The organism is Amycolatopsis sp. NPDC051102 (assembly GCF_040682815.1).
In the GTDB taxonomy this organism is placed as follows: domain Bacteria; phylum Actinomycetota; class Actinomycetes; order Mycobacteriales; family Pseudonocardiaceae; genus Amycolatopsis.
The window spans coordinates 1-56,763 of sequence record NZ_JBFBBT010000034.1 but is presented as its reverse complement, the minus strand read 5'-3'; the positions used below and the strand labels follow the sequence as shown (position 1 = coordinate 56,763).

Here is a 56,763-nt window from a genome sequence, read left to right as displayed (position 1 = left end):
GCTTAAACCCGCGCGCCGCCCGCTGACAACGCCCGATGACGAGTCCGTCACCCGCAGCGAAGCCCACCGTCCGCCGTGGACGGCCGTCCACGCGCTCAAGACGCCGCCGCAGGCCACGATTTCCGGGGAAATCCCGGCTCCGCCCGGGTCCCGGCCGCCGGATTCACCGGGTTCTCCCAGAACTCCCAGGAACCGGCCAGGCCGGCGGGCCACGCTCGCCGCATGACGACCATCCAGATCCAGGGCCTCACCAAGCGGTACGGGCCGGACACCGTCGTGGAGGACCTGTCCTTCACGGTCGAACCCGGCCGGGTGACCGGGTTCCTCGGCCCGAACGGCGCCGGCAAGTCCACGACCATGCGCATGATCGTGGGCCTGGCCGCGCCGACCCGGGGTTCGATCACCGTCGGCGGCCGCCGTTACCGCGACCTCCCCGTCCCGCTGACCGAGGTGGGTGCGCTGCTCGACGCCGGCGCCGTCCACGGTGGCCGGAAGGCCCGCGACCACCTGCTGGCGCTCGCGGTGAGCAACGGCCTCCCGCGGCGCCGGGTCGGCGCGGTGCTGGCCCGCACCGGGCTCGAAAGCGTGGCCGGCAAGCGGGCCGGCGGGTTCTCGCTCGGGATGCGGCAGCGCCTCGGTCTCGCGGCGGCCCTGCTCGGCGACCCCGGCGTGCTGATCTTCGACGAACCGGTGAACGGCCTCGACCCCGAGGGGATCCGCTGGATCCGGGACTTCATGCGGTCACTGGCCCGCGAGGGGCGGGCGGTGCTGGTGTCCAGCCACCTGATGAGCGAGATGGCCCAGACCGCCGACCACCTGGTCGTCATCGGCCGGGGCCGGCTCATCGCCGACACCGGCGTGGGTGAGCTCATGCGCGCCGGAGGCGAGGGCACGGTGCTCGTCCGCACACCCGATCCGGGTTTCGCGCTCCGGCTGACGGCCGCCGGCGCCGCCGTGCGGGAGGGCGCCGAGCGTTCGCTCGTCGTTTCCGGCATGAGCAGCGAGGAGATCGGCAAGCTCGCCGCCTACCACGGCGTCGCGCTCGGCGAGCTCACCCCGCAACGCGTCTCGCTGGAAGACGCCTTCATGGAACTGACCAAGGACAGCCTCGAGTACCAGGGAACGGCCCGATGACCCCGCCCGCGTTCGCCCGATCGGTCCGCGCGGAGTGGATCAAGCTCCGCAGCCTGCGCTCCACGTGGTACACCCTGACGTGCCTGCTCGTGGTCGGGCTGGGCATCTCGTTCCTCGCCATGAACACCGCCGGCAAGCACTACGCCGAACAACCGGCGGCCTGGGACCCGACGGGCCGCAGCCTGACGTCGTACATCGTCGCCCAGCTGATCATCGGGGTGCTGGGCATCCTGGTGGTGACGTCGGAGTTCGCGACCGGCCTGATGCGGACGTCGCTCGTCGCGACGCCCCGGCGGCACCGGTTGCTGGCCGCCAAGGTCGTGGTGGCGGCGGCCGTCGCGGTGGTGGCGGGCCAGGTGCTGATGTTCGCCGCCTTCTTCGCCGGCCAGGCGGTCGCCGGCGCGCAGGGCGTGCCGAACGCCGCGCTCGGCGACCCCGGAGTGCTGTCCGCGGTGGCGGGCGGCGGGTTGTACCTGGCGGCGATCGCCCTGCTCGCGGTCGGCCTCGGCGCGATCGTGCGGGCGACGGCGGGTGCGCTGGCGATCCTGGTGGGCATCGTCTTCCTGGTCCCCGCGCTCGCCCCGCTCTTCCCGGCGTGGATGCAGGGGCTCGGCCTGTACTGGCCGACGCTGGGCGCGGCCGCGGTCTTCAAGACGGTGCCGGATCCCCACTTCCCGCACCCGTGGCTCAACCTCGGCGGGCTGTGCCTCGGCGTCGCCGCGGTGCTGGCCGCCGCGTTCGTGACCTTCGACCGGCGGGACGTGTGATGCGCGAAGCCGGCCGGGGCCTGCTCGCAGCGGCGGCCGCGGTGGGCGCGATGGCGGTGGTCGCGCTGGCGGCCCTGCTGCTCCACGCCGTCGCCGCGGTGCCGGCCGCCGCGTTCGTGACCTTCGACCGGCGGGACGTGTGATGCGCGAAGCCGGCCGGGGCCTGCTCGCAGCGGCAGCCGCGATGGGCGCGATGGCGGTGGTCGCGCTGGCGGCCCTGCTGCTCCTCGGCGCCGGGCGGGTCGGCGGCCTCGGTCCGCTGACGGCGGCGGTGGTCGCGCTCGCCGTGGGCGGCACGGCGGAGTTCAGCGTGGTCCCGGGCGCCGGGTCACCGGCGGCGGTGACCGGTGGCGGCTTTCCCGCCACCTCACCGCACGGCACCGCCCACCCGGCCTCCCTCTTCGCCGGCGGCTTGCCCACCACCCCACCGGCCTTCCCCACCGGAATCCCGTCCGGCCGGCTTCCCCTCTCCCTGCACGGCACCGTCGACGTCATGCCGCTCGGCGTCTCCCTTCTGGGCGCGGCGATCCTCGGCGCCCTGCTGCTCCGCCACGGCCGGGCCGGGCTGCCCGTCCGCGCCGCAACCGCGGCCGTCGCGTTCCCGGCGGGGCTCGCCGCCACCGCCCTGGCCGCCCGCGGCTCCGTGACCCTCCGGCTGCCGGCCGGGCTCGGTCCGCGCCTGCCGTTGCGCGGCGCCTTGCCGAACCAGCTCTCGGCCACGTTCGGCGTGCCCGTCGCCCCCACGGTGGCCGCCGCGGTGATCGGGGTGCTCGCCGTCGCCGCCGGGTGCTGGGCGGTGCTGCGGTTCCCGGCCTTCGCCGCCGGGCTTCGGGGCGCCCTGCTCGCGTGGGGCGTGCTCACCGTCCTCGGCCTGCTCGCCGCCGGCACGTTCGGCGGCGCCGCGGCGGCCGGCGGTGTCCTGCTCGTCCTGCCGCAGGTCGTGTCGGCCGTCGGGCTGGGGATGCCCGTCACCTCGCCCTGGGCCGCCTGGCCCTCGCTCACCTGGCTGCCGGTGATCGTGCTGCTCGGCTGCGGCATCGTCGTCGCCGTGCGGACACCGCACCGGCCCGGCGGACCACTGCGCCGGGCCGCGGTGCTCGCCGTCCGGCTCGCCCTGGCGCTCGGCGTCGTGCTGGCCGTCATGGCGCTGCTGTCGCGGGCTTCGATCGAACTCGGCGTCGCCGTGTTCGGCTTTTCCCTGCCGGTCCTCGCCGCGAACCCGTGGCTCGCGCTGGCCACCGGGCTCGCGGGCGGCGCGGCGGCGGGGCTCACCGGCAGCCTGCTCGTCGACGGGCTCCGGAGCCGGTCCTCCGTATCCTCGCGGGCATGGAAGCGATGACGGCCCGGCTGCTCGTGGTGGACGACGAAGCGACGGTCCGCGAACTGCTGTCCGCCGCCCTGCGCTTCGCCGGGTTCGAGGTGACCGCCGCAGCGACGGCGCGGGAAGCCGTCGCCGCGGCCACCGCCGAGCCGCCCGATCTGGTGCTGCTCGACGTCATGCTGCCGGACATGGACGGCTTCGAGGTCGTCCGGCGGCTGCGCGGGCACCGCGCCTCGGTGCCCGTGCTCTTCCTCACCGCGCGGGACCGGCAGGCCGACAAGGTCACCGGCCTCTCCCTCGGCGCCGACGACTACGTGACGAAACCCTTCGACCTGGCGGAGCTGATCGCGCGGATCCGCGCCATCCTGCGCCGGACCACGGGCCACCACGCCGGTGTCCTGGCGGCCGGCACGCTCACCCTCGACGCCGAGGGGCACCAGGTGACGCGGGCCGGGCGCGCCGTCCGCGTGTCCGCCACCGAGTTCCGGTTGCTGCACTACCTGATGGAGAACGCCGGGCGCGTGGTGTCGAAGGCGCAGATCCTCGACCGGGTGTGGCGGGACGACTTCGACGGGGACGCCAGCATCGTCGACACCTACATCTCCTACCTGCGGCGGAAAGTCGACACCGAGGAACCCAAGCTCATCCACACCGTGCACGGCGTGGGTTACGTGCTGCGGGAGCCCCGGCGGTGAGGCGCTTCTCGTTGCGCGCCAGGCTGTTGCTGCTCACCGCGGCCCTGCTGCTGGCCGGGCTGGGGCTCGTCGGCACGGTCGTGTCCGACCACGTCGAGCGCTACCTGCTCGACCGCCTCGACGGCCAGCTGCGGTCGATGACCGAGCTGATCGCGCTCGCGCCGGCCGCCGGCCCGCCGTCCCGGAACCCGGCGGTCCGCCCCGAACTCCTCGACCCCGCGCTCGAGCTGATCGGCACGCCCTACGTGGTGTACCTGGACCCGGCCGGCGCTGTCTTCGGCGACATCCACTCTTCGCGCCTGACCGGCGCGACGCTGCCCCCGGCCGGCGCGCTGCGCACGGTGCCCACCGACGGGACGGCCGTCGACCTGAGCGCCGCCGACGGCTCGGGACGCTGGCGGACCGTCGCCCGGCCGGCCGCCCACTGGGGCGGGACGGTACTGGCGGCGGCCCCGCTCACCGACACCGACGCCACCGTCGCGCAGCTGCGCTCGAGCAGCCTGATCAGCGGGGCCGTGCTGCTGGTGGCGCTGACCACCGCGGGCTGGTTCGCCCTCGGGCGGGGCCTGCGGCCGCTGCGCCGGATCGAGCACACGGCGGCCGCCATCGCCGGCGGCGACCTCACCCGGCGCGTCCCCGACCTCGCCCCGCCCGGGACGGAGATCGGGCACCTCGCGGCGTCGCTCAACACCATGCTCGGCCAGCTCGAACGGGCCTTCGCCGACCGGGCCGCGTCCGAAGCCCGGATGCGCACCTTCGTCTCGGACGTCAGCCACGAGCTGCGCACGCCCCTGTTCGGCATCAAGGGATCCACCGAGCTGTACCGGATGGGGGCGCTGCCCTCACCCGCGGAGGTGGACGAGGCGATGCACCGGATCGACCGCGAAGCCACCCGGCTCACGGCGCTCACCGAGGACCTGCTGCTGCTCGCCCAGCTCGACGAAGCACCCGGCGGGCAGCTCGACCGGACGCCGATGGACCTGCGCACCCTCGCCGTCGACGCCCGGCACGTCCTGCGGGCCCTGGATTCCACGCGCCCGGTCTCGCTGACCGGCCCGGGCGGCACCGGTCCCCCGGGCCCGGCGCCGGTCGACGCCGACGAAGCCCGGCTGCGGCAGGTCGTCACCAACCTGGTCGGCAACGCGGCCGCCCACACCCCGCCGGGCACCCCGGTCCGCATCGGCGTCGGCACGGTCGCGGGCCGCGCGGTGCTCGAGGTGGCGGACGAGGGCCCGGGCTTGCCTGCCGAGCAGGCGAGCCGCGTGTTCGACCGCTTCTACCGCGCGGACCGCTCCCGGGCTCGCGCACCGGGCGCCGACGCGGGCTTGGGCCTCTCGATCGCGCGTTCCCTGGCGCGGGCGCACGACGGCGACGTCCAGCTCGAGACGGCCGTCGGTGCGGGTGCCTGTTTCCGGTTGACGTTGCCGCTGCTGGCGGAGCCGCCGGCCTAACGCGACGGCGTCGCCGTCGTCAGAGCTTGCCGCCCGCGACCGGCGGCATGTCCGGGGCGTCCTCGACCTGGGTGGCCGACTCGCGGAACAGGTGGTTCTCCACCTCGAACAGGTTGCCGCCGGCCCGTTCGACGACGCTGAGCAGCGTCGACATCTGCGAAACCTCCTCCACCTGCTCCTTGAGGAACCAGTGCACGAACTGCTCGCCGAGGTAGTCCTCCTCGGCGCGCGCGGCCTTCGCCATCGCCTCGATGTCGGCGGTGACCGCGCGTTCCTGCCTCAGGGCCAGCTCGATCGCTTCGTGCACGCTCGAAAAGTCGTTCCGCACCTCGTCGCTGCCGGGGATCTCGACCGGCTCGTCGCGGTCGAGCAGGTAGCGCACCATCGCCAGCGCGTGGTTGCGCTCCTCGAGCGCCTGCCGGTAGAAGCGCTTGGCCAGCCGGGGCAGGTCACGGGCGTCGAACCAGACGGCCAGGGCGATGTACTGCTGGGCGGCGGTGAACTCGTGGCGGATCTGCGTCTGCAGCAGTCCGGCGAACTTCCGGGTTTTGGCCATGTCCCACAACCTACGACGGACCGGGCGCGCACAGCTACGATCGGCGCGGTGACGTCCCTGCCCGACCTTTCCGGCACGGTCGCCTGCGTGACGGGCGCTTCCGGCGGCCTGGGCCGCGGAATCGCGCTCCGGTTCGCCGAAGCGGGCGCGGCCGTGGCGGCGCACCACCGCCGCCCCGGCGCGGCGGACGACGTCGTCGCGGCGATCGAAGCCGCGGGCGGCCGGGCCCGCGCGTTCGCCGCCGAACTCACCGACGACGCCGCCTGCCACACGCTCCTCGACGCGGTCGCGGACTGGGGCGGGCGGCTCGACGCGCTGGTGAACAACGCCGGGATCCAGCCGGTCGAGGCCCTGGGCGAGCTGACCGCGGCGCGGTGGCGGGCGATGCTGGACAGCACCCTGACCAGCGCGTTCTCCTGCACCCAGGTCGCGGCGCGGCGGATGAGCGACGGCGGGAGCGTCACGCACATCGCGTCGATCGAAGCCCACCGGCCGGCCCCCGGCCACGTCCACTACAGCGCGGCCAAGGCGGCCCTGGTGACGCACGCGCGCGGCGCGGCCCTGGAGTACGGGCCACGCGGGATCCGGGTCAACACGGTGTCGCCGGGCCTGATTTCCCGACCCGGCCTCGAAGAGGACTGGCCGGAGGGCGTCGAGCGCTGGCACCGCGCGGCCCCGCTGGGCCGCCTGGAGACACCGGCCGACGTCGGCAACGCGTGCGTGTTCCTGGCCTCGCCGCTGGCGTCCTGGATCACCGGCCACGACCTGGTCGTCGACGGCGGCGTCACGGCCCGCTCGGCCTGGTGACCCCTGCTAGACTGGAACGTGTTCTAGTTCCGGGCCCCGGGGAGCGCACGATGTCCGAAAACCCGTTTCCGGTCGTCGACGGCGTGCCACCCGGGCGGGCGCTGCTCGGCGACCGGATCCGCGAGCTGATCGAGGCTTCGGTCTGCGCGCGCGACGACGAAGCCGACCTCGCCGCCGCAGCCGAGCGGGTGGAAGCCGTCACCGCCGCTCTGCGTGCCGCCGGCAGCGCGAAGCCGTTGCTGCTGGCCGCCCTCGAAGGCGGCGGTCACCTGAGCATCAACAACCCCTTGGAAGGCCCCGGAAACCCGCTGGCACCACCGCTTTCGTGGGTGCGCGTTGGCCCGGAGTCGGTGTGCGCCGAGGTCCTGCTCGGCGCCGCGCACGAGGGACCGCCCGGCCGCGTGCACGGCGGCTGGGTGGCGGCGGTCCTGGACCACGTGCTGGGCCGCGCAACCGCGGCCGCCGGATTTCCCGGCATGACGGCGTCCCTGACGGTGGACTACCACCAGGGGACACCGTACGCGGTACCGCTCACCGCGGAAGGACGCTTCGTCCGCCGCGACGGCCGCAAGCTCTACGCCACCGGCGAGCTCAAAGCAGGCGACGTCGTCTGCGCGACGGCGACCGCGATCCTCGTCCACTTCAGCGCCGACCGGTTCCCGGTGTCCGGAAAGGACTAGGGCACCAGCGTCGTGTGGCGGGGCGCCTCCGAACTCGACGTCGCCATCAGGACCGCGCAGATCGGGACCGCCATCGCCAGCGCCGCCAGCACGAACACCGGGAACAGGAACGAGAACACCTCCGTGCCGGACGGGTCCGGTGCCGCCGGGTCCAGGTGCAGGCGGACCGCCGCCATGCCCGTGTAGTGCATGCCCGTCACCGCCGCGCCCATCACCAGGCCCGCCGCCAGGCGGGGCAGGAGCTTGTCCAGGCCGACCGTGAACCACAGCGCCGCCGTGGCCGCGACGACGGCGATGATCACCGAAAGCGCCACCGTCGTCGGGTCGTAGCCGATCGTGCCCTTGATCTGGACCGCCCACATCCCCGTGTAGTGCATGACCGCCACCGCCGAGCCGGTCAGCAGGCCGCCGAGCAGCAGGCGCTTCCACGCGAACCGGTTGCGGACGCCGAACACCAGCAGCCCGCAGAACACCGCCGCCACCGACAGGATCGCCGACAGCGCCGTGCGCAGGATGTCGTACCGCACCGGCAGGCCCGGCGTGGAAAACCCGAGCATGGCGATGAAGTGCATGACCCAGATGCCGACGCCGCCGATCGACACGGCCGCGAGCACCAGCCAGGTCAGCCGGGCGCGCGGGCTGTCGGTCGAGCGCGCCTGCAGCGTGCAGGCGAGGCCGAGGGCGCAGCCCACCACCGAGGTGAGGTACGCGAGCACGATGAGCCAATTGCCCATCGCGAAGTCTTCGTGGTCCATGGGCATTCCGGGGCTCCTTCAAACTTTCCGTGAGGTAGGGGCGTGGTGGGCGGCGAGCGCGTGCTCGGCCGCGGCGATGAGGGTGTGCTTCGTCGACTCGGGCGAGCGCGCATCGCACGTGACGACCTCCACCGCCGCCGGGATCTTCAGTGCCTCGCGCACCTGCTCGGACCCGTGCTGGCGGGTGTCCTGGAACTGGTTGATGGCCACCAGGAACGGCAGGCCGCGCGACTCGAAGAAGTCGATCGAGGCGAAGCAGTCCGCCAGCCGGCGCGTGTCCACCAGGACGATCGCCGCCACCGCGCCGCAGACGAGGTCGTCCCACATGAACCAGAACCGGTGCTGCCCTGGCGTGCCGAACACGTAGAGCACCAGGTCGTCGGCGAGGGTGAGCCGGCCGAAGTCCATCGCGACCGTGGTGGCGAACTTCCCCGGCACCGCTTCGGTCCGGTCCACGCCGACGGCCGCGCTCGTCATGAGCGCCTCGGTCCGCAGCGGGTCGATTTCCGAGACGGCACCGACGAACGTCGTCTTGCCGGCCCCGAATCCCCCGGCCACGACGATCTTCGCCGAGGTGATCCTTTTGTCAGAGCGCACGTAGTCCACTGAGGACCCTTTCGAGCAGGTCGTTCCGTTCGTCCCAGGAGGCGTCCGCGGTCAGCGTGTCGCGGATGGACACCTGGCCGGCGGCCAGCAGGTCGCCGATGAGCACCCGGGCCACCCCGAGCGGCACGCCCAGGTGGGCGCCCACCTCCGCGACCGACCGCTGGTGCAGGCACAGCTGCGTCACCACCGCCAGCGGGTTGGTCGGGCTGAAGGGCGCGGTGCGGCCCTCCGCCGTCGTCTCCACGAGGGCTTCCACCGCCAGGTCGACCGTCGGCCGGGTGCGCCCGGCGGTCCACGCGTAGGGGCGGGCCAGCGACGCCGCGTGCCGCCCGCCTCCGCGTCGCCGGCCTTCGGTCACCGGGCCGCCCCCGGGGACGCCGCGGGCCGCGCCGGGGTTTCGACCACCTTCCCGACGCGGTCCACCAGCAACGTCATCTCGTAGCCGACGAGGCCGATGTCGCAGCCCGGGTTGGCCAGCACGACCAGGTTCGAGCCGTCGCCGACGTTCATCAGCAGCAGGAAACCCTGCTCCATCTCGATCACCGACTGCACCACCCGGCCCGCGGTGAACAGGTCCGCGGTGCCGAGCGCGAGGCTGGCGAGGCCGGACGCGATCGCCGAGAGCTGGTCGGCGCGGTCGCGCGGCAGGGTCTCGTTCGCCGCCACGAGCAGCCCGTCCGCGGAGACGAGCGCGGCGTGCGCGACACCCGGCACCTCCTGGGTGAAGGCCGACACCAGCCAGTTCCGGGACCCCTCGGCCACTTGTGTTCCTTCCTGCCGGGTGCTGCTGTTCACTGCTCCGCCTCCGGTTCGCCCGCGACCCGGTGGCGGGCCGCGCGCATGCCGCTGTAGTGCCGGGAAAGGTTGTTCCGCACCGCGGCCGGATCGCGGAAGGACGGGTCCGGTGGCTGCGGACGGCGCGGGGCGGCCGCACCCGGCGCGAGCTGCGCGCCCGGCTCCCGCGTCGGCAGCCCCGAACTGGTCAGGTCGAAGTCGCCCAGGGTGCCGACGGCGGCCTCCGCGGCCTGGCGGACCTGGTCGGCCGGCGACGCCCAGGCGCCGGACCGGTCCGCTTTCGCCGGGGTCTCGGCGAACCAGTGCGACAGCATCTGGTCGAAGATCGGCGTCGGCGGGTCCGCCACGGCCACCGGCGGCGGTTCCTCGGCGGGCCACCGGGGTTCGAGCTCGTGCCGGGCGGCGCCGTTCACCGAGCCGTTCAGCGGCCCGTTGACCGCCGGGGCCGGTGCAGGCGGTACGGCCCGGGGCGGCAGGTCGACCAGGATCAGCACCCCCGGGACGTGCACGCTGGCGGTGACGCCGGCGCTCGCGGTCCGCGTGGTCGTCGGCCGCAGCCGGACGGTGATGCCGTGCGACGCGGCCAGCCTGCTGACCACGAACAGGCCCATCCGGCGGGTGGTCTCCGGGCTCACCGCGGCGCCGGCGGCCAGCCGGGCGTTCGCCGCCTCGAGGTCCTCCCGGGTCATGCCGAGCCCGACGTCGACGACCTCGATCAGCAGGCCGCCGTCGAAGCCGCGGTCCGCGGTGAGCACCACCCGCTCGTCCGGCGGGGACGAGCGGATGGCGTTCTCCAGCAGCTCGGCGAGGATGTGCACGACGTCCGCGGCGGCCTCGGGCTGCACCGACCCGCGGGGCGCGTTGCCGAGCGAGACGCGCTGGTAGTCCTTGACCTCGGACGTCGCGGCCCGCAGCAGCTCGACCGTCGCGACCGGGCCGACGTCGCGGCGCACCGGCTTGCCGCCCGCCAGGACCTGCAGGTTCTCGCCATTGCGCCGCAGCCGGGTGGCGATGTGGTCGATCTGGAACAGCTCGGCCAGCCGCTGCGGGTCCTGCTCGTCGGCCTCCAGGTCCTCGATCACCGACAGCTGCAGCTCCACCAGCGACTGGCTGCGCCGGGACAGCGTCATGAACATCTCGCTGACCTGGATCCGCATCTCGGCCTGCTCGCCGACGGCCAGCCGCACCGCCTGCCGGTGCATGTCGTCGAAGGCCCGGGCGAGCTGCCCGATCTCCTCCTCGGAGTCGACCGGCAGCGGCGCGGTCGCCCGCCAGTCGACGTCCTCGCCCTCCCGGATGCGTTCGATCGTGTCCGGCAGCCGCCGTCGCGCGGTGTCGAGGGCGGCCGCGTGCAGCCGCCGGATCGGCGCGACCACCGACCGGGCCACGGCCAGGGCGACGGCGAGGGCGCCGAGCAGCGATGCGAGCACCAGCGCGGCGTCGCGCAGCGCGTCGGACCGCGCGGTGTTGGTCTGCGCGCCGACGGCGTCCGAAAGCGACTTGACCTGCTCGGCGAGGATGGTGCCGAGCGTCGTCCGCTTCGCCTCGGGGCCGCCGGCGCCGGGACTGGTCGCCGCCGCGAACCGGGCTGCCGCCGCCCCGGCCGGCAGCGCCCGGCGGATCTGGCCGGTGAGCACGGTTTCCTCGGCCGCGGCGCGTTCGGCGGCCGTGGCCGGAGCGGCTTCGGCCCGGCCGGCCAGCGCTTCCTGACCGGCCTGGCTGGTCCGCAGCTGCACCAATGATTCGGCGACGCCGGCCAAAGCGGCGAGATCACCATTCCCGGCCTGCCCGACGATGCCGCCGATCACTTCGCTCAGCGCGACGGTGAAGTCGTGGTAAGCCGCGGTTTTCGCCGCCGGAGAACCGGTCTGCTGCCGCAGGTCGGCCAATTTCCCCAGCTGATCTTCCAATGTCCGCGACAGCTCGGGGCTGAGCTGCGAAAATGCGGCGTCGTGGCGGACCACGGCGGCTTTCGCGTCGACCGCGGCGGTCTGCGCGGCAGCGCCGTCGTGGATCATCTCCTCGTCGGCCAGCCCGGCGAGTTCGGAAATCCCTTGCACGACGGGCATTTGATCGCGGACGGCGCTGAGGCCGCCCGCCCGGCCCAGCTCGGCCTGCACCCGGCCGCCCGCCAGCAGCAGGGCGACCAGGACGGGCAGCAACAGCACGACGGAGATCTTGGTGCGCAACCGCCAGCTGCCGGGATTCCAGGTCGCGGCGGTACGGCGTGCGGCAGGTTCGTCTTCTTTCATCGGTGGCGTGGCTCGATTCGTACCGGTGGCCCGAGAACGATTTCCGGTTCCTTTTCCGCGGAATTCAGCCGGAGACGTAACTCCGGTAACGGCGGTGTTGTCAAGGAACAGCGGTCGTTTCCCCCGTACGCACCAATCACACAGCGTGAACTGCCACCGCACGGCTTTTTACCCTTGCGGAGGGTGAAGAAGGGCGGAACCGGACGCCAATTCCCGGCCGGGTGCGTGAATTTCCGGCGGACCACCCGTGACCGCGTCCACCGCCCGGCGGTTACGCTCGGCCCCCGAAGGGGGTGTCCCGCGTGTTGAAAGTTCACTTCACGGACGCGGACCTGGCGAAGGTGACCATCGCCGGGGACGCCGACCCGATGTGGGAGCTGCTGATGAGCAGCTACCGGATCCGGCGCCCGGAGGGTGAGCCGTTCTTCGGCCGCTGGCGCCGGGGATCACGCTCCGCGGTCCCGGCCTCCGGCCGGCTGGTGATGTCCGCCGTCCCGCCGTACGGGTACTGCCCGGACTTCCTCACCCCGGCCGGCGCCCGCAGCATCGACGAGGGGATCTCGGCGGTGCTGGAGACCCCGGAACGCGCGCTGGCCACCGACGTCGCCGAGCTGGCGGCGCAGGGCACCCGCGTCCCGGTGTGGCTGCGCCGGGTGGGCGACGGCGAACCCCGCGAACTGCGGCGGCTCGGCACGGCGTTGCACGACTACTACCGCCAGTGCATCGCCCCGGACTGGGCGGCGGTGCGCCGCGCGGTGGCCCACGACCGCCACCGCCTGCAGTCCGCGCTGGACCGCGGCGGCCCGCAGCTGCTGCTGTCGACGTTGCACCCGGACGTCACGTGGACCCCGCCGGTGCTGCGGGTCCGCTTCCCGATCGAGCAGGAGCTCCACCTGGACGGCCGCGGGTTGCGCCTGGTCCCGGCGTTCTTCGCGCACGGCATGCCGACGACGTACAAGGACCCGGACCGCCCACCGGTCCTGGTGTATTCGATCAGCCACCCCCGCTTCGACAGCGACGCGGAGCCGGGCCCCTCGCTGGCGGCGCTGCTGGGCCACACGCGGGCCAGGGTGCTGGTGACGATCGCGAAGACCCGCTGCAACACGAGCGAGCTGGCGGACTTGACCGGCATTTCCCCGGCGACGGCGAGCCAGCACGCGTCGGTGCTGCGGGCGAGCGGGCTGATCAGCAGCGCACGGTCGGGGAAGTCGCAGATCCACGAGCTCACGCCGCTCGGACTGGGCCTGATCCGCGCAAGCTGACCGGTCTGCCGCGGCTCTCGTGAGTGTTTAGGCGAGTTAGAACTCGCCTAAACACTCACGACAAGCCGCGGCAGACCACCGAACCGTGCGCAGCCGTCCGGGGCCGTGTTAGCCTGTTGCCGTGCAGCGCCCTCTGTCGTTCTTGCGACTCGTAACCCGGCGCGCCGGCTGAACCCAGGTCGCCGGTGCGCTGCGTCGGCGATCGCTCTTTTCCGGGACCTGGCCCCGATCTCAGCCCTTCTCGAAACTCGGGAGATCCGCCATGTCCACTTCGTTCGCCGTTCCCGCGCCCCGCTCGGCCATGCTGCTTCGCCGCCGCATCGCCACCTACTTCGTCGGCGGCGCCGACGAGGTCCCCGCCCTGGTCGGCGCCCTCGAAGGGCGGCTCGTGCACGAACTGTCCGTCGACATCAAGGACGGCGTCCGCGAGAGCAGCATGGTCTGCGCCGTCCTGCTGGCCACCGACGAGACGGAGTCCCTGCTCGACCGGCTCCGCGCGCTGAAGCCGGTCGTCTCGGCCGAGCTCGTCTAGCTCCGCACGAGACTCCGGGAGCGCATCGCGTTCGCGACCATCGCCACGCCGTCCTCGGTGAACAGGGACTCGGGGTGGAACTGGACCCCTTCGATCGGGTACGCGCGGTGGCGGAGGCCCATCACCTCGCCCGTGCCCGACCACGCCGTCACCACCAGGTCGGCCGGCAGGGATGCCGGGTCGACCACCAGGGAGTGGTAGCGGGCCACCGTCACCGGGTTGCGGATGCCGTCGAACACGCCGTGGGCGTCGTGGGCCACCGCCGAACACTTGCCGTGCATCGGCTCGGCCGCGTGCACCACCCGGGCGCCGAAAGCCGTCGCGATCGCCTGGTGGCCCAGGCACACCCCGAGCATCGGGACGTGCCCCGCGAGCCGGCGGACCAGGTCCACCGAGATGCCCGCGTCCACCGGGGCGCCCGGGCCCGGGGAGATCACCACCAGCTCCGGGTTCAGCGCCGCCACCTCCGCCACGGACACCTCGTCGTTGCGGTACACCCGGCAGGAAGCGCCCAGGTCGCCCAGGTACTGCACCAGGTTGTAGACGAACGAGTCGTAGTTGTCGATCACGCAGATCACGCGGCCGCCCCTTCCACCGTCACCCCGAGCGCCCGCGCGCCCGAGCCGAGCTTCGCCAGGCATTCCGCGTACTCCTCCGCCGGGTCGGAGTCGTGCACGATGCCGCCGCCCGCCTGCAGGCGGATCTCGCCGTCGCACCACACCATGCTGCGGATCGTCAGGAACAGGTCCACATGGGACACCCCGAACGAGCCCACCGCGCCGGAGTACAGCCAGCGCCGCGCCGGCTCGAGCGCGTCGATGATCTCCATCGCCCGCACCTTCGGCGTGCCGGTCATCGTGCCGGCCGGGAACGTCGCCCGGATCAGCTCGTCGGTGCCCCGCTCCCCCGCCGGCTCGCCCCACACGTCGGACGTCAGGTGCATGACGTGCGAGTACCGCTCGACGGCCAGCAGCCGCCCGACCGAGACGCTGCCCGGACGGCACACCCGCCCGAGGTCGTTGCGGGCCAGGTCGACGAGCATCCGGTGCTCGGCCAGCTCCTTCACCGACGAGCGCAGGTCCTCCTCTGCCAGCCGGTCGGCGCGCTCGTCGCGGCCCCGCGGCCGGGTGCCGGCGAGCGGCCGGATCAGCGCCTTCCCGGCCGACAAGGTCAGGCACGGCTCCGGCGACGCACCGACGGCCTCGAAGTGCGGCCCGCCGAACCAGAAGTGGTACGGCGACGGGTTGATCGTCGTCAGTCGCCTGTAGACACACAGTCCGTCCACAATGGCCGGAGCGGTCCAGGCGTTCGACAGCACGAGCTGGAAGACGTCGCCGTCGAGGATGTGCTGCTGGGCGCGGCGGAGGGCGTCGACGTACTCCTCGTAGGCGAACCCGAACCGGCCGGCGCCCACGGCCACCGTGCCGAGCCGCGCCATCGTCAGGCCGTTCAGCGTCCGGGCGACCTGCTCGGCCGCGGTGCGGGCGGCCGCGGCGGTCGTGCCGCGGCCGATCACCTGCCCCTCGGCGAACCGGACCAGCACCTCGGGCAGGAAGAACTCGTACACCGGACGGCCGGTCACCGGGTGGCGGCTCGGCAGCCGCTCGAAGTCGCGGGCGGCGTCGTAGCCGAGGAACCCGAACCAGGCCGCTTCGGCCTCGGTGGTTTCCGGCGGCAGGTCGAGCCCACGCAGGAGGTCCACGGCGGCAGTCAGCGGCGAACCGCCGCCCGGGTGCGAAAGGACGGCGAGCTCACCGGCGGCCAGGACCGGGTCGGCGCCCCCGGCCCCGGCGGTGAGCATGACCCGCCCGGCGGCGCGCAGGGCCGCGGCGGCCGCCACCGGGTCGACCGCCGTGCCCAGCGGGACGACGTGCCGGTGCAGCCGGTCCCCCGCGGCCAGCGCGGACGTGATCATCGAGCCACGGCCCGGCTCGGCGGCACCCGGAACTGCGTCCGCTCGTGGTCGCCGACCGGCTTGCCCATGGCGTACCGGAACGCGGCGAGCTGGATCGCCCGCGGCGGGCAGCCCTCGACGAAGATGCCGAGATCCCGGCTCTCGTACAGGCAGTTCCCGACGAGCACGACTTCGCCGCGCAACGGCGGCAGCGCCACCTGCGGCCCGGAGATGACCGTCATTTCCCCGTCCCACGCCCGCAGTTCCCCGGCCAGCGCCTGCATGGCGCCGGCCACGAACCGGCTGCACGCCGGGCACGCGTGTTCGGCGTGCACATGGATCCCCTCGCGCGGCACGACGATCTCGACCGGCGCTTTCACCATGTCGAACGCCAGCTCGGAAAGCGGCGTCCCGAGCAGCTCGATGTCCTCCAGCGCCAGCGGTCCCATGCCCCGCGCGTGCGCGTCACGCAGGTAGGCGACGCTGTCCGGGTCGAAGCCGGCCAGCGTGCCGACGGCGACGTCGAGGGCGACGGCGTTGCGGCTCGCGGCGAGGAAGCCGACCTCGCGAGCCTGGCCGTCCATCGGGTAGTTGCCCTCGATCACCGTGGTCCCGTCGCAGACCACCAGGTCCTGCGGCCGCATCAGGTTGAGGTCCACAGTGGACTCATCGACGCCCGCCATGTGCACGATCCGGGTCGTGTACCCGGGCAGCAGGCCGACCAGGTTCTTCATCGCGTTGGAGTAGACGACGCTCGCGTGCGTGCGCAGCTGCGGGACGCCGATGAAGAAGTCGCAGTCGAGAACGAGCTCGGGCACGGCGATCGGCACCCGCAGCGACGTCGCGCCCGGGATGCCGGTGATCCGCAGCGGCAGGTCGTCGAAGCTGACGACCTTGGCGTACTTCGCGGCTTCGTGGTCGTTGAGGAGTTCGTAGATGGCGTGCGTGCGCTCGGCGATCACCGGCCGGGCCCCGTGGGCGGCGACGACCCGGGCGATCGCCGCCAGCAGCGCCGGGCTGACGTGGAACCCCGGAGCCGTCTGGAACAGGTTCGGCTTGATCAGCACCTCGTCCCCGGCCCGCAGCCCGGCCAGGGGCGCGCCGAGCAGGGCGAGCAGCCGGTCCAGGCCGTCCGGCACTTCGGCATCGGTGCCGACCGCCGTCAGGGCGACCTGCTCAGTCATCCGTTTCCTCCAGGGCGATGACGCGGGCGGGGGCCGCCTCGGCCCCGGCGACCTTGGTCGGCAGCGCGAACAGCTGCACGACGGGCTTGGTCAGCTCGTGCATGTTCGTGACGTACTCCAGCAGCGGGATCCCGGCCGCCAGGAGCGCGTGGTGCACCGGCGACTCGGCGTCGCCGGGCCGTTCGGTGAGGCAGTCGAGGCCGAACAGGCTCGCGCCGTTCTCGATGGCCCACTCCGCGGCCGACGGCGTCAGGTACGGCGGCCGGTCCCAGTAGTCCGGGCGGCCCCAGTTGTGCCGCAGGTAGTCGGTGCGCACCAGCAGCCGGTCGCCCGGCTGCCACACCGGCCGCAGCGTCCGCTCCAGGTCCTCGCCGGTGACCGGCTCCAGCTCGCCCTTGTCCGACAGGTCCGCGACGCAGGCGCGGCCGATCAGGGTCTCCAGCGGGACCTCGTCGATGCCCTCGGCACCGGGGTAGAAGTGCAGCCGGTACTCCATGTGGGTCCCGTTGTGCGGGAAGACGTGCAGGTAGGAGAACGTGCGCTTGGTGCCGTACGGGTCGGTCTCGGGCGTCATCGAGCGTTCGCTGACGAACTTCGGGAACCAGTCGGCGGGGTAGGACGGCATTCCGTCGTAGAAGCCGTGGGTCAGGTCGACGAGTCGGGCCACCGGAGGATCTCCTTGCTCAACAGGTGAAGAGGCAGGTGTTGCGGACGCTCGCGTTGTTGCTCATGGTGATCACCGACGTGCCACCGGGCGGGATCGCGCGGATCCCGCCACCGGAGAGCCCGGACGGCGTCATGAACGCGGCCCAGAGCGCGTACCACTCGCTGCGGGCGCCGGTGTCCGGGTCGATCACCGTTTCCAGGTTCGGGCGCACGATCTCCTGCACCAGCGAGCCGGTTTGCGACCCCGCGTCGAGGGTCTCGCGCCAGGTCGCGGCGTCGACCTCCCGGCCGATGACGACGCCTTGACCGCCGTACAGCCCGGTCGGCTTGAACACCAGCTGGTCCTGCCGCCGCATGCACTCCTCGATGCGGCCGGCGTCCGGGCCGGCGCCGGGACGGCCGAGCATCCGGCACCACGGCAGCACGCGTTCGATCGCCGCCCGTTCGTCCACTGTGAACACTTCGGCGTACTCCGAGAGCATCGCCAGCGTGCCCTTGTTGCCGTAAACGTTGCTCGGCGTCCAGACCACGACCTTGCCGTCCTCGTGGGCGCGGAAGACCGGCTCCAGGAGCGCGTCGCAGTCCGGGTGGCCGAGCATCTCCTCGAGCCCGTAGTAGCGCAGGATCACGTCGACGCCGGTGCCGTCCAGGTACGGCTTGCCGTCGCGGAACTCCAGGTCGCTGATCTCGCCGGCACGGCACTCGAGCCCGTTGTCCCGCAGCAGTTCCGCGGCCGAGCGCCGCTGACGGCCGTAGGTGGCCAGCCCGCCCGGGCTCTCCAGGATCGCCACCACCGGTTCGCCCGCGCCGATCGTCTTGCCCGCGTTGCGCAGCGCCGCGGCGAGGTCGGAACCCATGTCGAGGTAGCCGAGACCGTGCTCGGCCGCGAACTCGGCGACCTCCGGCACCCGCAGGTACGCCTGGGGCAGCGCGCCGACCATGTCCAGGCCGCCGAGCGCGCTGCCGATGTTGTACTCCAGCAGCTTGAACGCCGAGCCGTCGTAGTAGACGTCGGCCCGGCCGTACAGCGGCGGCGGCCCCTCGCCGAGCAGGCGGCCCATGGGGCCGGCGTGCCGGTCGCCGATGCCCAGCGCGGCCCGGAACCGGGCGAAGTCGCCGTCGAAGACCCGCCGCGGCAGGCTGGTGACCAGGTCGAAGACGGTGACGAGGTCCCGGCCGAACGCCCGGTACTCCGCCTCGTCGACCATGATCGGCCGAGGCAGCAGCCGCGGCCACGACTGGCGTTGGGCGTCCGAGAGCGCCAGCCGCTCCCGCGCGTGGCGCAGCGGGCCGTCCGGTGCCGCGCAGCCGGCGAGGTAGGCCTCGGTGACCCGATCGGCACGTGCCGACATGGTTCCCTCCCAGGGGGTTTCAGACGGAGACGGACGCCTCGGCGGGCGCCGGACGGCGGGCCAGGATCACCCGGTACTGCAGGACGACCACGACGCCGAAGAGCAGGTAGATCGCGGCCATGCCCTGCGCGGCCAGCACCGCGCTGAGGCTGATCAGCACCGAGTTGACGACCTGGCCGAACCGGATGTGCAGGTAGTACGCGGCCAGGTACCGCGGCCGGCCCTCCTCGGGGGCCAGCTCGGCCAGCAGCGCCTGCTGGACCGGCAGGTTCATCAGCTCGCCGACGGTCAGCACGACGACCGCGGCCAACAGCAGCCACGCGTCGTTCGTGACGGCGAGGACCGCGAACCCGCTCGCGTACAGCGCGATGCCCGAGTAGAGCCGGGTCCGGTCGGGCATCCGGCGCAGCAGCGTGTTGACGACCAGCGCGAACACCACGACCAGGGCGGTGTTGACCGCCTTCAGGATGCCCAGCATCTGCACGCCGTCGACGGCCCCGAAGCCGAACACCGGCTGCACGGGGAAGTGCGTCGACAGCCGGATCCCGATCGCCGTGCTCAGCTGCCCTTCCAGGGTGAGGATGAGGGTGGCCGCGATGATCAGCCGCCGGAACGTCGAGTCGGCCAGCACCACCTTGTAGCCCTCGGCGAACTGGGCGAGCCCGGTCAGCTTGACCGGCGGCCGGGGCGTCTCCGGTTTCGTCTCCGCCACGAGCGTGACCGTGACGGTGAGAGCGAAGGCCATGGCGACGGCACCGCCGATGATCACCGCGCCGAAGTGCGCGCTGTAGAGGAACGCGCCGAAAAGGGCGCCCGTGCCGAGGGCCAGGTTGATCATCCAGTAGTTGACCGTGTAGACGAACTTGCGGTCCGCCGGCGGCGTCACGTCGATGATCGTCGCGTCGTTCGCGGGGAGCGCGAGGTTCGTGCCGAACTTGACGACGGCGTAGCTGAAGTAGACCGCGAGCGCGCCCCAGCCGGCGTGGTAGGCGAGCGCCATCAGCACCAGGAACGTCGTGCCGACGACGTCGCCGGTGATGAGCACCGGCCGGCGGCCGAACCGTTCGGACAGGTGGCCGCCGGTCAGCATGCCGAACACCGCGAACACGGCGAACACCAGGATCAGCGCGCCGGCGAGGGCGACACCGACGTGCGCGGCGAGGTAGATCGCGATGAAGGTGAGGATCATCGCGTCGATCAGCTTGTGGACGAACGCCAGGCCGATCCGCAGCCGGACGTTGCGGTGCAGTGCGAAGAAGTGCCTCATCGGACCTCCACCTCGATCAGGGCGCGCACGCGGTCCGCGCGGGCCTGGGCCTCGGCGGCGTCCGCGGAACCCGCGAGGATCACGTGACCGTGCCGGGTCTTGGAGCTCACCGTCTCCGGGAGCACGTCCCCGGGGGCGAACGGGAAGTGCAGGGTGTGCACGAAATCCAGGGCGCGGGCTTCGTCCACACCGGACACCCGGCGCAGCGTGCCCGCGGGGAAGGAGAAGTACGCGATGTGCGCCACTTCGCGGCCGGGCTCCGGCAGGGACGTCCGCCCGGCGAGGGCGGCGAACATCGCGCGCTTGACGTCGAAGCCGCGCGCGATCGCGATGAGGTCGGGGATCTTGTCCCCGCCGAGGCGGGCCTGCGACTCCACGATCCGCGGCCCGGCCGCGGTCAGGACGACCTCGGTGTGCGCCGGGCCGCACTGGTACCCGGCGGCGTCGAGCAGCTCCACCGCGAGCGCGGCGACCTGCCGCGTCCCGGGCGTCTCCGGCTCGCCGAAGAGGTGACCGCGTTCCACGAAGTGCGGCAGCGGGCCGAGCAGCTTGCGGGTGACGCCGACGACGTGGTGCTCGCCGCGCACAGTCATCGTCTCGACGCTGAACTCCGGGCCCCGCAGATACTCCTCGACCAGCACGGGCCCGGCGTAGCCGCCGAGTTCGCGGCCCCAGGCGGGCAGCTGGGCCGGGTCGGTGAGCAGGAGCACCCCGCGGCTGGCGGACAGCGCGGCCGGCTTGACCACGACCGGCAGCTCGAAGCCCGGGAGCAGGTCCGCGACTCCGGTCCAGTGGTCCGCGGTGGCGAACCGGACCGTCGAAATCCCCTTGTCACGCAGAAGGGTGCGCATCGCGAGCTTGTCGTTGAGCAGGGCGACCGAACGCGGCGGGTTGACGGCCTTCCCGAGTTCGTCGGCGACGTCGTAGGCGAGCAGCATGCTTTCCTCGCTGCCGACGTGCCAGACGTGCTCGGCCCCGGTTTTCCGCACGGCCGCGCGGATCGCGTCGGCGTAGGCGGCGCGGTCGGCGAAGTCGACGAGCCCGAAGCCGTCGGCGAGCGCCTCGACCTGCCGGAGGTACTCCGGTGCCCCCGCGCCGAACAGCCGGCGGGCTTCGGCGGCGTCCCAGAGTGCGGTGACCCGGAAGCCTTCCGCCCGGGCTTTCGCCAGGTACGCCTGGTACGGCATGACCATGACCAGGTTCGCCATCTCGATCCTCCTGTCCGCACTCCGGTGTCCAGCCTCGCCGACGCGGCCATCGGCGGGACATCGGCCGCGCATCGGTCAGTCCCGGCGGGTGGTCACCACGATCTGCTGCGCCGCCGCCTCGGCGATCCGGCCGGCCAGGTAGGGGCCGGCCGCCGTCGCCAGGACGTGCCCGAACCGGTCTTCGTTGACCCGCAACGGTTCGACGCGGCCGCCGGGCTCGACCGACACCACCGCCTCGCACACCCCCGGCACCGCGGCGGCGATCTCCAGCCCGCGCACGCTCGTCACGACCCCGGGGGCGGCCGTCAGGTACCGGATCGCCGCGCCGCCGAGGGGCGTGGGCAGGTCCGGGACCGGCTCGCCGAGGTACTGGCGGATCAGCAGTTCCATCGTGGACCGCCCGAAGCTGCGGTCCATCAGCTCCGTGATCCGGGCGCCGCCCGGACGCGGGTTGAGCTCGACCAGCTTCGGTCCGGCCGCGGTGTACTTGACCTCGACGTGCGCGAGACCGAGGTCGAAGCCGACCGCCGTGGTCGCGGCCACCGCGGCCGCCTCCAGTTCGCGGCGGACGTCGTCCGGCAGGGCCGTCGGGAAGCTGTGGCCGAGCTCGACGAACCGGTCGTGGCCGCCGACGATCTTGTCGGTCACGCCGAGCACGCGGACGCGGCCCGCGCCGGCCAGCACCTCGACGCTGACTTCGAACCCGACCAGGCACTCCTCGACGAGCACCTCGGCCGCCCGGGCCTGCCCGCGCCGGTTGACCGGCTCCGCACGGATGGCCTCGAACGCGGCCACCACCTCTTCCGGTGTGCTGCACCGGACGACGTGGGTGCCGCTGGTCTCGTCGACCGCCTTCACCACGCACGGCCACCCGACTTCGGGCGCGGCCCGCACGGCGTCCGCCACCGACGTCACCACCCGGAACTCCGGGACCGGCACCCCGCGCTCGGCCCACCGCCGCCGCTGGGCGGCCTTGTTGCGGGCGATCCGGACCGCGGCCGGGTCCGGGCCGGGCAGGCCGAGCTGCCGGGCCGCCTCCGCGGTCTGGACCACCTCGTACTCGGCCACCGACAGCAGGGCGTCGAGCGGCTGCCGCGCGTCCGCTGCTTTGACCGCGGCCAGCAGGGGTTCCAGTTCGTGGGTCGGGCAGGACACGAACTCGTCGACGCAGCCGTCCAGGACCTCGGTGCCACCCGGCGTCGCGTGGTAGCGCTCCAGCCCGGAACTGAAGAAGGTGACGTGCAGGCCCAGCGCGCGGGCCGCGCGCAGGGCGTCGAAGCCGGAGCCGGCCCGGTTCGACTCGACGAACCCGATGCGTTTCATCGCCGTTCCCTCACTCGTAGTTCAGACCGGGCGTGCGCGAGCGCTTCAGCTCGAAGAAGTGCGGGTTGCGCGCGAGGGCCGCCAACCCGTCGAAGAGCTGCGCCGCCTCCTCGCCTCGCGGGATCGCGTTGAGCACCGGGCCGAAGAAGCCGGCCCCGTCGAGGTGGATCGCCGGGGTGCCGAGGTCCGCGCCGACCGGCGCCAGCGCCTCGGCGTGGCTCTTGCGCAGGGCTTCGTCGTAGTCCGTGCTCCCGGCCGCGTCCGCGAGCGACGCGGGCAGCCCGACCTCGGCCAGCGCCTGCGTGACGACCTCGGGGAAGTTCTTGTTCCGTCCGTTGTGGATCCGGGTGCCGAGGGCGGTGTAGAGGTCGCGCAGCACCTCCTCGCCGCAGGTCTGTGCCGCGGCGACGCAGACCCGGACCGGGCCCCAGGCGCGGTCGCAGAACTCGCGGTACCACGGTTCGAGCTCGCGGTCCTCGTTGAGCACCCCGAGGCTCATCACGCGGAACCGCAGGGTGATGTCCCGCCGCTGCTCGACTTCGAGGATCCACCGCGAGGTGATCCAGGCGAACGGGCAGGCGGGATCGAAGTAGAAGTCGACCTTCACGAAGGATCCTTCCTCAGACGGTGTGCAGCCAGCCGAAGCCGTCGGGAGCGTGGCCGTACTGGATGTCCAGCAGCGCGTTCAGCAGGCGGCGGGTGACCGGGCCGGTGCCGCCGTCGCCGATGGCCCACTCCCCCTCGGGAGTGACGGCGTGCCCGACCGGAGCCAGGGCGCGGGCGGTGCCGCAGGCGAACGTTTCGGTGATGCGGCCGTCCCGGCACCCGCGTTCCCAGTCCGCCAGGGTGACGGGTTCCTCGGCGACGGCCAGCCCGAGCGGCCCGGCGAGCCGCAGGATCGAGTCGCGGGTGACGCCGGCCAGCAGGGTGCCGCTCAGCGGCGGGGTGACGAGCCGGTCGCCCTCGACGAAGAACAGGTTGGACCCGCCGACCTCCTCGACGTACCGGCGTTCCCGCGCGTCCAGCCAGACGACCTGGTGACAGCCGTGTTCGGCGGCCTCCCGCTGCGCGAGGTAGGACCCGCCGTAGTTGCCGCCGCACTTGACGGTGCCGGTGCCGCCGTCGGCGGCGCGGACGTACTCGGGTGACGCCCACAGCCGGATCGGGGCCGGTTCGGCGGTGGCGGGCCGGGCGGGGCTGCCGATGACGGCGAACAAGTACTCCTCGGCTGGCCGGTTGGACAGGTGCGTCTCGGCGGCGATCATGAACGGCCGCAGGTAGAAGCTGTGGCCGCGAGGCTGCGGCACCCAGTCGCGGTCGACGCGCGTCAGCGTCGAGACGGCGGCGAGGAAGTCGGCTTCCGGCAGCTCGGGCATGGCCATCCGGCGGGCCGACCGGGCGAACCGGCGGGCGTGGTCGCCGGGGCGGAACAGCGCGTGTCGGCCCTCCGGCCGCCAGAACGCCTTCAGCCCTTCGAAGATCGTCTGTCCGTAGTGGAACGCCATGGTCGCCGGGTGGAGCTCGAAGGCGGTCAGCGGCCCGGTGCGGGCGGGCTGCCAGCCGTCCCCGGCGGTCCACCGCGCGGTGACCATGTGATCGGACCACAGCGAGCCGAAGCCGGGCATGCGCAGCAGCGCTTCCCGCTCTTCGGCGGGCCGGGGCCCGGCGTGCTCGGGCGCGGTCATCGGCTCTCCTTCACGACGTCGTAGCGGGCCAGGACGCGGTCGGCCAGCGGGCCGGCCAGCCCGGTGTAGGCAGCCGGATCGAACACACCGGGAGGTACGTCCATGTCGAGCACCTCGGCCAGTTCGCGTCCTCCGGCCTCGGCGGTGGCTTCGGCCAGCAGCCGTTTGGCCGCCGCCTTGCCCAGCTTCGGCGCGAGCACGGCGTTGACCCGCTCCGACACGATCGCGCCCCGGGTGAGCTGCAGGTTCGCCGCCATCGCTGCCGGTGAGACCTGCAGCGACTCCGCCAGGCAGGCCGCGTTGGCCGCCGCGCCGGTCGCGATGCGCAACGCGTCCCGCAGCGGCTGCCACTCCGCGTGCCAGGCGCCGGCGGACCGCTCGTCCTCGGCGGCCATCGACCCGAAGAGCACGACGGCGAGCGGCGGCAGCTGCCGGGCCGCCGTCGCCACCAGCGTCGAAAACACCGGGTTGTGCTTCTGCGGCATGGCTGAGGAGGCGCCGCGGCCCGGCGCCGGGGCCTCGATGACCTCGCCGATTTCGGTGCGGGACAGCACCAGCACGTCGGCGGCGATCTTGCCGAGTGCGCCGGTGGTGACCAGCAGCGCGGCGGCGACGTCGGCGATCGGCGTGCGGATCCCGTGCCAGGGCAGCACCTGCGGGACCAAGCCCAGCCGTTGCGCGACCAGGTCGGGCAGCCTCAGCGCCGCCTCGGCGGAGCTGTACTCCTGATACGCCGACAGGGTTCCGGCCGCGCCGCCGAGCGACACCGGCAGCGCGACCCGGCGCAGGCGCTCGACCGCGTCGAGCACCCCGTGCAGCCAGGTCGCGGCCTTGAGCCCGAAGGTGACCGGCACGGCGTGCTGGGTCAGGGTCCGCCCGGCCATCGGCGTGTCCCGGTGGGCGCGGACGTGCCCGGCCAGGCTCTCGGCGGTCCTCAGCAGGTCCCGCGTGACGCTGTCCACAGTGGACGCGCACAGCAGCATCAGTGCGGTGTCGAGGATGTCCTGGCTGGTGCTGCCCCGGTGCACGTACTCGGCCGCGGCCGGGTCGACGGCCGCGGTGAGCCCGGCGACGAACGCCACCACCGGGTTCGCCGTCTCGCGCACGCCCGCGGCGAGCGCGACGGGGTCCAGGTTCTCCGGCACCGCGGCGGCGCGGATGGCCTTCGCCGCCGCCTCGGGGATCACGCCCAGCTCGGCCTGGGCCTCGGCGAGGGCGACCTCGGTGGCGAGCATCGCGGTCAGCAGCGCGCGGTCGTCGACGAGCGCATCGGCGCCCGTCGCGGCCCACGCCGGAGCCAGCAACCCGGTCATGCCGCCCTCCGCACGTCGACGTCCGCCGCCACCTGCAAGCACGAACGCGCGATGGCGTCCGCGTCGCCGAGGATCACCGAGTCGACACCCGGCCGGATGCCGGCCGCGGTCACCCAGTGCACCGCCTCGGTCGGCACGCCGAACGCGAACCGCCGCGGGTGGGGCCGGTTCCGCGCGTCCAGCACGTGGTACGGCCGCCGGGTGACCGCCAGGCCGCCGGTGACGTAGTCCCCGATGCGGTAGGGGCGGCCTTCCCCGCGGGCGAGCAGGGCCCGCAGCAGCGGGTCGGTCGTCCGCCGCAGGTCGGTCTCCGGCAGCCGGGCCTCGATCAGCGTGGTCGCGGGCACGGTGACGTCCGGGCACGCCGCCGACCACGCCACGAACCGGCCACCCTCGCCGGTGACCCGCAGGTCCGGGCCGAGCACCTCGAGCACGCCCGCGTCCAAGAGCGCGCCGAACTGCTCGACGCGCTCGGCGGGCGGCCCGATCGACAGGAACGCGTTGAGCGGCATGTACCACCGTTGCAGGTCGTCCCGGTAGGAGCGGCCGGAAATGCCGCCGTGGTCGACGACCAGCCGGATCTCGTTGCGAAGGTCGCGCAGCACGTCCGCCGCGGCCTTGTGCGGCCCGGTCACGTTGCCTTTCGCCGCTTCGGCCAGCTCACTGTCCACAAGGGAGCGCAGGCGTCGGCGGAACGCAGCCGTCGACGCGAGGTCGGCGGGCCGGTACGGGTTCGCGATGCTGCGCCAGTCCCACCCCGCGTCGAGGCCGAACTCGGCCAGGACGATCCGCTGGGCCCCGGTCTCCCGCACGTGCAGCGGATCGGCGCCGATCCAGGCGGGTCCGGCGGCCGCGAACGCCTCGGTGAACTCGCCGGCCTCGCAGGCGCACGCCCGCTGCCGCACCTGGGCCGCGTAGAAGACCGTGCGGACCTCTTGGTCGATCAGCGGCCAGACGTCCCGGCGGAAATCCGCGCCCTCCCGCAGCCGCTCGATCACCGCGGGTGTGAGGTACCGCGGCTCGTGGCGGCCGAAGGCGCCCTTCTCGTTGCGGGCCCGCGCCTGGTACGGGACGCCGCGCCGGGATCCGGCGACCAGCCGGGGTTCCCGGCCGGACGGCACGTAGGTCAGCTTGCCCGCCGTCGTCCGGGTGAACGCGCCGCCGCGGCCGAGCGTCAGCAGGGCCAGGTGGTCGAAGAAGTTCAGGCCCATCCCCCGCAGCAGCACCGGCTCGCCGGCGGCGGCATCGCACGGCGGCACGTCGGCGGGGTTTCCCGGGGCCAGGTAACGCAGGCCGTGCTGACGCGCGTACCGGCTCAACTCGGCTTCAGCCGGGCCGAGCTCGTGCGGCAGGTGGCCGAGGGCGAGCACGACGGCGTCCAGACCGCCGACCACCGTGCCGTCGGCCAGCACGACCTCCTGCCGCCCGGCCGCGGCGTCCCGGACGTCGACGGCCCGTGCCTCGTGCGCGGTGAACCGCAGCGACGGCGGCGCGAGCCGGGTGAGCCGCCGTCGCGTCCAGCGCAGGTAGCTGCCGAAGAAGGCCCGGGACGGGTAGTCGTCCGGCCCGAGCGCCGCGGCTTCGGCGCGGACGGCGTCCGGCACGGCCGGGCTGCCGAGCAGGGCGATCGACCGCGCCCACTCGTACAGGCTCGGACCGGGCACGACCGGGCCCGCGCAGCCGACGCTGTCGTCGACGAACATCGTCACCTGGCAGGCGACGGTGTTCATCAGCAGCAGGCGGTCCTGCGTGCTCCGCCACACCCGGCCGCCCTCGGCCAGGTGCGGGTCGACGAGGTGGACGACGAGCCGCCGGCCCGGCGGCACGAGCTCGGCGGCGTTGGCGCACAGGCGTTCCGCCACCGACAGCCCGCGCGGGCCGAGCCCGACCACCGCGATCTCCGACGTCTCACCGGACACTGATCTCCCACTCCCTGGCCGCGCGGGCCGTCAGCGCGCTTGGTTCGCGCAAGTCACGCGAGCGCGTCGGTCGTCGCGAGGTTCGGGCCCCGGCAGTCGCGGACGTGGCCGGCGAGGTCGCGGTACTTGTCCCGCAGGAAGCGCTTGAGGGACTTGCCGGTGACGCCGAGCGGGAAGTCCCCGTCGGCGGTGGCGACCTCCACCACGGACAGCTCGGGCTTGCCGTGGGCGCGCAGGGCTTCGTTGGCCGCGAACAGCACCTTCTCCGCGTCCACGCCGTCGCCGGTCACGACGGCGACGGCGACCTCTTCGCCGTCGTGGTGCCCCGCCACCACCGTGCAGTCCTCGACCCCGGCGACCTCGTTGAGGATCAGCTCCTCCAGTTGCACCGAATAGCCGGGGCCGGCCGCGGTGTGCACTACGTCCACCACGCGGTCGACCTGGTAGAAGTTGCCCTCCTCGTCCCGGTAGGCGACGTCGCCGGTCAGCCAGTAGCCGGCCAGCTTGCTGCGGTAGTAGGTGTCCTGGTTGCCCCAGTAGCCCACGGTCATGGACGGCGGCTTGGCGCCGAGCAGGCCGAATTCGTACGGCTCGGCGAGCGTGCCGTTCTCCCGCACGACGGCGACTTCGGCGAAGCCCACCGACTTGCCGACGCAGCGGTCGTTGCGCTCGGTCGCCAGGGTGCGGGGCTGCATGAGCACGCCCCAGCCCAGCTCGGTGGTGCCGAGCCGGTCCAGGAACGCCGCGGGCGGCAGGTCCGGCGACCGGCGGCCCAGGATCTCCTTCAGGTGCCGCTCGTGGATCGCGTCCGCCATGGACACCCAGATGTTCACCGAGTCCAGCGCGCCTTCGGGCGTCTCGATGGCGGCGAGCTCCGGGTAGGCGTGCCCGAAGGCCATCACCATGGTCGGCCGGTGCGTCTCGACGGCGTCGGCGAGCTCCGCCCCGGAGACGTCCCGCCACACGACCATCGGCTGGCCGCCGAGCACGGTGTAGGCGTTGAACGACACACAACCCTGGTGCGACTGCGGAAGCGCGTTGAGGATGACGGCGTGCGGCTCCTCCTGGTAGTTGACCGCACGCCACTTCGGACCGTCCAAAATGGTCTTGTGGGTGTGGATGACCGGCTTCGGCAGCCCGGTCGTGCCCGAGGAGTGCATCAGGCCGACGGGGTCGTCGGGGTGGTGCCGGAACCGGTCCCCGTCGGGCAGCACGGCCGCCGGCGGGCCGTCCTGGCGGGTCTCGACCCACTTCAGGTTCAGCCGGTCGAGGTCCCCGGCGAGCCGGCCGAGCCGTTCGGCGTCGGTGTAGAGGCCGATGGCCCCGCTGCGCTCGATCAGGGCCACCGCGCTGTCCCGCTTGGCGTTGCTGTTGATCAGCATCGAGATGGCGCCGATCTGCGCCAGCGCCGAGAGGTGGATGAAGTACTGGATGGAGTCGGGCGGGAACACCGCGACCCGGTCGCGCGGCCGCACCCCGCGCTCCAGGTACCAGACCGACCAGCTCTGCACGAGGTGGTCGAGGTCGCGGAGGCTGAACGAGGTCCGTGTTTCCCCGCCGGTGTACGGGATCGGCGTCAGCGAGTGGATGAACGGCTCGTCCGGGCACGGGTTGAGCTCGAGCATGGCGGGCAGCAGGTTCCCGCCCCCGATGGCCGGGTCGGCGAGGACCTGCGCCCGCAGCGCGGGGCTCAGGACGGTGCGGTGCGTGAACTCCATGTCATCACTTTCTGGTGCGGGCCCGCGACGGCGCCGGGACTGGGGGTTCGGATCCACCACCGAGCCTGCCCGCCGCGGCCATCGGCGCGGCCTCCCCGGCGCATCGGCGGTGCATCGACGGGGCCCGGCCGGCGTTCCCGGGCACGAAAAAACCGGCCTCCGCCCCGGAAGCCGGTCCGCCCGCCCGCTCAGCCCAGCCGGCAGTCCACTTTGGGCACCGCGGGCAGGGTGGTGCGGCCGATCTTCGCCAGCAGGCCGTCGTCGCGGTCGGGCTCGCCGGCCTTCGTGCGCGCGTGTTCCTGCACCAGGTCGTGGAAGTGGTAGCGCCCGGCGGCCCGCTGGCGGAGCAGGTGGGCGTCGAAGAGCTCCTCCAGCAGCCGCTCCGCCTCCGGCACCGGCTGGTCCAGCAGCAGCGCCGCGGTGCCCGCGTCGAACTCCTCGCCGGGGTGCGCGGTGCAGCCCAGGACGCGCAGCAGCCGTTGCTGCCCGGCCGAGAGGTGCCGGTACGACACCTCGAACTGCGAAGCCACGCTCCGGTCGCCCAGGCGCAGCTCGGCGAGCCGCCCCGCCGGGTCGCGCAGCCGGAACACCAGGTCGTCGAGCGACCACGCGGGCCGGTTGTGGAACCGCCACGCCGCGATCCCCACGGCCAGCGGCAGGTACCCGCACAGCGCCACCACCTCGGCGACCGCGTCCGGCCGGCAGGCGGTGCGCTCGGCGCCCGCGACGCGGGTGAACAGCGCCGCCGCGTCCCGCGCCGGGAACACGTCGAGCGAGCGGGACGTCACCCCGTCGAGGCCGGCCAGGCGGCGACGGCTGGTGATGATCACCTGGGCCTTGCCCGTGCCCGGCAGCAGCGGGCGGACCTGACGGGCGTCGAGCGCGTTGTCCAGCACCACGAGCACCCGCCGCTCGGCGACCTCCGCCCGCCAGCGCGCGGCGCGCTGCCCGGTGTCACGCGGGATCTGCGCCGGCGCGAGCCCGAAGTCCAGCAGCAGCCGCTCCAGCGCGGCCCCCGGCTCCAGGGGCTCCTGACCGGCGGTGTGCCCGTGCAGGTCGACGAACAGGTGCGCCTCCGGGAACCCGTGCGCCAGCTGGTGGGCGAGCCGGACGGCCAGGGTCGTCTTGCCGACGCCGGCCATGCCGTCGATGGCCAGGATGCTCAGCGCGGTCCCGGCCGGCCGGCAGCCGGCCAGGAACCGCAGTTCGTCGGCCCGGCCGGTGAAGTGGGCGGTGTCGTAGGGCAGGAAGGACCGGCCGGCGGGGGCGGGCCCCGACGGCGCGCGGCGGGGCAGGTCGTCGCGCAGGATCCGCTCGTACAGCTCGCGCAGGCTCGCGCCGGGGTCGACGCCGAGTTCGTCGCGGAGCAGCCGTCGCCCCTGCTCGTAGGCGTTGAGCGCGTCGGCCGTGCGGCCGCACCGGTGCAGGGCGAGCATCAGCAGCTTGCGGGTCTCCTCGCGCAGCGGGTGCCGCGACACGAGCTCGCCCAGCTGCGGCACCACCGCCGCCGCCTCACCGCCGTCCAGCCGCAGCCCGATGAGCCGCTCGGCCGCGGACAACCGGTTCTCCTCGAACCGCGCGGCGACGATCTCGAACACCGGGCTGTTCAGCCCCGACAGCGCGGGCCCGTCCCACAGGGCGAGCGCCGCCTCCAGCAGCTCCACGGCCGCCGCGGTGCGCCCGGTCGCGGCCGCCGCCGAAGCCGCCGCGACCATCGTGGTGAACCGGTGGGCGTCGACGTCCTGCGCGGCCACGGTGATCCGGTAGCCGGGACCGTCCTTGACGACGATGTGCTTGGCCGCCCCGAAACTGCGCCGGAGCGCGGCGACGGCGTTGTGCAGCTGACGGCGCGCCGTCACCGGCGGCTCGTCGTCCCACATGGCCTCGAGCAGCCGGTCGGCACTGACCACCCGGTCGGCGTCCAGCAGCAGCATCACCAGGAGCCGCTGCTGGCGCAGCCCGCCGAGGTCCACCCGCCTGCCGTCGTGCTGGACCCGCAAGGTGCCGAGCAACTTGAAGTACACTTCCGCTCCTCCCCACCGTACGCGCACGGCCACCGTTCGCAGTGCCTTCGCGCGGACTGTAGGAACATAGCCGAAAAATAACCCCCGCCAAGCAAAGAAAGCACGATGGCGATTTGACGGCAGCCATTCGGCGGCGAATAGCGGTCGCCCGATACCGCACGCAGATCCGACATTTCTCCCGATCCGCGAGATGACGGCAGAAATCACCACACGGCGTCACGGAAAACAATCGGCCGGTTACCGCGGCGGCGCGAGCGCGGGCGCGCGGTAGACCGAAACCGCACCCGGGCCGGCCAGGCCGAGCGCGCCCAGTTCGGCGACCAGCGCCGCGGCGAGCTCCGCGGCGACGGCCGCGTGCGCCGCCGCGTCCAGCTCCACCCGGAATCCCGCGCCCAGCAGGCGGACACGCAGGTCCCGCGGGCGGATCCCGGCCGCGGCCAGCCGCGCCCCCACCGCCACCTCGGCGCGTTCCACCAGGCCCAGCCGCCCGATCGAGACCGGCACGCCGACGGAGATGCGGGAGGCCAGGCAGGGTGCCGACGGCTTGTCCGCCACGGGCAGCGCCCAGGCGGCGGCCAGCGCCCGGACGTCGTCCTTGCCCAGCCCGGCCGCGGCCAGCGGCTCGACGACCCGCAGCTCACGGGCGGCGCGCAGGCCGGGCCGGTGCAGCGCACGGTGGTCGTCGGCGTGCGTCCCGGTGGCCACGTGCGCGAAGCCGCGCCGGTGCGCGAGCGCGCCGATCGCGGTCAGCACCGTCTGCTTGCAGAAGTAGCAGCGGTCGCCCGCGTTGTCCCGGTAGCCGGGCACCGCCAGCTCGGCGACCGGCACCTCGGCCAGCTCGACGCCGAGCCCGGCCGCGAGCTTCCGCGCGGCGGCGAGTTCCGCGCGCGCGAGGCTCGGCGAGTCGGCGATCGCCGCCAGCACGCGGCCGGACGGCAGCGCCCGCACGGCCGCGGCCAGCACGAGCGCCGAGTCGACGCCGCCGGAGAACGCGACGGCCACACTGTCCAGCGCGAAGACCTCGGCCAGCAGCCGGTCTTCGATTCCGGCGCGCATTACGGCCGTTCGGCCGGTCGCCTGGGCACACTGAGCCGGTTCGAGCGGTAAAAATGCACGTTCACTCCGATCAGAGGCAGTCGGCGTGCGGTAAGTCGATCGCGGCGGTGGCCCGGAGTCAACCCATTGCCGCCATTGTGCGGCATCCCCCGCACAATGTTTACAGCGCGCGCGGCGGCTCACTACCGTGTCGGCCGTGCTATCGACAGAGGCAACGACGACCGCCGCCACGGCGGATCTCGGATTCGCCCGGCTGGACCTCGACCGGGCGGCCCGCACCGGCGATCCGGAGGTGGTGTTCGGCGCGGGGAAGACGCCGGCGCAGATCGGCGCGGCGCTCGCGCGGCTGCACCAGGCCCATCCCGGCCGGGCCGTCCTCGCCACCCGCGTCGGCGACGAGGGACGGGCGCTGTGCCGGGAAACCCTGCCCGGCGCGGACATCGACGACGCGGGCCGCACGGTGACGCTCGGGCCGCTGCCCGCGCCGCGCGGCCGGGTGGCCGTGGTGTGCGCGGGCACCTCGGACCTGCCCGTCGCCCGCGAATGCGCCACGACGGTCGCGGTCTTCGGCGCGGAACCGGACCTCGTCGTCGACGTCGGCGTAGCCGGGCTGCACCGGCTGCTGGCCGAACGCGACCGGATCGCCGCCGCCGACGCCGTCGTGGCGATCGCCGGGATGGAGGCGGCCCTGCCGACCGTCCTCGGCGGACTGTGCGGCACGCCGCTGGTCGCGGTGCCGACGAGCGTCGGCTACGGCTGGCACCTCGACGGGCTGACCGCGTTCCTGACCATGCTCAACAGCTGCGCGCCCGGCGTGGTGGCGGTCAACATCGACAACGGCTTCGGCGCGGGCGTCGCCGCGGCGCGCGTCGCCCGGCAGTCGGTGGCGTCGTGACGGTCGGGTGGATCGACGCCGGCAACGGGTGCGCCGGAGACATGCTGCTGGCCGCGCTGGTCGACGCGGGCGCGGACTTCGACGGCGTCCTCGCGGGACTGTCGCGGCTGCGCATCGACGACGTCCGGCTCACCGAACAGGTGGTGCGGCGGCACGGGCTGCGGGCCAGGCAAGTCGTGGTCGAGGCGCCCGAGACGCGGCACGCCCGTCACCTGCCGGAGATCCTCGAGCTGATCGGGTCGGCTGCGCTGCCCGGCGCGGCGGAGCGGTTCGCCACCGCCGTGTTCGGCAGGCTGGCCGAGGCGGAGGCCGCCGTGCACGGCATCGAGCCCGAGCGGGTGCACTTCCACGAGGTGGGCGCGCTCGACGCCATCGTCGACATCGTGGGCTGCGCGCTGGGCCTGGACGCCTTGGGCCTGCTGGACGCGCTCGTCACGGTGTCGCCGATCGCCGTCGGCGGCGGCACGGTGACCGCGGCGCACGGCCGGCTCACCGTGCCGCCGCCCGCGGTGCTGGCGTTGCTCACCGGCGCGGCCGCCCCGGTGGCCGCGCATCCCGCTGCGCGCGAGCTGTGCACGCCGACCGGCGCGGCCCTGCTCGTGACGCTGGCCGGCGCCTACGGCCCGATGCCGGCGTGCGTGCCGCTGCGGGTCGGCGTCGGCGCGGGCACCGCGGACCCGCCCGGGCACGCGAACGTCGTCCGCGTGGTCGTCGGCACGGCCGTGGCCGCGGCTCCGGCGTGGGTGTCGACGGCGATGACGGTCGTCGAGACCACGGTGGACGACCTCGATCCCCGGCTGTGGCCCGAAATCCTCGCCACCCTGCGCAGCGCGGGCGCGGCCGACGCCTGGTGCGCGCCGGTGACAGCCCCGAAGGGCCGGCCGGGCGTGGTCCTCACGGCCTTGGCGGCCGGAGACCGCGTCGACGGCGTCTGCGCGGCGGTCTTCGCCCACACGTCGACGTTGGGGGTCCGCCTCTCCCCGGTCGAGCGGCGGGCGCTGCCGCGGGACAGCGTCACGGTCGACTACCGGGGGACGCCGGTCAGCGTGAAGCGGGGGTTCCTGCACGGCGAGGTGGTGACGACGCAGCCGGAGTACGAGGAAGTGAAGGCGGCCGCGGAAGCGAGCGGACAGCCCTTGCGCCGGGTGCTGGACGAGGTGCGCGCGGCAGCGCTTTGACGGCGGCCGTCAGGGCTTCCGGCCGACCCCGGTGGCGATCTCGTGCAGCCGGTGCCGGTCCGGAGCCAGCGGCGCGGTGTCCGCCCCGGCGCCTTCCCGCAGCCCCGCAAGGAATTCCTTCAGCGTGAACGCGGCGTCGTGGCGGGGCTGCCAGTCCAGTTCGGACTCCGCGCGGCCGGTGTCCATCACCGGCAGCCGCATGACGGCGTCGAACAGGCCCGCGGTCGCCGGGACCGCGTGCAGGCGCCAAGCCGCGTCCACCGCCGCGCGGACCACGCCCGCCGGGACCGGGATCGTGCGCGCGCCCAGCAGGTCCGCGGCGAACCGCGGGTCGACGACCGGGCCCGTGGCGATGTTGAACGCCCCGCGCACCGGCCGCGTCAGCGCGCGGCGGACGGCGTCGGCGAGGTCGTCGGTGTGCACGATCTGCACGCGCAGGCCGCGGACGTCCGGCACCACCGGGATCAGGCCGGGACGCACGAGCGAACCCGGCACGAACGGGCCGCCGAACAGGCGGCGCTGTTCGGTCGCGGCACTGCGCTGGAACACGAAACCCGGCCGCATCCGGACCACGTCGAGCTTCGGGTGCCGCGCCTCGAACGCGTCGAGATACCGCTCCAGGTAAGCCTTTTCGCGCGTGTAGGCCGCTCCCGGCCAGCCGTGCGTCGGCCAGTCCTCGGTGACCGGCCGGTCGTCCTCGCGCGGCGAGTACGCCCCGATCGACGACGTGTAGACGAGCTTCGGCACGCCGGCCGTGGCGGCGGCTTCGAACACCCGCATCGAGCCGAGGACGTTCGCGCGCCAGGTGCGTTCGGGACGGCGGGTGGGCTGGAACAGCCACGCCAGGTGCACGACGGCGTCGGCGCCGCGCAGGTGCGGCACGAGGTCGTCGCGTTCGACGTCGGCCGTGACGACGCCCTCCGCCGGCCGCCTGGCGAGCCCGACGACCGTCTCGACCTGCGGGTCGGCGCGCAACGCGCGCACGACGCCGGTCCCGATGTTGCCCGTTGCTCCGGTCACCACGATGCGCATCGGGGGCGGTTACCCGGGTCGGGAGCGGACAACCCTGCTATCTTCGGGAAGAAGATCAATGTGGAGGAGCGCAGTCGTGGCAGGTGACGTCGACATCTCCGGGTAGCTCCGGAGTCCGCAGGCCCCCGGCCGTGCCGGTGCGGGCCGCCGTCGACGTCCCCTTTTCCGATTTCACCCCATCGAGGTCTTCGCCATGTCCGAAATCGTGCTGTCCGGCCTGTCCTTCTCCTGGCCCGACGACACCCCCGTCTTCGACCGCCTGTCCGCCACGTTCCCCGGCGGCCGCACCGGCCTCGTCGCCCCGAACGGCGCCGGCAAGACGACGCTGCTGAAGCTCGTCGCCGGCGTCCTGACGCCGTCCACCGGGAGCGTCGGCGTCGACGGCGTGCTCGGCTACCTCCCGCAGGACCTGCCGCTGAGCGGGGAGCCGTCCGTCGCCGAAATCCTCGGCGTCGCCCCGGTCCTGCACGCGCTCGCCGCCGTCGAATCCGGCGACGTCGGCGAGGAGCACTTCACCACCATCGGCACCGACTGGGACATCGAGGAACGCACCCGCGCCCAGCTCGACCGGCTCGGCCTCGCCGACGTCGCGCTCGACCGCACGCTGGGCACGCTCAGCGGCGGCCAGGTCGTTTCCCTCGGGCTCGCCGCGCAGCTGCTGAAGCGCCCGGACGTGCTGCTGCTCGACGAACCGACCAACAACCTGGACGTCGAGGCGCGCCACCAGCTCTACGCCGTGCTCGACGACTGGTCCGGCTGCCTGCTGGTGGTCAGCCACGACCGCGCGCTGCTCGACCGGATGGACCGCATCGCCGAGCTCGACCGCGGCGAAATCCGGTTCCACGGCGGGAACTTCACCTCCTACGGAGAAGCCGTCCGCGCGGCGCGCGAAGTCGCCGAGAAGAACATCCGCAGCGCCGAACAGGAAGTCAAGCGCGAGAAGCGGGAGCTGCAGCAGGCCCGCGAGCGCGCCGCCCGCCGCGCGAGCACCGCGTCGCGCAACCTCGGCAACGCCGGGCTGCCCAAGATCTTCGCCGGTACCATGAAACGCAACGCCCAGGAGTCGGCGGCCAAGGCGGACGGCACGCACGCGGCGCGCGTCGGCGCGGCCAAGGCCAAGCTCGACCAGGCCGAGCGGGAGCTGCGCAGCGAGCAGAAGATCAGCCTCCAGCTGCCGCAGACGGAGGTCCCGGCGGGCCGCACGCTGTTCCTCGGCGAGGGCCTGCGGGTGCGCCACCTCTTCGGCGACGGCGTCGACCTGGCGATCCGCGGCCCCGAGCGGATCGCGCTCACCGGCCCGAACGGCGCCGGGAAGTCGACGCTGCTGCAGCTCGTGAAGGGCGACCTCGAGCCCGACAGCGGCACTGTCACCCGCGCCGAGGGCCGGATCGCGTTCCTGTCCCAGCGCCTGGACCTGCTGGACGACGACCGCAGCGTCGCCGAAAACCTGGCGGCGGCCGCCCCGGCGCTGCCGTCGGCGCAGCGGATGAACCTGCTGGCCCGCTTCCTGTTCCGCGGTTCCCGGGTGCACCGGCCGGCCGGTGTCCTCTCCGGCGGGGAACGGCTGCGTGCCACGCTCGCCTGCGTCCTGTTCGCGGAACCGGCCCCGCAGCTGCTGTTGCTGGACGAGCCGACGAACAACCTGGACCTGGTCAGCACCGGCCAGCTGGAAAGCGCGCTGACGGCGTTCCGCGGCGCGTTCGTCGTCGTCAGCCACGACGAGCGGTTCCTGGCGGAGATCGGGATCGACCGCCGCCTGCGGCTCGAGGACGGCGGGCTGCGGTGACGTACACGGGTGACGTCGGGCGACGGTCGCGGCGCGCGCACGCGGATTCCTAGCGTGAGGGCGATCCACCGTCCAGCGCAAAGGAAGACCATGTCCGAAGTGACCTACACCGCCGTCGCCACCTCCACCGCGGAGGGCCGCAACGGCGGCCGCGCGACCTCCGACGACGGCGCGCTCGACGTCACCCTCGCCGTGCCCAAGGCCTTCGGCGGCGCGGGCGACGGCACGAATCCGGAGCAGTTGTTCGCGGCGGGCTGGGCGTCGTGCTTCGTCGGCGCCGTCCGCCGGGTCGCGGGGGCGAAGAAGGTGCCGCTGAACGACCTCGCGGTGGTCGCGGAGGTGACCTGCACCACGACACCGAGGCGGGCGAGTTCGCCCTCAGCGCGGTGCTGCACCTGGAGGCCACGGGCATCGACCAGGCCACGGCCGACGACCTGGTCCGGGCCGCGCACCAGGTGTGCCCGTACTCGAAGGCCACGCGCGGCAACATCGAGGTCACCCTCGACGCGAAGGTCGCCTGATGCGGCGCGCCATCACCGCACTGGCGGCCGTGGCGATCGCCGGGGCGGGCGTGCTCACCGCCGCTTCCCCCGGCACGGCCGCGTCTTCGCACCCGAAGCCGACGGTCGTGCTCGTGCACGGCGCGTTCGAGGACGCGTCCGCGTGGGCGCCGGTGACCCGGCGGCTGCTGGCCGAGCACTACCCGGTGATCGCGCCGGCGGTGCCGCTGCGCGGGATCGCCGCGGACGTCGCTTCGCTGCAGGGGGTGCTCGACGCGGTCGAGGGACCGAAGATCCTCGTCGGGCATTCCTACGGCGGCCTGCTGATCAGCGAGCTGGCGGGCCGGACGGCCGACGTGCGGGCGCTGGTCTACGCGGCGGCGTTCATCCCGGAGGCGGGTGAAACGGCCGGGCAGCTGAACGCCCAGTTCCCGGGGTCGCTCATCGGCCCGTCGACGACGCACGCGGTGGGTCCGGAGCTGTTCGTGAACACGGCGAGCTACCCCGCGCTGTTCGCCGCGGGGCTGCCGGCGCTCGACACGGCGGTCGCGGCGGCGGGCCAGCGGCCGATCCTGGCGGCGGCCTTCGACGAGAAGATCGCCGCGACGGCGCCGGCGGGCATCCGCAAGTACGCCGTCGTCGCCACGCGCGACCAGGCGATTCCCCCGGCGGCGGAACGGTTCGAGGCCCGGCGGGCGAACGCCGTGATCACCGAGGCCGACTCGCCGCACGCGATCGCCTCGGCAGCCCCCGGCGCCGTCGTCGACGTCATCCACCGCGCCACCCGCTGAGCAGTCTTCCGCGGCTTGTCGTGAGTGTTTAGGCGAGTTCTAACTCGCCTAAACACTCACGACCGCTACATCCGGGCGGCGTCGATGACCGCCTGGGCGAACGGGTGCGGTGCTTCCTGCGGCACGTTGTGGCCGATGCCGTCGAAGATGCGGTGCTCGTACTTGCCGGTGAACTTGGCGCGGTAGGCCTTCCCGTCCTTGGCGGCGCCGTCGAAGTCGCTGCCGATCGTGATCGACGGGACGCCGATCGTCGCGCCGGCGGCCAGTTTCTGTTCGTACGCCTCGTACTGCGGCTCGCCCGGGGCGAGGCTCAGGCGCCAGCGGTAGTTGTGGATGACGATGGCGACGTGGTCGGGGTTGCCGAACGCCGCCGCGCTGCGGTCGTAGGTCGCGTCGTCGAAGTGCCACGCCGGGGACGCGTTCTTCCAGATCAGCTTGTTGAAGTCGTGGCGGTTCGCCGCGTAGCCGGCGCGGCCGCGCTCGGTCGCGAAGTAGTACTGGTACCACCAGCCGAGCTCGGCGGCCGGGGCCAGCGGCTGCTGGTTCGCCTTGAGGTTCGTGACGATGTACCCGCTCACCGCGACGATCGCCTGGCAGCGTTCGGGCCACAACGCGGCGATGATGTCGACGGTCCGGCCGCCCCAGTCGTAGCCGCCGAAGACGGCCTTGTCGATCTTGAGCGCGTCCAGCAGGGCGACGACGTCGAGCGCCACCGCCGTCTGCTGGCCGTTGCGGACGGTCTCCGCGGACTTGAACACCGTCGGGCCGTAGCCGCGCAGGTAGGGGACGATCACGCGGAAGCCCGCGCCGGCCAGGATCGGCGCGACGTCGACGTAGCTGTACGGGTCGTACGGCCAGCCGTGCAGCAGCACCACCGGCTGCCCGGTGGCCGGCCCGAACTCGTGGTAGGCCATGGTCAGGACACCGGCGTCGGCCTGCTTGACCGGCCCGAGCGAGGTGTGCTCGCCCGACCCGGCCCGCAGGTCGGGGGCCGGCGCGGGGGTGGGGGCGGCCGCGGGAGTGCCCGACGAGCAGGCCGCCAAGGACGTCGCCGCGAGCCCGGCCGCGAACGCCTGCCCGAACCTTCTCCTGCTGATCATCTGCTGCTCCTGTGCGAAAGACCGTGGGACTTTCACAACGTTAGGAGCGGTTCGGTGACCTTCGCGCCCGTCGGGTGACGCAGCCGGTGTACGTCACTCTTCGAGGGTCTTCAGCGCCCCGGCGAGGCCGGCGCGGGAGCTCACGCCCAGCTTGGGGAAGATCCGGTGCAGGTGGGTGCCGACGGTCCGGTGCGAAAGGTACAGCCGCTGCCCGATCTCCCGGTTCGTCAGCCCCTCCGCGGCCAGCTGCGCGATGCTCAGCTCGTGCGGGGTCAGCTTGTCGCGGGCGTCCGGGCCGCGGTTCGGGCTCGACTCGCCCGCGCTGCGCAGCTCGCGGCGGGCCCGCTCGGCCCAGGCCGTCATGCCCAGCGCGTCGAAGGTCTTGCGGGCGGTGCGCAGGTGCGTGCGCGATTCGACGACCCGCCGCTGCCGCCGCAGCCACTCGCCGAACGCGAGGTGGACGCGGCCGCGTTCGGCGGGCCAGCCGGCGAGATCCGCCTGCAGTGCTTCGGCGAACAGCTCGTCGCTCGGATCGAGCACGGCCCGCGCGTACCGGAGGCCGATCCGCAAGGCGGGTGACGACGTGTCCAGGCATTCGAGTTCGGCCAGGACGCCGCGCAGCTCGCCGGTCCGCCCGGCCCGCACGGCGGCCTCGGTGAGCTCCGCGACGCAGTAGGCGCGCAACGCGAGCTGGTAGGCGGGGTCGGCCGGGTCGAGCAGCCGGCGCAGGTCGGCGAACGCGTCGTCGAACCGGCCCTCGCCGAGGTTCGTCAGCCCGCGCGTGAGCTGCACGGTGGCCAGCACGGGCCGGGCGCCGGCGGCGAGCCCGGCGCGTTCGGCCTCGTCGGCCAGGGCTTTCGCCTGCTTGTGGTCACCGCGCAGGGCGGCGATCTCGGCCTGGACCGCGGTGGCCAGCCCGGCCATGAACGGCTGGCCGGTTTCCCGGGCGAACCGGGCGGCCTCCGCCGCGGCCGGCACGGCCCCGGCCAGGTCGCCGAGGCGGACGCGGCTCCACGCCAGAACGGCCAGCGCCCGCGGCAGCAGCCCGAGCCGCCCCTGGGCCCGCAGCCCGGGCGCGGCGGCGGCGGAGAAGCGCGCGGCGAGGTCGAAGGCGCCGACCTGCAGCGCGGCGCTGCCCAGGTACCGGTCGACCTCGGGGTCGGCCCCGGTTCTCGCGACCAGCGCCCGCAGGTGGGTCAGCACGGCTTCACCGCGTTCGAAGGGCGCGACGTAGGCGGTGACGGCGACGATCCGCGGATCGCCGCCCGGAACGGGCAGCCGGTCGGCGACCTCCAGGAGGGCCTGCCGCGCGGCCGGGCCGGGCTCGGTCCAGAAACAGCGCATGGCGGCGCTCCAGAGGATCCGCAGAGCGGCGTCGTGGTGCCCGTCGGCGGCGGCGGAGGCGGCGGTGCCGGCGAGTTCGGCGACGCGGGCGGGGTCTTCGCGGACGCCGTCTTCGAACTCGCTGAGCAGCCGGCCGGCGGTGGCCCGGCGGCGCGGGTCGGCGGGGTTGGCGGCGTGGACGAGCCGCTCGGCGGTTTCGCGCCGCCCGGAGTCGACGGCGAGCTGGGCGGCCAGCAGCAACCGGTCCGCCCGGCGCTCCGGCTCCTCGCTGAGCCGGGCGGCCTGTTCGAGGGCGGCGATCGCGGCGGCGGCACCGCCGCGGAAGCGGGCGCGCTCGGCGGTCCGTTCGAGTTCGGCGGCGACGGTTTCGTCGGGCCCGGCGGTGGCGGCGGCCTGGTGCCAGGCACGCCGGTCGGGCTGGTCGCGGAGGGCTTCGACGAGCGCGAGGTGGGCGTTCCGCCGGTCGAGCGGGGTGGCGGCGGCGGGGATGGCCGACCGCATGAGGGGGTGGCGGAAGGTGACGGCGCCGGCGGTGAGCTCGATCAGGTGGGCCTCGACGGCGGGAGCGAGGACTTCCGCGTCGACCGGCGTCCCCACCAGGGCTTTCGTCGCTGCCAGGGTCTCGGTCAACGACGTCGTCTCGTTCAGCGCCGCCACCAGCAGCGCCGTCCGGGTCGCCGCGGGCAGCGCCGCGACCCTCGCCGAGAACGTCCGCTCCAGGCGCTCGGTCAGCGGCAGCACCGGGTCGAGCCCGTCGAGCTCGCCCACCGCCGACGGCAGTTCCGTCAACGCCAGCGGCAGCCCCGCCGCCTCCGCCAGCACCCGCGTCCGGACCGCCGGGGCGAGCCGCGGCGCCACCGAGTCCAGCAGCTCCGCGGCGGCGTCCGCCGGGAGGCGGTCCAGCACCATCGGCGCCAGCCCCGCGTCCAGCAGCGGCGACTCCGCTCCGTCGCGCAGCGTCGCGACCAGCACGATCGGCTCGGTTTCGAGCCGGCGGGCCACGAACGCCAGCACGTCGGCGCTCGCCCGGTCCAGCCAGTGCACGTCCTCGGCGATCAGCAGCAGCGGCTTGGCCGCGGCCTCCTCGGCCAGCAACGTCAGCGTCGCCAGCCCGACCAGGTAAGCGGTCGGCTCGGCCCCGGACGCCAGCCCCAGCGCCGTCTGCAGGGCGTCCCGCTGCGGCGCGGGCAGCTCCGCGGCTCCGGCGCGGACCGGGTACAGCAGCTGGTGCAGCCCGGCGTAGGCCAGGTTCCGCTCGGCCTCCGCCCCGGTCGTGCGCAGCACCCGCAACCCCGCGACCGACGCCGCCGCGGCCGTCGACGCCACCAGCGCCGACTTGCCGATGCCCGCCTCTCCCCGGATCAGGACGCCGCTGCGGTCCTCCGGGCCGTCGACGAGCTCGCCCAGCTCCTTCAGCTCGGTGTCCCGCCCGCTCAGCGCCATGGAAACGACCTTACCCAACGGCCGTTTCCGCAGTTCAGAGCCGAGTGACGTACGCCGGCAGCGTCATCCGACGGGCGCCGGGCCCGCGGCCGGCCCCCTAGCGTTCCCCCGCAATGACCAGCGACCGGAGAGACAGATGAAACGCCTCCTTCTCGCTGCCGCCGTGCCACTGCTGCTGACCACCGTCACGCAGCCGGCCGCCTCGGCAGCAACCCCGGCCCCCTGCGCCGCCGTCGCGGTGCCCGCCCCGCCGGGCGCCACGATCGAGTCTGTGCAGGCCGCGCCGCAGCCGTCGTACTGCCTGATCACCGTCACCCTGACCCACACCGGCACCGACCACGTCAAGGTCGCCGTGGCTCTGCCGGACGCCGGCTGGAACGGACGGCTCCAGGCCCTCGGCGGCAGTGCCTACGCCGCCGGCAACTTCGACGCGCTCGCCCCGGCGGTCAAGGACGGCTACGCCGCCGTGACCACCGACGCGGGCGTGTCCCTGAACGGCCTCGACACGTCCTGGGCACTGAAAGACGGCCAGGTCGACCAGACGCTCCTGACCAACTTCGCCACCCGTTCGGTGCACGAAGAAGCCGTGCTGGGCAAGGCCGTCACGCAGCGGTACTACCAGCGCCCGATCTCGTACTCCTACTGGACCGGCTGCTCGACCGGCGGCCGCCAGGGCTACTCAGAAGCCCAGAACTACCCGAAGGACTTCGACGGCATCCTGGCCAACGCGCCCGCCGTCGAGTGGACGCAGTTCGCGGTCGCGACCCTGTGGCCGCAGGTCGTGATGAACCAGAGCCACGACTTCCCCAGCACCTGCGTGCTCTCGGCGTTCCGCACCGCCGCGGTCCAGGCGTGCGACGCGCGGGACGGCGTGACCAACGGCATCGTCGACCGGCCGGACGAGTGCAGCTACGACCCGCGCAGCCTCGTCGGGACGAAGGTGGTCTGCGACGGCCACGAGTTCACGGTCACCGCCGCGGACGCCGAGGTCATGCGCAAGATCTGGGCCGGCCCGACCGACGAGCGCGGCCACCGGCTGTGGGCCGGGCTGCCGAAGGGCGCGGACTTCACGTGGCTGGCCGGCACCCAGCCGGGCCCCGACGGCACGCTGACCGCGCCGGGTTTCCCGGTGGCCGTCAAGTGGGTGCAGTCGTTCCTGGAGAAGCAGGCCGATTTCGACACTTCCAAGCTCATGTACGCGCAGTTCACGGCCCTGTTCCACCAGTCGGTGCGTGAGTACGACGACGTCATCGGCACGTCCGATCCCGACCTGTCGGCGTTCCGCCGCGCGGGCGGCAAGCTGATCACGTTCGTCGGCGCGAACGACCAGCTGATCCCGCCGGGCGGCACATTGACCTACCGCACCCAGGTGGAACGCACGATGGGCGGCCCGCAGCGGGTCAACAGCTTCTACCGGCTGTTCCTCGCCCCGGGCGTCGAGCACTGCTTCGGTGGCGGCGGCCCGGAGCCGACGAACGCGCTGGGTGCGCTGGTCGACTGGGTCGAGCACGGCAAGGCGCCGGCCACCCTGGCGGCGGCGTCGGCGGACGGGAAGACGCGTGACCTGTGCGCGTACCCGCGGGTTTCCCGCTACACCGGCGGCGACCCGGCCACGGCGTCGAGCTACCGCTGCCGCTGAGCCACGGCCGTGTGTGCCGGTCCTCCCTCCGGCACACACGGCCGTCCTCGAATGGACTTGCGGGTCCAAAAACGGCTCGGCACGCTGGCCGCATGGCACTCGATCAGTACTACCTCCTCGGCCGCTCCGGGCTGCGCGTCAGCCGGCTCGCGCTCGGCACCATGAACTTCGGCACCGGCGGTTTCCACGCCGCCTACGGCAAAACCGAAGCCGAAGCCCGCCCGATCTTCCGGAAGTACCTCGACGAGGGCGGCAACTTCGTCGACACCGCGGACTTCTACACCGCGGGCGAGAGCGAGACGATCCTCGGCAAGCTCATCGCCGAAACGCACTCCCGCGACCGGCTCGTGCTCACCACCAAGTTCACCAACACCGTCGACCCAGCCGACCCCAACGCGGGCGGCAACGGCCGCAAGCACATGATCCGCGCACTCGAAGCGTCGCTGCGGCGGCTGGGCACCGACCACGTCGACGTCTTCCTGCTGCACACCTGGGACCGGATCACCCCGGTCGAGGAGGTCGTGCGCACGTTCGACGACCTCGTCCGCGCCGGCAAGATCCGCTACCCCGGACTGTCCGACGTCCCGAGCTGGTACGCAGCCCGCGCGCAGAGCCTCACGGAGGCGCACTCGCTGGCGCCGATGGTCAACCTGCAGCTGCCGTACTCACTGGTCGAGCGGGAGATCGAGACCGAGCACGTCCCGATGGCCCGGCAGCTCGGCCTCGGCGTCACGGCGTGGAGCCCGCTGGCGGGCGGCATCCTCACCGGCAAGTACCGCAACGGCGGCACCGGACGGCTCAGCGACGGGCCGTCCTGGACCGAACGCACCCCGCAGCTCCTCGGGCCGCTCGAAGAGGTCGCGGGCAAGCTGGGCGTGACGATGGCCCAGGTGGCGATCAACTGGGTGGCCACCCAGCCGGGCATCGCGGCCGCCATCGTCGGCGCGAGCAGCGCGTACCAGCTCGCCACGAGCATGGCAGCCCTGGACTTCGAAATCCCGGCCGAGCTGCGCACGCTGCTCGACGAGGCGAGCGCGGTCCCACCGGCTTCGGTGTACCGGATGTTCACCCCGGAGTACCAGAATTGGATCGTGAGCCCGGGCCTGAAGATCGGCGACAAACCGTCGGGATACGCGCCCGCGGTGCAGAACTGGTAGCCGCAAGTCAATCATCACTCTTTCGAGTGAAAATACTTCAGTTGCCTTTCGCAAGTTCGGGCCCAGGAAGTGATGAGCTTCGCCACGGCTGACCACAACTCCCCCCATGTCGTTGCCACGACCGCGATGCACGGCACGCCGAACCTCTACAGTGGACTGACAAATGGGTGGTCTTCCGTTGACTTTTCGGCAGCCGTGCCCGGTCGGCCGGCGCGCCCGGCGGCACCCGATAGGGGCCCCCGAACGATTGAACGGGCCCCGTTGATTCGACCTCATCCGGCACGGTAAGCTTCGCGCACCCCGACCGAACGACGACCGAACGAGGCTCCCCCTCTTGACCACCGCACGACGCACGAGGGCGAAGATTGCACCTCATCCGGCAGCGGAGCGCGCGGCTCACGGTCCCGAACCGATGGAAGGAGAAGTCGTCCATGCACGCAATGCCGGACTGGTGGATCATCATGGCGGCGGCCTGACCCGCCGACGACCACCACCCTGATGGGGTAAGCAGTACCCGCGTTCGCCGGGCTCGTCAGCGTACGCTGCGGCCCGGCGCAACCGGTGTCACGACCGGCCCCGAGGGCGGAGTTCGACACCCTCCGCGAGGAGGATGTTGCGAGTCTGGTTGTAGGACATGCCGTAGGTCGTGGCGAGCTGGCGGATCGAACGGCCGCCGAGGTAGGCGTTGACCAGTCCGGGCGGAGTGGGCGGTAGCGGTATCCGCGGCGGGCGCAGCGTCACGCCTGCGTCGAGCAGCGCGAGGCGGATCTTGCGGTAACTGTAGGGATGGCTCTCGACCAGGCTTTCGATCGTTTCCCCGGCGGTGTAGCGGGCTGCCATCTCCTGGACGAGTTCGGCCGGGACCTCGGGGGGCACGGATTCGGCCGGACGTGCGTCTCCGTGATCGTCGCTCACCAGATCATCGCCCCGACCAGCTGATCCGTGTGCGCGGGAACGCGGCCGTGGTCCCTGGCTCGCGTCTCACGCGGTCCGCATCCCACCCAACGACATCGATGCCGGCGGGTACACCGCCAGCCGGGTGGCGGCCGATCATCACGTGCGCTCATGGCTGATTCCGCTCCCCGTGCGGTGGCCCGTCCAGGAGTGGGGACCGCTTCGCCGGCCGGTCATGACGCTCGCGCAAGAAGTTGTAACAGCTGTTACATGCGACCCGCCGGAAAGGCGGACCAGCCGGAGCAGGTGGATCGTGCGCATGCACCCAGCATGGGTGTCGCATCCACGCGCACACCAACGGACAGTGTGCGTAATGCGGATCTGCGCTGGGCGCGCGCCCGCGAATCGCCGATTCGAGTGACCCCTACGGGTTTCGCTGCAACCGCGGTGGCAGCATCGCCACGGTGTCCCGTTCACCTTCGCGGGCCACCGGGATGCCCGGCTCCGAGGCATCCAGCTCGGCGATGAGCGCCTCGATCTCCGCCGCGCGCCTGGTCCGCGCGCGCCCCCGGTAGAGCTCCACCGCCTGCACCCACAGCGCTCGCGCGTCTTCGGTGTTCCCGTGATCGCGGAGGATGACCGCGAGGGTAGCCAGCGCCCGCGCCTGTCCAGTGGCATGGCGGGTGCGGTCAGCCAGCTCGACCGCCCTGTGCGCGTACCACAACGCCGCCCGGGCATTGCCCTGCTGGTGCCGCAATCGGGCCAGCACTGTGTTCAGCTTCATCACCGCCGGCAGATTCAGGCTCCCCGGGGTAAGTTCGGAAGCCAGCCGGCACTGGTCGTCGGCCTCGTCCAAGCGCCCCAGGTCGGTCAGCAACGCGCCCAGCGCGGTGTGGATCTGCATCCGCGCCGTCCGGTCGCCGGACTCCCACAGGTGTTCCAGCGCCTCGGCGTAGAGGTCCAGCGCCTCCTGCTCGAACCCACCGGCCGCGACCAGCGCGTTCGCCAGCCGGTGGGCCGCGGCGGCACACAGCGCAGGCTCGTTCAGCTCCTCGGCCAGCTGCAGCGCCAACCGGCACAGCACCGCGGCCTCCGGCGCCCGGCCCACCCTCAGGTGCCACCGGGCCAGGTTCAGCGTGGAAGCGATCCGGCCCAGGGGAAACCCGTCGGCCTCGGCGAGCGCCAGTGCCCGCCGGAGGTGGTGTTCCGCCTGCCGCTCCTCGCCGGTGTGCATCAACACGACCGCAAGGTCGTTCAAGTGCGACCCGAGTATCTGACGCAGCTCGGACGCGGAGTCACCCCCCTCGGCGAGCGCCTCTTCGACGCTGCTGATCGCCGCGGTGAGACAGCTGACCGCGTCGGAGTAGAACCCCATTTCCGTGATCAGTTCAGCGAACAACGCGGGCAGGTAAGCGCTTTCACTGCCACCCGCCGCGGCGATTTCCAGCAGCAGGTTCTTTTCCCGGACCACCCACTGCCGGGCCAGTACCGCGCTGCCGAAGCCGGGAGCCGACCGCGATCGGGTGGTCGCCGGCAGCTGCGGGGGTGGTTTGTGCGGGAAAACCAGACGATGCGCGTCGTAGGCCATCGACAGGTAGAACTCGAACAACCGACGTCGCACGGCCTCGACGTCGTCGAGCTGTTCGGCGACCGATGCGGCGTAGGCGTGCAGGAGGTCGTGGACCCGGTAGCGGTCCAGATCGCTCGGGTGCGCAAGCAGGTGCGCCGCGACCAGGACATCGAGCGAACGGCGCACCGCCGCCAGGGGACGCCCGTCCCCGGCCGCGACGGCGTCGGTCGTGACTTCCGCTCCCGGGTGCACCCCGATCACCGCGAGCACGCGTCGCTCGCCCGGGCCCAGCACCTGGTAGGACGCCGTGAACGCCGCACGCAAGCTCCGCTGGAGGGCGTCACCCTCGTACCCGAGGTCCAAGAGCATGTCCGCATCCCGCAGCTGTCCGGCCAGGGTCGACAGGAGCATGCCGGTGCGCGCCGTGACACGGTCGGCCACCAACGTGAGCGCAAGGGGGTTTCCCTGGCACACCCGCACCAGTTCGGCCGCCCCGTCGCGGTCTTCCCTGGCCCGCCGCCCGATCCGGCGCTCGAGCAGCGCGGTCGCGTCGTCAACGGTCAGCGGGGGCACCGTCACGACCGGCGGGGACACCGTCGCGGCCAGCGATGGCAGCCGCCACCGCGAAACCACCAGCACCGTACAGGCGTCGAGCACGCCCAGCAGCGGGGCGACCTGCTCGCGGCTGTCGACGTTGTCGAGGACCACCAGCATGGACCGCCGGTGCAGGAGAGCCGAGAGTTTCGCCGCTCTCGCCACCGGACTCACCACCTGGTCGACCGGGAAATCCAGCAAGGACAACATCGTGTCCACGACCTCGGCGCTGTTCGCGGAGGTCGCCCGGCCATCCCCTCGGAGGTCGAGCAGGACAACGCCGTGCGGAAACCGGCGCCGGGCCCGGTGCGCCCACCGCACCACCGCCGTGGACTTGCCCACGCCCGGCCCGCCGGTCACCACGACCACGCCACGGCGCGGTGCACCGCTCGAATCGGAGGTGAACGCGTCGAGTTCCGCGAGCAGTTCGGCACGTCCCTCGAGCCCATCGCAGTCCGGGGGGACGTGCCAGATCGCCGGCCCGGCCGGTTCGCCGGCATCGGTGGTGCGAACCTGCACGGCCTGGCGCGGGAAGCCACCGTCGCCGGAGATCACCTCGTCGTGCACCGCCCGCAGCTCGTCCGCGGCCCGCAGTTCACCGATGTCGAGGTACTGGCGGCGCTTGGCGAAGTAGAACTCGGTCACCTCGTCCGGGCGATCCGTCGCGGCCAGCGCACGCAACCGCAACTTCGCCAAGCCGAGTTCCAGGGGATGCGCGTGTTCCAGCTCCAGCAACCTGCCGAGCGCCCCGTCGGCGTGGCCGATGGCGAGCAGTTCGGCAACCAGGAAAGCGTTGGCGGGCAGCCAATGGCCGCGTATCCACTGCGTCCGCCACTCTTCGGCCCGCTGCGTGCGCAGGTCGGCCAGCGGCTCGTCCCGCCACAGCCGCACCGCCGCCTGCGCCTCGGCCAGGGCGCGGCGGTGGTCGCCTCGATCGCGGAACTCGCGAGCCCGTGCCATTCCCCGGGAGAACACGCGGTGATCGACGAGCGCTTCGTCGATTTCCACCACGCACCCGCTCTTCCCGACCCCGACGCGGGCCGCGATCCCGCTCTTCTGCAGAGCTTGCCGCAAGTGCACGGCGTTCTGGTGCAGGGTGGCCAGCGCTCCCCGCGGCGCGTTCTCGTGCTCGGCCCACACCCAGTCGACGACCGCGTCGACCGGGAACCGCTGGTTCGGGAACGTCAGCAAGGCGGCGAGCACCTGTCTCGATCGGGGGTGGGCCCACTTCACATCCAGTTTCCCGTGCAGCAGCATGGCCGTTTGCCCGAGAATTCCGAACGCGATTTCCATGCGGCCCCCTTCGCCATGGCTTCGGCCACCTGCTACCGCTGCACCGCCGGCCATTTTTCCATTGTCATCCGCGAAAGACCACGTCAGAACCCTTGCACCAAGACCGCCCACAGGGATTGTTGATCGATTGTCAACAGACGAACACGCAGGCCGAAAGCCTTTTGTGAGCCCCTTCATCCACCTTGGTGACAACAACTGGACAATTCACGAGGAGGACCGCGATGGCCGTCACCGCCTGGGTTCGCAGCCCCATCGGCCGTGCCGATGCGCACTGGGCCACGAGATGCGGGACGAAATCCGTCCTGGTGCTCGTGCCGCACATCGTCGCCGGGACACGTCTGCTGGACCTGCTGCCCCTGCTCGAAGCCGATCACCGCATCCAGGTCGCCTTCACCGATCCCGATGCCGGCGACAACTGGCCGGCGACTCAGGACTTCCTTCGCGCGCAAGGCGGTTCGGCGCTGCCGTGGGCCCAGGCCCGGCGCAGCGACGTCGACCTCGTCGTCGCCGGCAGCACCCGCGGTATCGACGAGCTCGCCGCACCCACCCTGCTGGTCCCGCACGGCGGCGGCCTCGGGCAGTACCGGTCCTGGCGCCCGCCGGCCGCCGCCCGGCACCACGACCCCCAGCTCGGCCTCGGCACCGACCAGTTGATGCGCGAAGGCCGGGTCCGCGCCGACGCGATCGTCCTCGTCCACGACCACGAGCGCGATCTCCTCGCCGAGGTCTGCCCGCGTGCGCTCCCCGCCGCGGTCGTCGCGGGCGACATCGCCCTCGACCGCATCACCGCCAGCCTGCCTCACCGCGACCGGTACCGGCACGCCCTCGGCGCCACCGGCGACCAGCAGGTCGTCGTGGTCACCTCGACCTGGTCCCCGAGGTCGGCGTTCGGCCGTCACCCGGACTTGTTCGACCGTGTCCTGGCCGCGCTCCCCGGGGAGGGCTACCGGGTCGTCGGTGCGCTGCACCCCGCGATCTGGTCCCACCACGGGCACTGGCAGATCCGCTCCTGGCTCGCTGCCGCCCTCCGTGCCGGGCTCGTCCTCCTGCCGCCGGAAGAAGGCTGGCGTGCTGCCTTGGTGGCCGCCGACCACGTGATCGGCGACTTCGGATCCGTCACCGGCTACGGCGCCGCCGCGGGTGCGTCGATCCTCCTCGCCGGCAACCGCGGCGAGCGGCTCCTGAACGGCACCCCGGCCGAGGTCATCTCCCGGCACGCGCCCCGCTGGCGGCCCGGCCGGCCGCTGGTGCCGCAACTGCGCGCCGCCACCGAGGCGCGCGACGCCGCCGGCCTGCCCGGCCTGGTCCGTGGTCTCATGACGTCCCGTCCCGGCGAGGCCGGCCGAATCCTGCGCAGCACCTTGTACCGGCTGCTGGGCATCCCCGAACCGGCTCACGCCGTCCCGGTCGCTCCGGTTCCGCTGCCGAAGCCGGTGACCGCATGACCCGCCGCGCCCCGTGCCTCACGATCTGGCACTACAGCTGCGGTCTTCACCACGGCACGGTGGTCACCGGCCCCCCGCACGATCGCCCCTCGCTCGCCGATGCGGTGATCGCTCCGGCCGTGCACGGCGAGGCCGACGGACGAGCAGCACTGGCCGAGCTCTTCGACCGGCTTCCGGGACTCGCACTGGCCGTCGTCCCGATCCGCTCGACCGGGCTGCTGCTCGGAGACCGTCTCGGCGAAACGACCCTCGTCGGTCGCCGGCCCGCCGAACCGGCGGCTGTGGCCGCGTACGCGTGGCTGATCACCGGACGGCCGTTGGGCGCCCTCGCGGCAATCCGAGACGGGGACTGCCGTCGCCTCCGGCAAGCCCACGTGGGCGTCTTCGGGCTGGTCGTCGCGGTCGGTGCACCGGGCAGGAGCCGCCAGGCCGTTCGTCTCGTCCACCGCTGAGCTTCGGCAGTCAGCCGGAGACCACCTCGCCGGCCTGGACGATGTGGCGGAAGTGCTTCGGCTCGGCCAGCACGCCGATGTCCGCCAGCGGGTCGCCGTCCACCACCAGCAGGTCCGCGTGCGCGCCCGCCGCCAGGGTGCCGATCTCGCCGGTGAGGTTCAGCAGCGCCGCCGCCGTCGATGTCGCCGAGCGGAGGACCTCCAGCGGGGACTGGACTTCGGCGCGCAGGCGGAACTCGTGGTTCTGGTGGCGGTGCATGCCGCCGAGGAGGTCCGTGCCGTAGACCAGCTTGACGCCGCCGCGGGCCGCTCGGTCCAGGGCCGTCAGGCCCGCGCCGAGGACGTCGTCGACCTTGCGCCAGCTCGATTCCGGCAGTCCGTGCTCGCGGCCTTCCTCCTTCAGGGCCCAGTACGTCACCAGGGTCGGCACCAGGAAGGCGTCGTGCTCCAGGAACAGCGAAACGCTGTGGTCGTCGAGCAGGTTGCCGTGCTCGATCGACCGGACACCCGCCTCCAGCGCGCGGTTCACGGCGCGGGCGGTGTAGGCGTGCGCGGCGACGTACCGGTTGGCCGCCTCGGCTTCCTCGACGATCGCCCGCAGTTCCCCGGCCGAGTACTGCGTCGAGTCGATGCGGTCGGTCGGGGACGCCACTCCGCCCGACGCCATCACCTTGAGGTGGTGGGCGCCCTTGCGGAGCTCGTCGCGGGCCGCGGCGCGGACGGCGTCGACGCCGTCGGCCACCCGGCCGAGACCCGCGCAGCACGGGTGGTCGTCGCGGGCGTTGGCGCCGCGGGTGCGGCTGTCGCCGTGGCCGCCGGTCTGGCTCAGCGCCCGGCCGCAGAACAGCAGCCGCGGGCCGCGGAACAGGCCCTCGGCCTGGGCGTCGGCGAGGCCGAAGTCGGCGCCCGAGGCGTCGCGGACCGTGGTGAACCCGCGGTCGAGCATCCGGCTCATCGTGCGGGCGGCGTGCGCGGCCACGTAGGACGGCGACGCCGACGACAGCGAACCCAAGTCCGCGGTCGACGCCGTGACGTGCACGTGCGCGTCGACCAGCCCGGGCAGCACCACGGCGCCCCGCACGTCCAGCGTGGGCACGTCGGCCGCGGGCAAGCGCGGTCCCACCTCGGCGATACGGCCGTCGGCGCACCGGAGGTCGCCCTCGGTGTATTCGCCCGAAAGCGGGTCGAGCAGGCGGGCGTTGCGCAGCAGCAAGTTCACTGTTCCTCCTTGAGCGCGGGCACGGCCAGCGGCGCGAGGGCTTCGGCCGCCTTGACGGAAGCCTCGTCGTACGCGCCTTCGGCGTCGAGGATGTTGAGCACGCCCAGGGTCCGCCCGCCGTCGACGACGGGCACGTTGATGATCGAGCCGCAGCCGAGGGACTCGATCAGCTCGTGGTCGGCGAAGATCTCCCGCACCGCGGCGCGGTCCGGCCCGAAGTACGGCTCCTGCGCGGTGATGCAGCGGTCGAGCCAGCCCGCGGCGACCTCGACGGTCTTCTCCCCGCCCACCGGGTATTCCGCCGGGTGGCTGCTGTGCACCCGCCGCAGCGCCCGGCGTTCCGGGATCCAGGCGAGCACGGTGAACAGCCGGACGCCGAGTTCGGCGCGCACCCGTTCCTCCACAGTGGACAAACTCACTTCGTCATCTCCTTCGCGGCGGCCACCTGGGCGCCGTGTTCGGTCAGTTCTTCCAGCGAGCGGCCCGCGGTGGACAGGCCGAAGACGAGCACGCAGAGCACCCCGGCGGCGAGTAGCGCCGTCGTCAGGCCGAAGACGCCGGCGAAGCCGAGGCTCGCCGCGGACAGGCCGATGATCGTCGGCGCGAGGATGCTGCCGACCCGGCCGAACGCGCTGGACAGGCCGGTGCCGCTGGCGCGGATCCAGGTCGGGAACACTTCGGGCGTGTAGGAGTACACCCCGGCGTAGGTGCCGTTGAGGAAGAACGACAGCACCGCGCCGGCCAGCGTGATCGACCACGGCGTGCTCGTCTGGCTCAGCCAGAACGCGCTCACGGCCGAGCCGGCCAGGTACAGCGCGATGGTGTGCTTGCGGTCGAGCCGTTCGGACAGCCACGCGGCCGAGAAGTACCCGGGCACCTGGGCCAGGTAGATGATGATCGAGAACTCGAAGCTCTTCGTCACGGTGATGCCGCGTTCGACCAGCAGCGTCGGGATCCACGAGAAGAAGCCGTAGTAGGAGAACGTGATCACGAACCAGACGGTCCAGATCACCGCCGTCCGCCGCCGCATCGCGGGGCTCCACAGGAACTTCAGCGCGCTGAACAGGTTGACCTTCGGCGTCTCGGTCGCCGGCTGCGCGCCGGACGGCGGTACCGGCGGGAGGGCGGTGCCAGTGGCCCTCTCGACGTCGCGTTCCAGCTTCGCGACGACCTCCTCGGCCTCGGCGGCCCGGCCGTGGGCGAGCAGGAACCGCGGCGACTCGGGCAGGGACCGGCGCCACCACAGCAGCATCACGATCGGCAGCGCGGTGACCAGCTGCGCGACCCGCCAGCCCGCGTCGAACGACGGGACGACGAACCGCCCGATCAGCGCGGCCGCGACGAAGCCGAAGGAGAAGAACCCGGCCAGTGCGCCGACGAACCAGCCGCGCCGCTTGGCCGGGACGAACTCGGACAGGAAGGGCGCGATGATCGCGCTCTCGGCGCCGGCGCCCGCCCCGGCCAGCACGCGGGCACCCAGGAAGACCTCGTAGTTCGGCGAGAAGGACGCGACGACGGAGAACAGCGCGTAGAAGGCCAGCGCGTACATCATGACCTTCTTGCGGCCGATGCGGTCGCCGAGCAGGCCGGCGGCGATCGCGCCGAAGAGGAAGCCGAACGGCGTCGCGGAGCCGATCAGGCCGAGCTGGCCGTTGTCGAGGCCCCACGCCGCCTTGGCGCTGGGCAGCAGGAACGCGACGACCGCCGAGTCCATGCCGTCGAAGGTGTAGCCGAGCCCGCCGATGAACAGCAGTTTGTGGTGGGGCCGGCTCAGCGGGAGCCGGTCCAGTCGAGCCAGCAGCGTCATGGGGAACGCCTTCCGTCGAGGAGTGCCGACAACATAGACTGCATTTCGACGAAACTGCAACGATCGTTGCAAGACAACTTCGCTGCGTTACGGTCTACGCGATCGAGGGAGGCGCTGAGGTGGCGGAGACCGACGACGGTTTCGAAGCGTGGCTGCGGGACCGGCTGCCCGAGCGAGGGCTGCGGCCCAAGTCGGCCGCGGTGCTCGAGGTGCTGGTGTCCCAGCCCCGGCGGGCGTCGTTCGGTTCGACGGCCGAGCTGGCGCAGCTCGCCGGCGTCAACGTCGCGACGGTGACGCGCACGGCGCAGGCGCTGGGCTTCGCCGGCTGGCCGGCGCTGCAGCAGGAGCTGCGGGCGCGGTACATGTCGTCGCTGAGCGCGCCGCAGGTCGCCGAGGAGCACCGCGGCGTCGGCTCACCGGGGTCGGCGTCGCTGCGCCGCGACCTCGACAGCCTCGCCCTGCTGAACCGCCGGTTCGACGAGGAGGTGCTGCGCGCGGTCGCCGGCGCGATCGCCGCGGCGCGTCGCACGCTGGTGATCGCCGACGGCAGCTACGCGGCGGTAGGCATCGCGATGGCGCACAACGCGCGTTTGGCGGGCTACGACGTCCACGCGGTCACGGCGGGCGACGCGGAACTGGCCAACCAGACGGCAAAACTGACGGCGGACGACGTCCTGGTGGCGATCAGCTTCTGGCGCCTGTACGAGAGCACGGTCCTGGCGGCGAACGAGGCCCGCGACCGCGGCGCCCGGGTGTTCGCGATCACGGACGCGGCCAGCCCGGCACTGGCGGGCGCGGCGGAGCACGTGCTGATGGTGCCGGCGGAGGGCGTGACGTTCTTCCCGTCGCTGACCGCAGGCATGGCCCTGGTCCAGGCGATCGTGGCCCAGCTGGCGGCGGCCGACCCGGCCCGGACGAGCGCGTCGATCGAGGCGGCCGAGGCGATGTGGTCCCGGTTCGACCTGCTGCACCGGCGGCCGAACGCGAAATCCTGACAGCCGGAGGGGCAGCCGCCGCCCGTCGGCCAAGGCCCGGCCAGGGGCGGTCGCGGCCGGAGGTCCGGCCGCGACCGCCCGGCTCAGTTCCGGGCCGTTCCCCCGTCCGCCGAGCTCATCCGCTTCGTGAACCGGGCCGCGACGTCGCGCAGCTTGACGTTCGTGTGCTGGGACTCCACGATCAGCCGGTGCATCGCCGCGTCCTCGGTGACCCGGTGGATCAGCATCAGCATGCCCTTGGCCTGCTCGATCACCGCCCGGGTCTCCATCGCGTTGTGCAGCTCGTCCGCCAGCCGCCGCGCCTCCCGGTAACGGCGGGTCAGCCGCAGCACCGTCTCCACGCACAACGTGAACAGGCGCAGCACCTTCGTGTCGAACTCGTGGTAGCCGTGGCTCTCGAAGCCGAACAGCGTGATCGCGCCGACCAGGGTGTCGTCCACCCGCAGCGGCACCGCCAGGTAGCTGCCCACGCCGAGTTCCTTCGCCGCGGCGACGAACTCGGGCCACTGGTCGCCCGTTTCGGCGACCGCCACCCGCACGACCTCGCCCGTGAGCGCCGCGAGCAGGCCCGGACCGTCGCCCGCCGCGTACTGGACGTCGTCGATGCGCTGGGCTCGTTCGTCGGTGAAGGCCGCGGTCTGCGTCACGCCGTCGCGGACCACCATGATGCTGGCCAGGTCGGCGTCGGGGACCACCCGGACCGCCTCGCCACAGACCGCGTCGAGCAGCCCCGGTGTGTCGGACATCGATTCGAGCACCCCGACGAGATCGGCCAGCACGGCGTTCAGCTCGTCGACCCGCTCTGCCATGCCGTCGCCAGTGGTCGGCAAGGCCCACCCCTCCCATGCGTCAAGCGGCGAGCACGGGGATGAGCTCGCCAGCAGCGTCAACAGAGACCACCGCTGGCGTTTCAACGGGTCCGGAGGAATTCTACCGGCCACGGACCCCCGGTTTGCCGTGGGCCGCGCCGGGTAGCCGGGAAAGATGGACGATCCGGCTGTTGACGACGAACTGTGGGCGGAGTTCCACCGGGTGGTGAACATGACCTCGCGCGAGCTGGAGGACTGGCTGCGCACCCGCGACGCGGGCCCGGAGACCGAGCCGCTCCCGGACGAAGCGGGCCCGCCGACCGGCAACGAGGTGCTGTCGATCCTGCGCAAGCGCAAGTCCGACGTGGACCGCCACGACGCGGACGTGATGCGCAAGGTCGTCGACCGGGTGCACGCACAGCGCCGCGACGACCTCGAGCCGACGGCGGGCGAAGCCCACTGGCGGCACCGCCTGATGTCGATCGGGCACGACCCGCTCAAACCCGCCTGACCGAGCTGTCGTGAGTGGGTATGGGGGTTTTAAAACGCCGTAAAACACAACACCCCGGGGCCCCGGGGGGGGCGGGCCCCGCGGGGT

Annotated in this window: 50 protein-coding genes and 1 pseudogene; 21 read left to right on the top strand and 30 right to left on the bottom strand. The window is 73.0% G+C overall.

The genetic code is table 11. From position 1 onward, the window contains the following. The first annotated feature begins 222 nt into the window (after positions 1-222). The 6 genes from AB0M93_RS45895 to AB0M93_RS45870 are packed head-to-tail and all read left to right on the top strand — an operon-like array spanning position 223 to position 5,368. Positions 223-1,134: an ATP-binding cassette domain-containing protein gene (locus tag AB0M93_RS45895; protein ID WP_364286838.1), complete on the top strand. Its 912-nt coding sequence runs from the start codon at positions 223-225 to the stop codon at positions 1,132-1,134. Beyond that, positions 1,131-1,901 carry an ABC transporter permease gene (locus tag AB0M93_RS45890; RefSeq protein ID WP_364286835.1) on the top strand — a complete coding sequence of 257 codons (771 nt, stop codon included), beginning with the start codon at positions 1,131-1,133 and terminating at the stop codon, positions 1,899-1,901. Before AB0M93_RS45895 ends, AB0M93_RS45890 begins: the two co-directional genes overlap by 4 nt. Then, positions 1,901-2,044: a hypothetical protein gene (locus tag AB0M93_RS45885; RefSeq protein ID WP_364286832.1), complete on the top strand. Its 144-nt coding sequence runs from the start codon at positions 1,901-1,903 to the stop codon at positions 2,042-2,044. Before AB0M93_RS45890 ends, AB0M93_RS45885 begins: the two co-directional genes overlap by 1 nt. Continuing rightward, positions 2,044-3,240 (top strand): hypothetical protein, encoded by a 1,197-nt coding sequence (locus AB0M93_RS45880; RefSeq protein ID WP_364286829.1) that lies wholly within the window; start codon positions 2,044-2,046, stop codon positions 3,238-3,240. Before AB0M93_RS45885 ends, AB0M93_RS45880 begins: the two co-directional genes overlap by 1 nt. Continuing rightward, positions 3,237-3,917 (top strand): response regulator transcription factor, encoded by a 681-nt coding sequence (locus tag AB0M93_RS45875; RefSeq protein ID WP_364286894.1) that lies wholly within the window; start codon positions 3,237-3,239, stop codon positions 3,915-3,917. Before AB0M93_RS45880 ends, AB0M93_RS45875 begins: the two co-directional genes overlap by 4 nt. Beyond that, entirely contained in the window at positions 3,914-5,368 is a 1,455-nt protein-coding gene (locus tag AB0M93_RS45870; protein WP_364286826.1) for a HAMP domain-containing sensor histidine kinase, read from the top strand. Before AB0M93_RS45875 ends, AB0M93_RS45870 begins: the two co-directional genes overlap by 4 nt. 19 nt (positions 5,369-5,387) lie before the next feature. Here AB0M93_RS45870 and AB0M93_RS45865 read toward each other — a convergent pair whose 3' ends face one another. After that, complete coding sequence (locus AB0M93_RS45865) at positions 5,388-5,924, bottom strand: ferritin (protein WP_364286823.1); 537 nt, start codon at positions 5,922-5,924, stop codon at positions 5,388-5,390. 57 nt (positions 5,925-5,981) lie between these two features. Between AB0M93_RS45865 and AB0M93_RS45860 the strand changes: the two genes are divergently transcribed. Then, positions 5,982-6,731 (top strand): SDR family NAD(P)-dependent oxidoreductase, encoded by a 750-nt coding sequence (locus tag AB0M93_RS45860; protein WP_364286891.1) that lies wholly within the window; start codon positions 5,982-5,984, stop codon positions 6,729-6,731. A gap of 50 nt (positions 6,732-6,781) precedes the next feature. Continuing rightward, complete coding sequence (locus AB0M93_RS45855; RefSeq protein WP_364286820.1) at positions 6,782-7,411, top strand: PaaI family thioesterase; 630 nt, start codon at positions 6,782-6,784, stop codon at positions 7,409-7,411. Here AB0M93_RS45855 and AB0M93_RS45850 read toward each other — a convergent pair. From AB0M93_RS45850 to AB0M93_RS45830, 5 genes are read right to left on the bottom strand one after another with little or no spacing between them, the layout of a single operon-like run. Further along, positions 7,408-8,166 carry an MHYT domain-containing protein gene (locus AB0M93_RS45850; RefSeq protein WP_364286817.1) on the bottom strand — a complete coding sequence of 253 codons (759 nt, stop codon included), beginning with the start codon at positions 8,164-8,166 and terminating at the stop codon, positions 7,408-7,410. The two genes, AB0M93_RS45855 and AB0M93_RS45850, sit on opposite strands and share 4 nt — an antisense overlap. An 18-nt stretch (positions 8,167-8,184) precedes the next feature. Continuing rightward, the gene (locus tag AB0M93_RS45845; RefSeq protein ID WP_364286814.1) at positions 8,185-8,772 is read right to left on the bottom strand and encodes an ATP/GTP-binding protein; all 588 of its coding nucleotides are present in this window, start codon (positions 8,770-8,772) and stop codon (positions 8,185-8,187) included. After that, positions 8,753-9,130, bottom strand: a complete 378-nt coding sequence (locus tag AB0M93_RS45840) for a DUF742 domain-containing protein (RefSeq protein ID WP_364286811.1) — start codon at positions 9,128-9,130, stop codon at positions 8,753-8,755. The genes AB0M93_RS45845 and AB0M93_RS45840 overlap by 20 nt, the downstream gene beginning before the upstream one ends. Further along, a complete protein-coding gene (locus AB0M93_RS45835; RefSeq protein WP_364286808.1) occupies positions 9,127-9,534 on the bottom strand; it encodes a roadblock/LC7 domain-containing protein in 408 nt (135 codons plus the stop codon). Before AB0M93_RS45835 ends, AB0M93_RS45840 begins: the two co-directional genes overlap by 4 nt. 29 nt (positions 9,535-9,563) lie before the next feature. Further along, positions 9,564-11,819, bottom strand: coding sequence for an ATP-binding protein (locus AB0M93_RS45830; RefSeq protein ID WP_364286805.1), 2,256 nt, complete (start codon positions 11,817-11,819; stop codon positions 9,564-9,566). A gap of 302 nt (positions 11,820-12,121) precedes the next feature. Between AB0M93_RS45830 and AB0M93_RS45825 the strand changes: the two genes are divergently transcribed. Continuing rightward, a complete protein-coding gene (locus AB0M93_RS45825; RefSeq protein WP_364286802.1) occupies positions 12,122-13,081 on the top strand; it encodes a winged helix-turn-helix domain-containing protein in 960 nt (319 codons plus the stop codon). A gap of 262 nt (positions 13,082-13,343) precedes the next feature. After that, positions 13,344-13,613 (top strand): hypothetical protein, encoded by a 270-nt coding sequence (locus tag AB0M93_RS45820; RefSeq protein ID WP_364286799.1) that lies wholly within the window; start codon positions 13,344-13,346, stop codon positions 13,611-13,613. Here the strand turns inward: AB0M93_RS45820 and AB0M93_RS45815 are convergent. The 15 genes from AB0M93_RS45815 to AB0M93_RS45745 form a co-directional block, all read right to left on the bottom strand. Continuing rightward, the gene (locus AB0M93_RS45815) at positions 13,610-14,191 is read right to left on the bottom strand and encodes an aminodeoxychorismate/anthranilate synthase component II (protein ID WP_364286796.1); all 582 of its coding nucleotides are present in this window, start codon (positions 14,189-14,191) and stop codon (positions 13,610-13,612) included. The two genes, AB0M93_RS45820 and AB0M93_RS45815, sit on opposite strands and share 4 nt — an antisense overlap. Continuing rightward, positions 14,188-15,528 carry an anthranilate synthase component I family protein gene (locus AB0M93_RS45810; RefSeq protein WP_364286793.1) on the bottom strand — a complete coding sequence of 447 codons (1,341 nt, stop codon included), beginning with the start codon at positions 15,526-15,528 and terminating at the stop codon, positions 14,188-14,190. Before AB0M93_RS45810 ends, AB0M93_RS45815 begins: the two co-directional genes overlap by 4 nt. Then, a complete protein-coding gene (locus AB0M93_RS45805) occupies positions 15,525-16,691 on the bottom strand; it encodes a DUF362 domain-containing protein (protein ID WP_364286790.1) in 1,167 nt (388 codons plus the stop codon). The genes AB0M93_RS45810 and AB0M93_RS45805 overlap by 4 nt, the downstream gene beginning before the upstream one ends. Next, a complete protein-coding gene (locus AB0M93_RS45800) occupies positions 16,684-17,358 on the bottom strand; it encodes a cyclase family protein (protein WP_364286787.1) in 675 nt (224 codons plus the stop codon). Before AB0M93_RS45800 ends, AB0M93_RS45805 begins: the two co-directional genes overlap by 8 nt. Positions 17,359-17,374: 16 nt before the next feature. Further along, positions 17,375-18,709: a hypothetical protein gene (locus AB0M93_RS45795; protein WP_364286784.1), complete on the bottom strand. Its 1,335-nt coding sequence runs from the start codon at positions 18,707-18,709 to the stop codon at positions 17,375-17,377. A 19-nt stretch (positions 18,710-18,728) separates the two neighbouring features. Continuing rightward, positions 18,729-19,976, bottom strand: a complete 1,248-nt coding sequence (locus AB0M93_RS45790; protein ID WP_364286781.1) for an MFS transporter — start codon at positions 19,974-19,976, stop codon at positions 18,729-18,731. Continuing rightward, positions 19,973-21,184, bottom strand: a complete 1,212-nt coding sequence (locus AB0M93_RS45785) for an ATP-grasp domain-containing protein (protein WP_364286778.1) — start codon at positions 21,182-21,184, stop codon at positions 19,973-19,975. The genes AB0M93_RS45790 and AB0M93_RS45785 overlap by 4 nt, the downstream gene beginning before the upstream one ends. Positions 21,185-21,259: 75 nt before the next feature. Further along, a complete protein-coding gene (locus AB0M93_RS45780) occupies positions 21,260-22,507 on the bottom strand; it encodes an ATP-grasp domain-containing protein (protein ID WP_364286775.1) in 1,248 nt (415 codons plus the stop codon). 10 nt (positions 22,508-22,517) lie between these two features. Then, on the bottom strand, positions 22,518-23,114 hold the full coding sequence (locus AB0M93_RS45775; RefSeq protein ID WP_364286772.1) for a disulfide bond formation protein DsbA: 597 nt from the start codon (positions 23,112-23,114) through the stop codon (positions 22,518-22,520). Positions 23,115-23,127: 13 nt separating this feature from the next. Then, on the bottom strand, positions 23,128-24,192 hold the full coding sequence (locus AB0M93_RS45770) for a branched-chain amino acid aminotransferase (protein ID WP_364286769.1): 1,065 nt from the start codon (positions 24,190-24,192) through the stop codon (positions 23,128-23,130). Continuing rightward, positions 24,189-25,505: an adenylosuccinate lyase family protein gene (locus AB0M93_RS45765; protein ID WP_364286766.1), complete on the bottom strand. Its 1,317-nt coding sequence runs from the start codon at positions 25,503-25,505 to the stop codon at positions 24,189-24,191. The genes AB0M93_RS45770 and AB0M93_RS45765 overlap by 4 nt, the downstream gene beginning before the upstream one ends. After that, positions 25,502-27,424 (bottom strand): FAD/NAD(P)-binding protein, encoded by a 1,923-nt coding sequence (locus tag AB0M93_RS45760; protein ID WP_364286763.1) that lies wholly within the window; start codon positions 27,422-27,424, stop codon positions 25,502-25,504. The genes AB0M93_RS45765 and AB0M93_RS45760 overlap by 4 nt, the downstream gene beginning before the upstream one ends. Positions 27,425-27,477: 53 nt before the next feature. After that, positions 27,478-29,142, bottom strand: coding sequence for a class I adenylate-forming enzyme family protein (locus tag AB0M93_RS45755; RefSeq protein ID WP_364286760.1), 1,665 nt, complete (start codon positions 29,140-29,142; stop codon positions 27,478-27,480). Positions 29,143-29,330: 188 nt separating this feature from the next. After that, a complete protein-coding gene (locus AB0M93_RS45750; RefSeq protein ID WP_364286757.1) occupies positions 29,331-31,166 on the bottom strand; it encodes a BTAD domain-containing putative transcriptional regulator in 1,836 nt (611 codons plus the stop codon). A 237-nt stretch (positions 31,167-31,403) separates the two neighbouring features. After that, the gene (locus AB0M93_RS45745) at positions 31,404-32,222 is read right to left on the bottom strand and encodes an ExsB family transcriptional regulator (RefSeq protein ID WP_364286754.1); all 819 of its coding nucleotides are present in this window, start codon (positions 32,220-32,222) and stop codon (positions 31,404-31,406) included. A gap of 196 nt (positions 32,223-32,418) precedes the next feature. Between AB0M93_RS45745 and larB the strand changes: the two genes are divergently transcribed. Both larB and larC read left to right on the top strand, forming a co-directional pair. Beyond that, positions 32,419-33,117, top strand: a complete 699-nt coding sequence (gene larB, locus AB0M93_RS45740; protein ID WP_364286751.1) for a nickel pincer cofactor biosynthesis protein LarB — start codon at positions 32,419-32,421, stop codon at positions 33,115-33,117. Beyond that, positions 33,114-34,295, top strand: coding sequence for a nickel pincer cofactor biosynthesis protein LarC (larC, locus tag AB0M93_RS45735; RefSeq protein ID WP_364286748.1), 1,182 nt, complete (start codon positions 33,114-33,116; stop codon positions 34,293-34,295). The genes larB and larC overlap by 4 nt, the downstream gene beginning before the upstream one ends. Positions 34,296-34,304: 9 nt before the next feature. On the opposite strand, the gene AB0M93_RS45730 is transcribed toward larC, so the two are convergent. Next, a complete protein-coding gene (locus tag AB0M93_RS45730) occupies positions 34,305-35,327 on the bottom strand; it encodes an NAD-dependent epimerase/dehydratase family protein (protein ID WP_364286745.1) in 1,023 nt (340 codons plus the stop codon). Between the two features lie 193 nt (positions 35,328-35,520). Between AB0M93_RS45730 and AB0M93_RS45725 the strand changes: the two genes are divergently transcribed. The 3 genes and pseudogenes from AB0M93_RS45725 (at position 35,521) to AB0M93_RS45715 (ending at position 38,404) form a co-directional block, all read left to right on the top strand. Next, positions 35,521-37,113, top strand: a complete 1,593-nt coding sequence (locus AB0M93_RS45725; RefSeq protein WP_364286742.1) for an ABC-F family ATP-binding cassette domain-containing protein — start codon at positions 35,521-35,523, stop codon at positions 37,111-37,113. A 90-nt stretch (positions 37,114-37,203) separates the two neighbouring features. Further along, positions 37,204-37,634: pseudogene (locus AB0M93_RS45720) on the top strand (organic hydroperoxide resistance protein). Next, positions 37,634-38,404, top strand: a complete 771-nt coding sequence (locus tag AB0M93_RS45715; protein WP_364286739.1) for an alpha/beta hydrolase — start codon at positions 37,634-37,636, stop codon at positions 38,402-38,404. Before AB0M93_RS45720 ends, AB0M93_RS45715 begins: the two are co-directional and overlap by 1 nt. Before the next feature lie 65 nt (positions 38,405-38,469). Here the strand turns inward: AB0M93_RS45715 and AB0M93_RS45710 are convergent, their stop codons facing one another. Together AB0M93_RS45710 and AB0M93_RS45705 are read right to left on the bottom strand one after the other, a co-directional pair. Next, positions 38,470-39,504, bottom strand: coding sequence for an alpha/beta hydrolase (locus AB0M93_RS45710; protein ID WP_364286736.1), 1,035 nt, complete (start codon positions 39,502-39,504; stop codon positions 38,470-38,472). 93 nt (positions 39,505-39,597) lie between these two features. Then, positions 39,598-42,291, bottom strand: a complete 2,694-nt coding sequence (locus tag AB0M93_RS45705) for an AAA family ATPase (RefSeq protein WP_364286733.1) — start codon at positions 42,289-42,291, stop codon at positions 39,598-39,600. Positions 42,292-42,427: 136 nt separating this feature from the next. Between AB0M93_RS45705 and AB0M93_RS45700 the strand changes: the two genes are divergently transcribed. Continuing rightward, positions 42,428-43,930 carry a tannase/feruloyl esterase family alpha/beta hydrolase gene (locus tag AB0M93_RS45700; protein WP_364286730.1) on the top strand — a complete coding sequence of 501 codons (1,503 nt, stop codon included), beginning with the start codon at positions 42,428-42,430 and terminating at the stop codon, positions 43,928-43,930. 92 nt (positions 43,931-44,022) lie between these two features. Continuing rightward, positions 44,023-45,087: an aldo/keto reductase gene (locus tag AB0M93_RS45695; protein WP_364286727.1), complete on the top strand. Its 1,065-nt coding sequence runs from the start codon at positions 44,023-44,025 to the stop codon at positions 45,085-45,087. A 564-nt stretch (positions 45,088-45,651) separates the two neighbouring features. Here AB0M93_RS45695 and AB0M93_RS45690 read toward each other — a convergent pair. Then, the gene (locus AB0M93_RS45690; RefSeq protein WP_364286724.1) at positions 45,652-46,002 is read right to left on the bottom strand and encodes a hypothetical protein; all 351 of its coding nucleotides are present in this window, start codon (positions 46,000-46,002) and stop codon (positions 45,652-45,654) included. Between the two features lie 403 nt (positions 46,003-46,405). Continuing rightward, entirely contained in the window at positions 46,406-49,438 is a 3,033-nt protein-coding gene (locus AB0M93_RS45685) for a BTAD domain-containing putative transcriptional regulator (protein WP_364286721.1), read from the bottom strand. Between the two features lie 221 nt (positions 49,439-49,659). Between AB0M93_RS45685 and AB0M93_RS45680 the strand changes: the two genes are divergently transcribed. Both AB0M93_RS45680 and AB0M93_RS45675 read left to right on the top strand, forming a co-directional pair. Further along, the gene (locus AB0M93_RS45680) at positions 49,660-50,883 is read left to right on the top strand and encodes a hypothetical protein (RefSeq protein ID WP_364286718.1); all 1,224 of its coding nucleotides are present in this window, start codon (positions 49,660-49,662) and stop codon (positions 50,881-50,883) included. After that, positions 50,880-51,335 (top strand): hypothetical protein, encoded by a 456-nt coding sequence (locus tag AB0M93_RS45675; RefSeq protein ID WP_364286715.1) that lies wholly within the window; start codon positions 50,880-50,882, stop codon positions 51,333-51,335. Before AB0M93_RS45680 ends, AB0M93_RS45675 begins: the two co-directional genes overlap by 4 nt. Before the next feature lie 10 nt (positions 51,336-51,345). Here the strand turns inward: AB0M93_RS45675 and AB0M93_RS45670 are convergent, their stop codons facing one another. The 3 genes from AB0M93_RS45670 to AB0M93_RS45660 are packed head-to-tail and all read right to left on the bottom strand — an operon-like array spanning position 51,346 to position 54,361. Then, positions 51,346-52,554 carry an amidohydrolase family protein gene (locus tag AB0M93_RS45670; protein WP_364286712.1) on the bottom strand — a complete coding sequence of 403 codons (1,209 nt, stop codon included), beginning with the start codon at positions 52,552-52,554 and terminating at the stop codon, positions 51,346-51,348. Continuing rightward, positions 52,551-52,973 (bottom strand): GAF domain-containing protein, encoded by a 423-nt coding sequence (locus AB0M93_RS45665; protein ID WP_364286709.1) that lies wholly within the window; start codon positions 52,971-52,973, stop codon positions 52,551-52,553. The genes AB0M93_RS45670 and AB0M93_RS45665 overlap by 4 nt, the downstream gene beginning before the upstream one ends. Further along, positions 52,970-54,361 carry an MFS transporter gene (locus AB0M93_RS45660; RefSeq protein WP_364286706.1) on the bottom strand — a complete coding sequence of 464 codons (1,392 nt, stop codon included), beginning with the start codon at positions 54,359-54,361 and terminating at the stop codon, positions 52,970-52,972. Before AB0M93_RS45660 ends, AB0M93_RS45665 begins: the two co-directional genes overlap by 4 nt. A gap of 119 nt (positions 54,362-54,480) precedes the next feature. Between AB0M93_RS45660 and AB0M93_RS45655 the strand changes: the two genes are divergently transcribed. Next, positions 54,481-55,356, top strand: coding sequence for a MurR/RpiR family transcriptional regulator (locus AB0M93_RS45655; RefSeq protein ID WP_364286703.1), 876 nt, complete (start codon positions 54,481-54,483; stop codon positions 55,354-55,356). Between the two features lie 83 nt (positions 55,357-55,439). Here AB0M93_RS45655 and AB0M93_RS45650 read toward each other — a convergent pair whose 3' ends face one another. Continuing rightward, the gene (locus AB0M93_RS45650) at positions 55,440-56,165 is read right to left on the bottom strand and encodes a GAF and ANTAR domain-containing protein (RefSeq protein WP_364286888.1); all 726 of its coding nucleotides are present in this window, start codon (positions 56,163-56,165) and stop codon (positions 55,440-55,442) included. A gap of 175 nt (positions 56,166-56,340) precedes the next feature. Between AB0M93_RS45650 and AB0M93_RS45645 the strand changes: the two genes are divergently transcribed. Then, a complete protein-coding gene (locus AB0M93_RS45645) occupies positions 56,341-56,676 on the top strand; it encodes a DUF3140 domain-containing protein (RefSeq protein WP_364286700.1) in 336 nt (111 codons plus the stop codon). Positions 56,677-56,763 lie beyond the last annotated feature (87 nt).

Bases quoted from the DNA above. Each gene is read 5' to 3' on its own strand.
- AB0M93_RS45895 (WP_364286838.1), top strand. From the start codon at position 223: ATGACGACCATCCAGATCCAGGGCCTCACCAAGCGGTACGGGCCGGAC.
- AB0M93_RS45890 (WP_364286835.1), top strand. From the start codon at position 1,131: ATGACCCCGCCCGCGTTCGCCCGATCGGTCCGCGCGGAGTGGATCAAG.
- AB0M93_RS45885 (WP_364286832.1), top strand. From the start codon at position 1,901: ATGCGCGAAGCCGGCCGGGGCCTGCTCGCAGCGGCGGCCGCGGTGGGC.
- AB0M93_RS45880 (WP_364286829.1), top strand. From the start codon at position 2,044: ATGCGCGAAGCCGGCCGGGGCCTGCTCGCAGCGGCAGCCGCGATGGGC.
- AB0M93_RS45875 (WP_364286894.1), top strand. From the start codon at position 3,237: ATGACGGCCCGGCTGCTCGTGGTGGACGACGAAGCGACGGTCCGCGAA.
- AB0M93_RS45865 (WP_364286823.1), bottom strand. From the start codon at position 5,924: ATGGCCAAAACCCGGAAGTTCGCCGGACTGCTGCAGACGCAGATCCGC.
- AB0M93_RS45855 (WP_364286820.1), top strand. From the start codon at position 6,782: ATGTCCGAAAACCCGTTTCCGGTCGTCGACGGCGTGCCACCCGGGCGG.
- AB0M93_RS45850 (WP_364286817.1), bottom strand. From the start codon at position 8,166: ATGGACCACGAAGACTTCGCGATGGGCAATTGGCTCATCGTGCTCGCG.
- AB0M93_RS45830 (WP_364286805.1), bottom strand. From the start codon at position 11,819: ATGAAAGAAGACGAACCTGCCGCACGCCGTACCGCCGCGACCTGGAAT.
- AB0M93_RS45820 (WP_364286799.1), top strand. From the start codon at position 13,344: ATGTCCACTTCGTTCGCCGTTCCCGCGCCCCGCTCGGCCATGCTGCTT.
- AB0M93_RS45810 (WP_364286793.1), bottom strand. From the start codon at position 15,528: ATGATCACGTCCGCGCTGGCCGCGGGGGACCGGCTGCACCGGCACGTC.
- AB0M93_RS45805 (WP_364286790.1), bottom strand. From the start codon at position 16,691: ATGACTGAGCAGGTCGCCCTGACGGCGGTCGGCACCGATGCCGAAGTG.
- AB0M93_RS45795 (WP_364286784.1), bottom strand. From the start codon at position 18,709: ATGTCGGCACGTGCCGATCGGGTCACCGAGGCCTACCTCGCCGGCTGC.
- AB0M93_RS45790 (WP_364286781.1), bottom strand. From the start codon at position 19,976: ATGAGGCACTTCTTCGCACTGCACCGCAACGTCCGGCTGCGGATCGGC.
- AB0M93_RS45785 (WP_364286778.1), bottom strand. From the start codon at position 21,184: ATGGCGAACCTGGTCATGGTCATGCCGTACCAGGCGTACCTGGCGAAA.
- AB0M93_RS45780 (WP_364286775.1), bottom strand. From the start codon at position 22,507: ATGAAACGCATCGGGTTCGTCGAGTCGAACCGGGCCGGCTCCGGCTTC.
- AB0M93_RS45770 (WP_364286769.1), bottom strand. From the start codon at position 24,192: ATGACCGCGCCCGAGCACGCCGGGCCCCGGCCCGCCGAAGAGCGGGAA.
- AB0M93_RS45765 (WP_364286766.1), bottom strand. From the start codon at position 25,505: ATGACCGGGTTGCTGGCTCCGGCGTGGGCCGCGACGGGCGCCGATGCG.
- AB0M93_RS45755 (WP_364286760.1), bottom strand. From the start codon at position 29,142: ATGGAGTTCACGCACCGCACCGTCCTGAGCCCCGCGCTGCGGGCGCAG.
- AB0M93_RS45745 (WP_364286754.1), bottom strand. From the start codon at position 32,222: ATGCGCGCCGGAATCGAAGACCGGCTGCTGGCCGAGGTCTTCGCGCTG.
- AB0M93_RS45730 (WP_364286745.1), bottom strand. From the start codon at position 35,327: ATGCGCATCGTGGTGACCGGAGCAACGGGCAACATCGGGACCGGCGTC.
- AB0M93_RS45725 (WP_364286742.1), top strand. From the start codon at position 35,521: ATGTCCGAAATCGTGCTGTCCGGCCTGTCCTTCTCCTGGCCCGACGAC.
- AB0M93_RS45715 (WP_364286739.1), top strand. From the start codon at position 37,634: ATGCGGCGCGCCATCACCGCACTGGCGGCCGTGGCGATCGCCGGGGCG.
- AB0M93_RS45710 (WP_364286736.1), bottom strand. From the start codon at position 39,504: ATGATCAGCAGGAGAAGGTTCGGGCAGGCGTTCGCGGCCGGGCTCGCG.
- AB0M93_RS45705 (WP_364286733.1), bottom strand. From the start codon at position 42,291: ATGGCGCTGAGCGGGCGGGACACCGAGCTGAAGGAGCTGGGCGAGCTC.
- AB0M93_RS45700 (WP_364286730.1), top strand. From the start codon at position 42,428: ATGAAACGCCTCCTTCTCGCTGCCGCCGTGCCACTGCTGCTGACCACC.
- AB0M93_RS45695 (WP_364286727.1), top strand. From the start codon at position 44,023: ATGGCACTCGATCAGTACTACCTCCTCGGCCGCTCCGGGCTGCGCGTC.
- AB0M93_RS45685 (WP_364286721.1), bottom strand. From the start codon at position 49,438: ATGGAAATCGCGTTCGGAATTCTCGGGCAAACGGCCATGCTGCTGCAC.
- AB0M93_RS45680 (WP_364286718.1), top strand. From the start codon at position 49,660: ATGGCCGTCACCGCCTGGGTTCGCAGCCCCATCGGCCGTGCCGATGCG.
- AB0M93_RS45675 (WP_364286715.1), top strand. From the start codon at position 50,880: ATGACCCGCCGCGCCCCGTGCCTCACGATCTGGCACTACAGCTGCGGT.
- AB0M93_RS45660 (WP_364286706.1), bottom strand. From the start codon at position 54,361: ATGACGCTGCTGGCTCGACTGGACCGGCTCCCGCTGAGCCGGCCCCAC.
- AB0M93_RS45650 (WP_364286888.1), bottom strand. From the start codon at position 56,165: ATGGCAGAGCGGGTCGACGAGCTGAACGCCGTGCTGGCCGATCTCGTC.
- AB0M93_RS45645 (WP_364286700.1), top strand. From the start codon at position 56,341: ATGGACGATCCGGCTGTTGACGACGAACTGTGGGCGGAGTTCCACCGG.